The sequence below is a fragment of the Nonomuraea aridisoli genome (assembly GCF_003236395.1).
In the GTDB taxonomy this organism is placed as follows: Bacteria; Actinomycetota; Actinomycetes; order Streptosporangiales; family Streptosporangiaceae; genus Nonomuraea; species Nonomuraea aridisoli.
Map to the genome: position 1 here is coordinate 1 of NZ_POUD01000047.1, position 42,951 is coordinate 42,951.

Sequence of the window (42,951 nt, forward strand, 5' to 3'; positions counted from 1 at the left end):
GGAGCGCTAGTCTCGTGGGCTCGGAGAGGTGTATAAGAGACAGCCCCTCAACCGCCCGCCATCACCCAGCCAAGATCGCCCCCACGACAACCCGATCGCCGTTTCTGGTTCGAGGCACTCACAGAAACCCGCTATGCTTGCTTACGCAGCGAGCGGCCGTAGCTCAATGGATAGAGCATCTGACTACGGATCAGAAGGTTAGGGGTTCGAGTCCTCTCGGCCGCGCACAGCAGCAAGGCCCGCCACCAGGGGAAACCTGAGGCGGGCCTTCGTGTTTGCCAGGACAAAGTCGAGATCTTGCTAACACCTTTGCTAACACGGTGGCTCCCGGGTGGCTCCCGCTACTCACCGATCGCCTGGGCGAAGACGTCCGCCGCCGACGCCTCCGCTGCACGGATCACGTGAGCGTAGACCCTCAGAGCGATCGAGGGGTCGGCGTGGCCGAGGTGGGCCGCGACGACATGGACGGGCACGCCGGCCAGGAGGAGCGTGGTTGCGTGGATATGGCGGAGGTCGTGGAGCCGGGCGTGCGGCAGTCGGGCGTTCGGGTGGACCTCGTTGTAGCGCTTGATCACGATGGGGAAGAGTGAGCTGACGGTGTCCGGGTGCACTGGCTCGCCCCAGCCGGTGGTGAACACGTAATCACCTCCCCCTCGCCATTCGGGGCCGACTGACGCATCGCATGAGCATGCGCGAGGGGGAGGCTCTGTGGCATGACCTTGCTCCAAGGCCGAGCACGATAGCTGCACGAGCTACCCATACGGAGCTTAGCGAGGTGCCGCAAGAACGTCCCGGAGTACATCCTCCAGCGTGACGTGGGCCAGCTCGCGCCGGAGGGTCTCCTCGATGCCGTCGTAGATGCGCTGCATCGCCGGCTGGATGCCGTAACCCACCACGCATTCCGGATCCGGGGCGGCGCGGTGCATTGCGAACAGCGGACCGGGTTCCACCGCCTCGTACACGTCGAGCAGCGTGATCGACTCCAGGTCGCGCGTCACCGACCAGCCCGCACCCACCCCGCGCCGGGACTCCACGAGTCCCGCCCTGCGCAGGTCGCCGAGCAGCCGTCTGATCACCACGGGATTGGTGCTCGCGCTGGTCGCGATCTGCTCGGAGGTGGCGACCTCATGGCCCTGGCGCTGGTAGAGGCCGATCCAGGCCAGCGCGTGGGCGGCGATGGTCAACCTGCTGTTGGCGCTCATGAACTCGTTCCTCTCGATCGCAACTCCCGATGTTACGACAACCACAGTCGTAACAGCTAATGTTGCGACAAGCTGTCGTAACCATTACTGTTTCAACTATCGGAAGATGGTCAACCAGTGAGGTGAGAAGAATGAACAAGCCGCTGACGGGCAAGGTCGCCTTGGTCACCGGAGGGTCCCGTGGGCTGGGAGCCGCGACCGTACGATTGCTCGCCGAGCAGGGTGCCGACGTCGGGTTCACCTACGTCAGCTCCGAGAAGCAGGCGCAGGCCGTCGTCGACGAGGCGCGCAACAGGGGAGCGAAGGTCACCGCGTTCAAGTCCGACCAGGCGGACGTGAGCCAGGCGCCGGCGCTGATCGACGACGTGGTCGCGCACTTCGGTGGCCTGGACATCCTCGTCAACAACGCGGCGATCTCGGTGGTCGGTACGGTGGGCGACCCGGATGCCGACACCGCCGCGCTGGATCGGATGCACGCCACCAACTACCTCGGGGTGATCGCCGTCATCCGCGCCGCCTCCCGAGTGCTGCGCGAGGGCGGCCGCGTCATCACGGTGAGTTCCGGGTTCGGCACTCGAGTCGGTGTCCCGGGCGTGGCCGACTACTCGGCGACCAAGGCGGGGGTCGAGCGGTACACCATGGGCGTCGCCCGCGACCTCGGTTCCCGGGCCATTACCGCCAACGTCGTGGAAGCCGGGCTGATGGAGGGCGGCATGGAGCCGCCGGACCCCGAGACCCTCAAGGCCCTGCTCAGCTCACTGTCCCTCCAGCGCATGGGACACCCCGACGAGATCGCTGCGGCGATCGCCTTCCTGGCGAGCCCCGCTGCGTCGTACGTCACGGGCGCCGTGCTGGACGCCCACGGCGGCTACAACGCCTGAGCCTGGATCCACGACTTGATCCTTCGTGAGCATTTCTCGGTCCAATTCCTCGATAGCGGCCGCTCGCGCAGGTGGAGGCCCTGTTTCAGAGCGTGAGGGACCTGCCGTGCTCAGGTCGCGGCTTGTCCGTGGGTGCGGGTCGGGGACGGGGGGTGGGCGCTGGAGCGGCGCGGGTGACCATGGTTCGTTCCTCACCCTGGCTCACCGGTAACGTGGCTGATCGCTGTATGGAGAAGGCCGAACCGTGGGTCGGCCGGGTCCTCGCCGAAGGGTTCATGGCGTTCTGGCCGTCGGTCGCCACGGACGACAACGCCGATCCGCGCGACCGCGACTATGCCCAGTGGCTGGTCGACACCGAGAAGGTGGTCCTGTCGACCACCCTGACCGAGGCGCCGTGGGAACGGACCCGCGTGGTGAACGGCCCCGTCGCCGATGTCGTCGCCGAGCTCAAGGCCGACGGCGAGGGCGACATCCTCGTCAACACCAGCCCCAGCGTCACCAAGGCGCTGCTTTCGGCCGACCTGCTCGACTGGATGTACCTCATCGTCATCCCGGAGATCGCCGGAGGCGGGCTGCGGCTGTTCGACGACGGCCTCCCGCCGTCGAAGTGGAAGCTCACCCACCAGGAGACCGGCGAACTCGGCGCGATGGCCCTGGTCTACGACCGAGCCCGCTGAACCCGCACGGTTTCTTCGTCGTCCGGGTCGAAGTCACGCCCGGCATTGCGAGCGACCGAAGCTGATCCGGTCACGTTGCGCAACCTCGACCAGCCGCTACTCGTCGAGAACACCAAGCTGATCGACGGTCACGACCGTTGATTGCGGCGCTGTCTGCGATTACGGCTGTCGGCCTCTTGGATGAGGTCGATCAGGGGAGGCGTAGGCCGGCGAGGAGGAGTTCGACCATGCGGCGGGCGTCGTATCGGGGGTCCTTGTTCGCGCCGATGCACAGGTTGCCGACGCCGCGCATCAGTTCGAGGGCCTGGATGTCCGGGCGGATCTGGCCTGCCTTGCTGGCGGCGTGCAGCAGTTCGGCGCACACGGGCACGAGGCGGTCGATGAAATAGGCGTGCAGAGTCGCGAAGGTGGCGTCGTCGGATTGCAGCGCCTCGGCGAGGCCGTGCTTGGTGACCAGGAAATCGACGAAGAGATCGATCCACCGCACCAGGGCGGTGTGCGGTGAGTCGCTGTTCGCCAGCAGGGCCGGGCCCGCCTCGGCGCATGCCTCGACCTGGTGCCGGTAGACGGCGACGATGAGGTCGGCCCGTGTCGGGAAGTGGCGGTAGATCGTGCCGACCCCGACGCCGGCCTTGGCCGCGATGTCGCGCACGGGCGCGTCGACGCCGGAGGCGATGAAAGCCGCAGCGGCCGCCTCCAGGAGGGTCTCCTCGTTGCGACGGGCGTCGGCCCGCTTCCGGGGGGCTGACGATTCTGATCCGCTGCCGATGTCAGCCACTGCGCTGTTGCCTCCGTCACTCATCTTGCCAAAACGGAACACGGATCCGTATTGTTCCGGAACGCGGATCCGTTTGTCCATGATGCCCGGACAGGCGGTCCGTGACCATGCCGTGCCTCACGGCCCACGATATTTCTCAAGGAGAAACGCCCATGCGCCGCCCCGACGAAGTCGTCAGCACGCCCGTTCCCGTCATCTCGGTACGCCCGGTGGTGCTGCCGGCTCCGGGCCGCGGCGAGGACCTGCGGGTACGGGTGTCGGCCCCGGCGACCGGCGACGAACTGCCCGTCATCGTCTTCTCGCACGGCTTCGGCGGGTCCTTGGACGGCTACGCCCCGCTGGTCGACTTCTGGGCCGCCCGCGGTTTCGTGGTCGTTCAGCCCACCCACCTCGACTCGCGGACGCTGAACGTCACGCCCGATGATCCCCGTTACCCGGAGATCTGGCGCATCCGGGTCGAGGACCTGACGCGCATCGTCGATCGGCTGGACCTCGTCGAAGCCTCCCTCCCCGGCCTCGCTGGGCGTCTCGACCGGAGCCGCGTCGCCGTCGCCGGGCACTCGTGGGGCGCCCAGACGGCGAGCATGCTGCTGGGCGCGCGGGTCCTCGACGCCGAGGGCGTCCCGGGTGAGGACATGTCCGACCCGCGGATCAGGGCCGGTGTGCTGCTCGCCGTGCCGGGCACGGGCGGCGCCGACCTGACGCCGTTCGCCGCCGAGCACTTCCCCTTCATGAGCCCTGGCTTCGCGGGAATGACCACGTCGGCCCTGATCGTCGCGGGCGACAAGGACCAGTCCGCCCTGAGCGTCCGGGGACCGGAGTGGTTCACGGACGCGTACCTCCTGAGTTCCGGGACGAAGAGCCTGCTCACCCTGTTCGGGGCGGAGCACTCGCTGGGCGGGATCTCGGGATACGCCTCCACGGAGACGACGGACGAGAGCCCCGAACGGGTCGCCCTGATCCAGCGGCTCACGTGGGCCTACCTCCGCAGTGCGCTCCACCCCGCGGACCCGAGTTGGTCCGCGGCGAGCGCCGAACTGGCGGAGAGCGCCGATCCGCTGGGCCGTATCGACTCCAAGTGACGCACCCAGGCAGCCGACCCCCGATCACCAGAAAGGACCCACCGCATGCCGAGCTTCGGGATCATGACCGCCCCCATGCAGGTCGACTACCGCGACATCCTGCGGGTCTGGCAGGAAGCGGACGCCATTCCCGAGATCGAGCACGCGTGGCTGTTCGACCACCTCATGCCGATCGGCGGCAGGCCGGACGGACCGGCCCACGAAGGCTGGACGCTGCTCTCGGCCCTCGCCGCCAAGACCCGGCGGCTGCGTCTCGGCCTGCTCGTGACCAGCAACCGCTTCCGCCCGCCCGCGATGCTGGCCAAGATCGCCGCGACCGTCGACGTCGTCTCCGGCGGGCGGCTCGACTTCGGTATCGGCGCGGGCTCACGTCCCGATCATCCGCTGGCCCGGCGCGAGTACGACGCACACGGCCTGCCCTTCCACGACTTCGCCCACTCGGTGGGGAGCCTCGCCGAGGCGTGCACCGTCATCCGGCGGTTGTGGACCGAGACCGAGCCGTTCGACTTCGACGGCACCTACGTCCAGCTCACCGGCGCGTTCTGCAACCCCAAGCCGGCTCAACGCCCCTACCCGCCGGTGCTGATCGGCGGACGCTCGTCGGCGACGCTGCGCGTGGTCGCCGAGCACGCCGACCTGTGGAACATCCCCGGCGGCGACATCGACGACGTCGTCCGCCGTAGCGCACTGCTGGACCGTTACTGCGCCGAGATCGGTCGCGACCCCGCCTCGATCACCCGCTCGATCCACCTGCCGGTCTCCTACGATCAGCCCCGGGTGACCCGGGAGGCGATCACCGAGGCGGTCACCGCCGGATTCCAGCACATCGTCCTCGGGCTGCCGGCGCCTTACCCCAGCGACGTCGCACGGTGGGTCGCCGACGAGCTCGTCACCGCGTCGGTCTAGGGCTGCTGTCCGGCCGATCGTGGCGCTCGGCCGAGGTCGATTCTCGGCGCGAGGGTACGGGTCGACTCGACGGATTTTCACTACGACTGCTGGTCGGCCGGCCTGCGGGATCGGCTTTCGTGGTAGACGACCGCCTGTGCAGCAGGAGTGCGGTCAGGGCGCCGGCGGCCAGGCCCCAGAACGCCGCGCCGATGCCCAGGATGGTCATCCCCGACGCGGTGACCACGAAAGTGACCACCGCGGCCTCCCGTCCCTCCGGCTCGGTCACCGCGCCGGCCAGCGACGAGCCGAGCGCCGACAACAACGCGAGGCCGGCCACCGCGGTGACCAGCACGGGCGGGGACAGCAGCACCAGGGCCATGGCCAGGCCGGCGCCGAGGCCGAGTGCGAGCTGCCCGGTGCCGAGGGCCACCGTCGCGATCCACCGGCGGCCGGGGTCGGGGTGGGTGTCCGGGCCGGCGGTCAGGGCTGCGGTGATCGCGGCCAGGTTGACGGCGTGACCGCCGAACGGCGCCGCCGCCGCGCTCGCCAGGCCGGTCGCGACGAGGACCGGGCGCAGGGGCGGCAGGTACCCGTACGTCGCCATGACCGTCATGCCGGGGACGTTCTGCGCGGCCATGGTGACGAGGAACAGGGGGATGGCGATGCTCACCACGACGGACGGGTTCAGCGTCGGAGTGGTCAGCTCGACCGCGGGCCGCAGCGCCGCGCCGGACAGGCCGTCGCCGGGCCCGTGCACCGCGATGGCGATGACCGCCGCGACGAGCGCGCCGGGAACGGCCCACTGCCGCAGGTACCGCTGCAACACCGCCCAGGTCAGGACGACGGGCACGGCCAGCAGCGGGATGTCCACGACGGCGCGGACCGGTGCGGTGCACAGGCTGAGGATGACGCCCGCCAGCATGGCGCCGGCGATCGGACGCGGGATGGCGGCGATCGCCCGGGCGGGCCAGGGCGACAGGCCGGCGAGCACGATGAGCACGGCGCAGACGATGAACGCGCCGACCGCGGCCGGGAAGCCGCCGGGCACGGGACCGGTCGCCACCAGCAGCGCCGCGCCGGGGGTGGACCAGGCGATGCTGATCGGCATGCGGTACCGCAGCCCGAGGAAGACCGCCACCACCCCGATGCCCAAGCAGAGGGCGAGCAGCCCGGACGCGGCCTGCCCCGGCGTCGCCCCGACGGCACGCAGCCCGGCGAGCACGACGGTGAACGAACTGGCGTAGCCGACCACCGCGCTGACCAGCCCAGCCATGACGGCCTGCACCCGCACCTCCCAAACCGTTCCGTTTACGGAACGCACGGGACGACCATAGCCAGCTGGCCACCGCGGGACAAGTCCGGCGGGGGAATGCAAGGATTGCCGGGTGGACGGCCGTAACACGGATATCGGGAGCCGGCTGCGGCGATTGCGGGAGGCCCGCGGCATCTCCCTGTCGGCGCTGGCCCGCAGCGCCGGCATCGGCAAGGCCACCCTGTCCGGCCTGGAGCTGGGCACCCGCAACCCGACGCTGGAGACGCTCTACGCGGTGGCGGGAGCCTTGGGCGTGCCGTTGACGGCGCTGGTTCTGGAGCCCGGCTCACCGCCCGCGGAGGCCGTCCGCGTGCCGGGCGCCGCCGTGACCGCCACCCTGCTGGAGGTCTTCGAGGAGCCGAGCGCGACGTTCGAGTTGTTGCGCATGCGCGTCCGTCCCGGCGTCGTGCAACACTCGCCACCCCACGCCCCCGGCGTGACCGAGCACGTCACGGTCTACGCGGGCGTGCTGCGCGCCGGCCCGGCCGACGCCCCCCTGCTGGCCGGGCCGGGCGAGCACATCTCCTGGCGGGCCGACGTCCCACACGTCTACAGCACGGTCGGCCAGGACGAGGCACTGGCCATCCTGCTGATCCGCTCCCCCCGACGGACCTGACCACCGGGTCCCCGCCCCACGCGGGCGTGAGACGGGGACGATTCAGCGGATCAGCCCAGACGTGCCGTCGCGGAGGACAGGCCGCCGCGAACGCTGACGGCGGTCACCTTGACCGTGTCGGCGTCGCCCTTGGTCACGCGGAGCGTCACCTTCTGCGCCTTCCCACCGTCCAGGTAGAACTCGGGAGCTTCGCCGACGACCCGCGCACCGTCGACCTCGACGGTGTCAGGGGCGACGATCTTGATCTCCTTCGCCTGCTCCAGCGCGGTGGGGATGCGGCCGGTGTTCGTGACGGTCGCCGTGATCTCGTGGGTCGCGCCGTCGCTCTGGCCGCCCCTGAGCGGCTTCACCCTCACCTGCGAGAGGCTCACCTGCGGAAGCGACTCGGACAGGTAGAGGTTGAAGCGCGCCTGGTTCGCGGCCCACTCACCGACCAGATCGGCGGACGGGTTCTGTGACCAGAACTTGGGGTTGATCCCGCCGACCTCGACCTCGCCCAGCGTGGGGTGCTGGGCCGTGGTCCACGGCAGGAAGCAGTCGGTACGGCCGTTCTCGGCGCACCACCGCGACCGCTCCCAGTCGGAGAACCTGTCGTCGCCGTCGTAGTCCTTGAAGTCGCCGCCGTTCCACAGCTCGTCGCCGTACCAGATGGCGCCGTACTGGAAGTAGCCGAAGTCGGGCCCGTGACCGAACAGCGGCGCGGGGTCACCGCCGTTGCGGGTGGCGTAGTCGATGTAGACGCTGCCGGTGTAGCGGTAGCCGGTGAACCCGGCGCCCGCCTTGTCGAAGTGCTCGTACAGTCTGCGGTCGCTCGTGTACATGCACTCCTTCGGGTCACAGGTCGAGGGCCCCCGGAGGTGCATGGGCACCCGCGTGTCCATGCTGTTCACCACGCCGATGTTCGTGTGGGACATCAGCCAGGTGTAGACGTGGCGGGTCTCCGGCTCCGACAACGGGTACGCGCCGGCGCCGCCCTGGGTCAGGTTCCGGCCTGTCGCGTCGTTCTCCGGCATCACGTGCCAGTTGTAGGGGTAGTTGCGGTGCAGGTCGAGGCCGCCGACACCGTCCTCGTTGACGTCACCGTCACCGTCGTTGTCGACTCCCTCGGAGAACATGAGGTAGTCGCCGTTGCCGGCGCCGACGTTGCGCATGACGTTCTTGGCGGGGTCGCGTTCGTCGACCACGTGCGTTCCCTTGCCCGCGCCGACGTACTGGCGCATCTGGCTCAGGTATCCGTCTTTGTTGAGGTCGTCGCCGGAGTCCTCGTCGAGCTTGCCGTCGCCGTCGTTGTCCTGGGGCCGTACCGACGACCGGTTCGTCTGGGCGGTGTAGAGGTACAGGTCGTGCCCGTCCGGGTTGTTCACCGGCCGGATGTAGAAGGCCTTCTCGGCGAGCAGTTCGTCGACCTTGTCGTCCTTGCCGGCCTGCGTGATCAGATGGTGCGCGAGCCACAGCGCGCTCTCGGCCGAGGACGTCTCGCCGGAGTGCCGGTTGCCCTCGAAGAAGGCGGCCGGCTTGTCGGTGTCGGCGCCGGTGGACTTGTTCGTGATGGTCAGCTGGTAGATCGGCTGACCGCTGAAGCTCTCGCCGACGACGTACAGGTCGACCAGGTCAGGGTGGTCGTGGGCCCACTTCTTCAGCCACCACTGGATCTCTATCCCGGTGTGGAAGTGGTCGAAGTCCATCTGCCCGGGCTGCTTCGGCTGCACTTGGGGGTACTCGACGACGTCGAAGGTGCTTTCGCCGTCACGCGCGCCGGCGATCGTGATGGTGGGAGTCGTCGGGGTGACGCTCTCCGGGAAGGGGCCCGGGTCCGTGGCCGGCTGCAGGCCGACGGTGTACTTCGTGGCCGAGGACAGCCGCGTGCCGCCCAATGCGACGGTGCCGTCCGTTCCCCACACGGGCGCGTTGGTCATGACGACGGCGGTGCCCACCAGCAGGGCGGCCAGCGCCGCGAGGGGGCGCTTTACGGGCCGCCGTGGGCGGGGTGGATGCGGAATCGCCGGATCGGGAGAGGAGGCGTCTGGTAACGGATGAGAGTTGTCGGAGGAGCCCACGGCAGATCTCCTGTCGTCACCTCGGTGAATGCCTCGCCTGTCGGAGGCATGGCAAACACGTTGTATGTCGGGGGCGCCACCCGCTGGGTAATACCAGTGATCAACGTAAACCACCATTTTCCGCGTGTAAATATCAGAGTCGGGTCAAACTAGTACATCAAGCTCTGTTTCGGACGTTCTGACTGGTGGACGACTCGGAGAGCACGAAGGCCCGCCTCCAGGAGAAACCTGGAGCGGGCCTTTGATTCGCCTGCCGGCGCCTTCGCCGGCGTGCCGATGGTGAGCCGGTGTCACGGGGTCCTGGCAGGGCCCCGTGACCGGCTCTGGCGGGACGACATCGGATCAGGCGGCGTCGAGCGCTTCGGTGATCTTGCGGGCCATGTCCAGCAGGGTAGGGCCGGGCCCGCCCTTCTGGGCCTGGGCGGCCGCCTCGATGGCGATGAGGACGGTGGCGCGGAAGTTGCCGGCCTCGTCCGGTGCCTGCTTCTTCAGCAGGCTCATGGCCTCGGTCAGGGCAGGCAGCACGTGGTCGGCCAGGGCGGCGACGGACTTGCCGTTCAGGTCGATGTCCTTGGTCTTCTCGGCGAGCACGTGCCCGATCAGGCCGGTCGCCGACGCCAGCGCGATGGAGCCGTCGGTGGCGATCTTGTGCGGCGAGCCGGCGGCGCCGGCGGCGGACATCAGCGTGACGGCGCCGTAGGCGGCGGTGCGCAGGGTGCTCTTGTCCTGGTCGGTGAGGGTGACGGACATGGTGATGTGCTCCTTGGAAGTTGGTCGAACGGAGGGATGGTGGGATGCGGCCGGGCCGAGAGGGTCTCAGTCGTCGATGGCCTGGTAGAGCGTGGTCCAGAAGTCGACCATCAGGTGCGCCGGGTTCGGGACGGTGTAGCCGAGCTGGCAGAGCAGGATGCCGGTGAGCTGATTGGACGGGTCGGCGTAGCTGGAGGTGCCGCTGCCGCCGTCCCAGCCGAACTGGCCGATCGGCGCGTAGTCGCCGCGGTAGGTGCGCACCGCCATGCCGTAGCCCCAGCCGCCCTGCTGACCCTGACCGAAGGAGATGTGGACGTTGTTGACGGCCGTGGCGTGGCGGGGGGCCTGCTGCTCGGGGGTGAGCCGGTTGGTGGTCATCAGCTCGACCGCGGGCCGGGACAGGATCCGCTTGCCCTGGTGGATGCCGCCGTTGAGCAGCATCTGGAAGTAGGCGTGGTAGTCGTCGGCGGTGGAGACCAGCCCGCCACCGCCGCCCTGGAACGCCGGAGGCCGGCTCCACCGTCCGCCCTTGGGCTCGTCCCAGGCGAGGAACTCGCCGGTGATCGGGTCGGGCGCGTACAGGGGGGGCAGCCGGTCGATCTTGTCGGCGGGCACGTGGAAGCCGGTGTCCTTCATACCGAGGGGCTCGAAGACGCGCTCGCGCAGGAACTCCTCGAACGACTGGCCGGTGACCCGGGAGACCAGCACCCCGGCCAGGTCGTTGCTGATGTGGTACTGCCAGCGCTCGCCGGGCTGGTACTGCAGCGGGAGCTCGCCCAGGCGGCGCATCCACTCGTCCGGCTCAGGCACCTCCACCGGCAGGTTGGGCGTGAGCCCCTGCTCGAAGACCGCGTTCATGATCGGCGTGCCCAGCGCCGTGAAGTCCATGCCGAGCCCGAACGTGGAGGTCAGCACGTCCCGCACGGTGATCGGCCGGCGGGCCGGCACGGTGTCGTCGAGCGGGGCGTCGGGCCGCGCCAGCACCTGACGGTCGGCCAGTTCCGGCAGCCACGGATCCACCGGGTCGTCCAGGCGCAGCCGGCACTCGTCCAGCAGGACCATCACCGCCGCGATCGACACCGGCTTGGACGTGGAGGCCATCCGGAAGATCGTGTCCCGGCGCATCGGCGCGCCCCCGCCGTGCTCCATCGTGCCGAGCGCCTCGACGTGCGTCTGACCGCCGCGGCTGACCAGGGCGACCAGGCCGGGGATCTTCCCGGACTCGACATGCCGCGCCAGCACGTCGCGCAGTCTGCTCAGGCCCGATGCGGAGAAGCCGCTGCTGTTCGTTCCCATCATGAGTCTCCTTGCGTACAGTCCTCGAAATCCGGCCCGGTGCGGCGCCCGTGGCCTCGGTGAGTTCGTGGTTCTCGTCGAGGTCGCGGCCGCTGAACCGTTCATGGCGTCAACCATCGCCGACCGCTCTGATACGGGGCCGTCGCCGCTCTGACGCCGCGGCTGACACGCGACTGACACCAGCCGCCCCGGCATGACTCCGTGGCGTTGCGCATCGCGGAAATGGCCGCCTCCGGAATCGGCCGCCCAAGATCTACGAACTGCCGTTAAGTCGTAGGATCTGCGTGTATATGGCGTTATCGCCGACCGGACATTCGGTAGGGAGTTTCTGTGAACCAGTCCATCCCGTACGACAAGCAGGAACAACTGCAGCAGATCCAGAGCGGTCTCATGCAGAACGAGCAGATCATCGCCGTCTATGACGCGATCGGTGCGGGAACGGGATTTCTAGGGCTCACCGACCGCCGCGTAATCATCCAGGACAAGTCGTTCATCGGGAAGAAAGTCGCGATCACCAGCATTCCCTACTCGAAGATCACCAGTGTCAGCGTGGTCAGCAACAAGTCCTTCGCCGGGTCCTTCTTCTCGTCAGGTTCGATCGCGATCAACGTAGGCACCCACGTGTACGAGGTCGATTTCCGGGGCGAGCAGAAAAGCCACCACGTCCACAACGTGATCCTGCATTTCATCTCCCAGCGCTGACGCCCAGGGCCGGTGAGGACGAGCGGAAGCCGGGTCGCGGCCATCCCTTTCAGATTCCGGTCGGCGAGCATCCGGAGGATGAAACTCGTACCGCTCCCAAGCCTCACCGGAAAATCGAGGCGCGCTGTGCTCCCTCGCTTCGAACAGGACGCGAACCCGCCGGCCGCTGGGATGCGTGGGGCAACCCCACGCATCCCAGCGGACGCCCGTGGAAGGGCGCTGGTTCGGCCCCCGGAGTCGCGGGGACGGAGTCAGACGGTGAGGACGATCTTGCCGCGGGTGCGGCCGGTGGCGCTCAGGCGCCACGCTTCGGCGGCCTGCTCGAGCGGCAGCGTCTTGTCCACGTGAATCGTCATCTTGCCCGCGTCGACGAGCTCGGCCAGGGTCGCCAGGTCGGCCGCGTCGGGGCGGACCCAGATGACGTGGCCGCCGAGCTCCTGGGCCCGTCCCCCGGCGATGGAGACCACCCGGTCGGCCCGCCCCGCCAGCGCGAACGACGTTTCCACCGCCTCCTCACTGCCGACGAAGTCGAGAGCGGCGTCGACGCCTTCCGGCGCCAGGGCGCGGACCCGGTCGGCCAGGCCCTCGCCGTAGGAGACCGGTTCGGCGCCCAGCGAGCGCAGGAAGTCGTGGTTGCGCTCGCTCGCGGTGCCGATGACGCGGGCCCCGAGCGCCACCGCGATCTGCACGCCGAACGATCCCACCCCGCCGGCCGCCGCGTGGACCAGCACCGTGTCGCCTTCCGTCACCCCGGCGCGTTTGATCGCCTGGTACGCGGTCAGCCCCGCCAGCGGCACCCCCGCCGCCTGCTCCCAGGTCGCGGAGGACGGCTTCTTGGCGAGCATCCGCACGTTCGCCGAGACGAGCTCGGCGTAGGTGCCGTTCTGCGCCCAGTCCTTGCGCGCGTAACCGTAGACCTCGTCGCCGACCGCGAACTCCGGGGAGTCGAGCCCGACGCGTTCGACGACGCCGGCCACGTCCCAGCCGGGGATCAGGGGGAAACCGGTCTCCATGATCGGATCGAGGTACCCGGCGGCGAGCTTCCAGTCCACGGGATTCACGCCCGCGGCCTTGACCCGGATCAACACCTCACCGGGCGCCACCTTGGGCTCGGGAAGGTCGACGACCCGAAGATCGTCCGCCGAGCCGAACTTCTCCAGAACGACCGCTTTCATATCGATGAACTCCGCTCCGCTGTCACTTCCGGCCCCGTCGTCCGACGTGACCGGATATCGCCAGGCCAGCGTATGCGCCGGCCCGGCGGATCACGCGGCAGGGCGGGGCGGGGCGGCGCCCGGGAACAACTCGCCGAAGCCCATCCGGTCGAGGAACTTCTCCTGCGCCTCGAGCAGGGCGTCGGTGAGCTCCTCGACGCCGGCGTCGGTGAAGTCGACCACGCTGCGGAACGGCCGGGTGCCGGGAGGCAGGGCGAGGATGCGGGTGATCTCCTCGGCGACGGCGACCGGGTCGGCGTCGGCTCCCCGGAACAGGGTCTCGGTGGCCGCTTCGTTCCTGGCGACCATGTCCCCGAGAACGGCGTCGTAGTCCCGCGCCACCGGGATGTCGCCGGCGTGGTCGGCGTTCGGGAAGTGCGAGGTGCCCTTGGTGAACGGGCCCGGCATCACGATGGTCGTCTCGATGCCGAACCGGCCGACCTCGTACGCGGTGACCTGCGCCAGGATGTCGAAGGCCGCCTTCGAGGCCACGTACGGGCCGAGGAACGCCGGCACCACGACGGAGGAGGTGCTGCCGACGTACAGCAGCGTCCCGGAGCGGCGGGCCCGCAGGTGCGGCAGCACCGCGCGGTTGACCCGCTGCGCGCCGATGACGTTCACGTCGAACAGGCTCGTGACGTTCTCGGCGGTGAACGCCTCCACGTAACCGACGAACAGGTGGCCGGCGTTGTGGACGACGGTGTCGAGCCGCCCGGTGGCCTCGACGACGGTCGTGACGGCGGCGTCGACGGAGGCCTGGTCGCGGACGTCGAGCTCGACGATCCGCAGGTCGAGCCCGTTATGCCGGGCGAAGTCGAGCAGCTCGCCCGCATGGTCGGCGTTGCGTCCGCCGGGGTCGCGCATGCTCGCGTAGACGGTGTGGCCGGCGCCGGCCAGCGCGCGGGCGGTGAGGTTGCCGATCCCGCTGGAGGCGCCGGTGATGAGTACGACGGAGGACATCTTCTTCTCTCTGGTTCGCGGGCGGGCCGCCGTGGCGAGCGACGGCCCGTCGGATGGTCAGTTGCCCGTGGTCAGCACCATGCGGAAACGGACGTCGCCGCTGGTGGCCCTGGCGAAGGCGGAGCCGGCCTCCTCCAGCGGAGCCTGCTCGGTCCATGCCCGCACCCCGGTCTGGGCGGCGAACCGGAGGGTGTCCTGCGTGTCGATCGAGATGCCCGAGAAGTGGCCGTAGACGCGCTTGCCTCCGTGACCGAGCTGGAAGAGCGACGCCTCGACCTTCTCCATGCTGAGCCCGGCGAGCACGAGCTCGCCGTGCAGCCCCAGCCCGTCGATGGTCGCCGCCGCCGCCGCGGCCGACGACACCGTGGACAGCACGACCTTGGCCCCGCCGAGCGCCTGCAGCTCCTTGGCGACGTCGGCCGTGGTGCTGTCGATGTAGTGGCTCGCACCGAGCTGCCGGGCGAGCTCGGCCTTGTCGCCGCGGGCGATGGCGACCGTACGGAAGCCCATCTTCGCCGCGAACTGCACCCCGAGGTGGCCCAGCCCGCCGAGGCCGAGGATCGCCACGGTGTCCCCAGGACGGGCGGCGCTGCGGCGCAGGGCGTTGAACACGGTCACGCCGGCGCACGCGAGCGGCGCCGCCTCGGCGGCCGTCAGCTCGTCCGGGATCGCCGCGAGGGTCGTCACGGGAACGACGACGGAGTCGGCGTAGCCGCCGGGGTAGCTGACGCTCGGGACCTGCAGTTCCTCGCAGTAGATCCCCTCACCGGTACGGCAGGCGTCACAGTGGCCGCAGCTCCCGCCGTACCAGCCGACGGCCACGCGGTCGCCGACGGACCAGCCGGTCACGCCCGGCCCGACGGCGTCGACGCGCCCGGCGATCTCGTGGCCGAGGACGACGGGGAAGGTCACACCCGGGAAGTGGCCGGCGCCGACCAGCATGTCCGAGTGCGTGCAGACACCGCACGCCTCGACGGTGACGCGGACCTGGTTGACGCCCGGCTCGTGGACAGGCAGCTCGACCAGGGTGAACCCGGCACCGGGCGCGGCGATCTGCATCTGCCGGTTGACAGTGATGGACATGGAACCCCCATGCTGAACGGTGTGTGAGGCCGGGCGGCCGTTGCCCCCGGCGCATTCATCGTCAGCCGCCGCCACGACGGGAACCAGGCTCTGCCAGAACGTGGCTACGGGGCCCTTGCCACACCACCGGCCGCCTTGTCAAGGCCGACGACTGGGCTTGACGAGCCGTGGCTAACCGGCGGCCATGGGGGTTACCTGGTGGGTGGTGTAAGGAGGGGCCACATGGATTACCAGGAGCTGTCCGACTTTCTGCGGAAACGACGCGAGGCGCTGCAGCCGGAGGACGTCGGCCTGCCCCGCGGCCGGCGCCGGCGCACTCCTGGGCTGCGCCGCGAGGAGGTCGCCGCGCTCGCGGTCATGTCACCCGACTACTACAGCCGGCTGGAGGGCGGCAGGGGGCCGCAGCCGTCGGAGGCCATGCTGACCGCCATCGCGCGGGCGCTCCACCTCACCCTTGAGGAGCGCGACCACCTCTTCGTCCTCGCCGGCCACGGCATACCAGCGCGGTCCACGCGTACGGACCACATCAATCCCGGGCTGCTGCGCATCCTCGAGCGGCTGGAGGACACGCCGGCCATGGTGATGAACCGGCTCACCGAGACGCTCATGCAGACGCGGGCCCACATGGCCTTCGACGGCGACCACAGCCGCTACACCGGTCAGGAACGCAGCGCGATCTACCGGTGGTTCGCGGGCGAGGAGGAGAAGGCGAGGTACCACCCGTCCGCGTGGGACCTGCACAGCCGCACGCTGGCCTCCATGCTGCGTTCCGTGCACGCCGTGGACGGCCCGGCCTCACGGGCCGGGGCGCTGGTGCGCACGCTGCTGAACACCAGCGAGGAGTTCCGCCGCCTGTGGGACGAGCACGAGGTCGGCATCGCGCACACCGGCGTGAAGCGGTTCCGGCACCCCGTCGTCGGCGAGCTCGAACTGCACTGCCAGATCCTGCACGACTCCGACCAGCAGCAGACGCTGCTGGTCTTCACCGCGAGCCCGGGGAGCGAGAGCCACGACAAGCTGCGGCTGCTGTCGGTCATCGGCAGCCAGCAGCTCTCTGGGGACACCTCGGCGCCCGTCCACGGGGTGCCCACGCTCTGATCAGGCCACCAGGGGCTGCTCGGGAAGTTCGGTCAGCCGTACAGTGCACAGGCCACCGCGTTCGGCCTTCACGTCGACGACCTTGAGCTGGGTGCCGGGGGCCAGGATGTACTCCTCTTCGCCGGTGAAGGCGGAGAAGTTCCTGATGCCCACCGCCCGTACGGGATGCACCTCGAAGAGGGTGCGTTTGCCGCGACTGCCGAGGAAGGACCGGGCGACGCCGAGCTTGGACGTGCAGGACGAGACGCCCCACCAGGTCACCGTCCGGCCCACCGGGTACTGGGCGCGCAGGTCCAGCGAGACGCCGCGCCACAGCGGCTCCTTGCGGGCCGGCAGGCGGGACACGGCGGAGAACAACAGCCGCAGGTAAGGCAGGTACGGGACGATCCGGCTGCGGTCCGGGTTGCGCAGGGTCGCGTTGATCTGGCGGTAGAACGCCGACTCGCAGGTGTAGAGGTAGAGGGCCGCGACCTCGTCGGGCGACAGGCCGCCGGAGTCGCCCGCGTGCTTGGCGGCGAACTCGTACGACTGGTCGGTGTGCCAGTCGAGGCCGGGCAGCAGCGCGGCCACCGGGGCGACGGCCTCGCGGAAGTCCATGAGCGGCGTGTCGAAGACGCCGGTGATCGCGGGGAGCTCGAGGCCCTCGTCCTTGACGCCGGCGAGCCGTTCCAGATAGAGCTTGTGCAGCTCCATCGTGGAGGCGATGAACGCGCCCATGCGGTCGGCCGTGTCGGCCGGCGCGAGCTCGTTCCAGCCCCTGCTGGGCAGCCAGTCGATCTCGTCGGCGCCGAGCTCGCCGAGGGCCCCGTTCACCTCGGCGAAGTGGTCGCCGTCGCAGAAGAGGTCGCCCTGCGCCGCCGGGTTGGCGTGGTCGATGTGCCGGACCTCGACGCCGGGGTACTTCCGCTGCAGCCGCAGCACGACCTGCTTCAGGTTGCGCGCGTGCGCCCCCCACCAGGCGAAGACCACGCCGCGGTCCTTCTCGTCCGGGGCGTCCTGCTTGGCCTTGAGGATCTCCTCGACGAGCCGCTCGACGACCGGGCGCCAGAACGCGGTGTGCTGGTCGGTGGCCATCGCCCCGTCGCCGCTGGCGGTGAGGGCCGCGTTCAGCAGCAGCACGCCCTGTGTGAGCATCGCCTGGAACCACTCCGGCGGCTGCACGGTGTCGTGCTCTTTCAGCAGCGCGCGGATGTCGCCGACCGGCGTCTTCTTGGGGATGCCGTGCTTCCACATGGCCGCCGCCTTGATGATGCAGCGGACGGAGACGACCCGGCCGAACCGGCTGTCGGCCCAGTCGTGGAAGGTGTTGTCGAACATCGCGATGCCGGTGGCGCTCTCGGCCCGCGGGTACGGGTTCTGGCCGAAGACGACGACCTTCCACTTGTGCGGCGGGTTCGGCTTGAGCGCCTGGAAGGTCAGCTCCCGCACGGGCACGACACTCGGGCTGCGACCGGGCCCGATGAACGTGGCCGCGGCCGGCTGCGCCTCGATCACCGGCTTCAGGAGGGGCAGCCATGGCTCGCCCCCGCCCTGGAAGAGCTCGGCCAGGGCCAGGGGGTCGTTCGGGTCGGGCGTGGGGGTGTCGCTCATCGGAGGGGCTCCCGGATCGGTGACGGTACGGGGGACTCGGGAATTGTGCCGCCTCAGTGCGACATTTGTGGACAAGATCTAATTCTGTCGGTACGAGCCGTTATGGTCGTCGGCGCTGGAGACACCGTCGTTCCCCGGAGGAAGCCATGACCGTCAAGCACGTGAAGCCGCCGCTCAGGGTGGTGCTGGTGGACGTCAACGCGGAGGTGGTGCAGGCGTGGCTGGCCGCGTTCGCCGACACACCCGGGATCGACATCCACAAGGGCTCGATCCTCGACGAGCACGTCGACGCCTGGGTCAGCCCCACCAACTCCCGCGGCCTGATGAACGGCGGGGTCGACGCGGTCATCAAGCGGCACCTCGGGGCGGGCATCCAGCTGCGCGTCCAGCGGGCGATCCGCGACCGGTTCGGCGGGTCACTGCCGGTGGGCGGCGCCGTGTGCGTGAAGTCCGGGGCGACCAACCCGAAGTTCCTCATCTCGACGCCGACGATGGTGCCCTCGGCGCAGAACGTGAGCGATACCCTCAACGTCGCGCTGGCCTGCGCCGCCGCGTTCCAGGCCATCCACATGCAGAACGCCGATCAGCCGGGCTCGATCACGTCGGTGGCGCTGGTCGGGATGGGCGCGGCGACGGGCCAGGTGCCGCCGCGCGTGTGCGCCAACCTGATGTGGACCGGCTACACCCTCTTCAACGACCACCGTTTCCCCGACTACGACGAGCTGCGCAAAACCGTCCTGGAGCAACTCGGCGACATCGACAGCCGCCCCGAGGAGCGCGTGCGCGTCAAGCCGCCCGCGAGCCGGGCGCGCGGCTGACACGAACCGGCCCGCGGGGCGGTGCGGAACGCGGGCTCAGTCCGCCGACAGCGGGACCGTGACGCCGCTGAAGGTGTTGGCGGACGCGTCCGCCACGGTGACCGGGCCGTCGGTCCGGATGCCGAAGTGGTCGTTCGCGATCGCGTTCCCACTGACCTTGATGGTCAGCGGACCCACGGACGTGACGAGCACCCCGGTGGTCTGATCGCCCTTGGCGTTGTTCGTGCCGATGGTGTTCGCGCCGCCGATGACGTTGCCGCTGAAGTCCTGGCCGGCGGCCAGGCTTCGCACGGTCACCCCGGCGCCGGCGTTGCCGCTGACGATGTTGCCCCGCACGGTGTTGCCGTGCACGGACCCGCCGGCCGACGACGACGTCAGCGTCACCCCGCCGCCACCGTTGCCGGTGACGGTGTTGGTCTCGATCGTGGTGCCGTACACGCCGGCCTTGCCGCGGCCGGCGAGGAGGATGCCGTCGCCGAGCGGGTTGTCCTGCACGGAGTTGCCGGTGACCACGTTGTCCGCGGCGGGTCCCGTCTCGTCGCTGACGACGATTCCGGAGGTGTTGCCGCGGCTGGCGTTGTTCACCACCTTCGAGCGCGAGCTGCCCATCAGGTGGATGCCGTTCCGGTTGTTCAGCACCACGTTCCCGACGACGGAGGCGCCGTCGACGCCCCTGACGAGGATGCCGTCGCCTGCGGCGTTCTGCACCGTGAAACCGGTCACCGTGACGCCGGGGGCGTCGACCTCGATGCCGCTCGACCGGCCGGTGGCGTCGAGGACGACGTTGCCGTTCACCTCGAGCGAGAGCGGCTTGGTGACGGCGACGGCCTCCTTGTAGGTGCCGCCGCAGACGACGACCCGGCCGCCCGAGGCGACCGCGCGGACGGCAGCACCGATCGAGCGGAACTTGGCGGTCCCGCAGGAGGTGTTCGCCCCCGTGTCGGTGCCCGCCGGAGACACGTACACCGTCTGCGGGGCGGGGGGCGCCTGCGGGAGGGAGAAGGCGTACAGCTTGTCGTTCGAGCCGTCGAACGGGAACCCCATGGCGAGCGTCTGGTAGCCGGAGCCCCAGTAGAGCGAGCCGTCGACGATGGCCGGGCCGCCGACCACGGAGCCGCCGCTGGGGAAGGACCACCTGACGGTGCCGGTGGCGCCGTCGAGTGCGTACATGTTGTCGCCCTCCGGGCCGAAGGTGCCGCCGTACAGCACGCCGTTCGCGGCGGAGACGAAGCTGAAGACAAGCCCGCCCTGCGGGTCGGCCGTCTGCCAGAGGATCTTGCCGGTGGCGGCGTCGAGAGCCGCCCAGAAGCCCGCCTTCGTGGTCGTCTTCACGCCGGTGGCCGAGGTGATCGTGGTCTCGACCCCGTCGGAGTTGGTGACGGCGGCGTAGATGCGGCTGCCGTCCGTCGCGGCACCCCACTCCAGACCGCCGGCCAGGCCGCCGGGGCCGACCACCGTACGCCAGACGATCTCACCCGTGGCCGGGTCGAGCGCCCAGTAGATGCCGCTCTTCTGGCCGACGCCGAGCAGGTCGGTCGGCTTGCCGTCGATCACCGTGGTGAACAGGCCGGGCGCGGACCCGAAGTCGAAGTCGGGGCCGAACTGCTGGTCGCCCGTCCATGTGTCTGCCGTCAAGGTGTGCGTCGCCCACCTGATCGCGCCGGTCTCTCCGTCGAAGGCGATGACGGCGTCGATGTGGTTGTCGGGCGACGGCTGTTCACAGCCCGTCTCGTCCGGCTTGGTGCATACGCCCTCCGGGGTCGTGTAGTTGTTGCCGGTTGCGGCGTAGACGAGGCCGGTCTTCTGGTCGACCGCCGGGGTGCTCCCCCAGATGGCGCCCCCGGTGTAGCCCTCCGGCACGGTGTACGTCTTCCACAGCAGTTTGCCGGTGGCCGCGTCCAGGGCCACCATGCTGCCTCGGAACGTCGGTTCCTCGGCCAGCGCCTCCGACTTGGAGGACACGCCCACGTACACGACGCCGTCCGACACCACCGGAGAGCCGGTGATCATCGCGGCGGGGGTGTCGTCGACGACGGTGCTCCAGCGCCGTTCACCGGTGATCGCGTCCACGCCGAAGACGCGCGCGCCCGACAGGGTGGGGCTCTGCAACCCGCCGTCCCCCAGCACCAGCAGGCCGTTCCAGTACGCCGGGCCCGACCGCGACACGTCGCCCTTGACGCCCGTGTAGTCGCTGACCGGCCTCGTCCACAGCGCGCGACCGGTGGCCGCGTTGACCGCGTTCAGGTTTCCACCCCAGTCGGGCGCGTAGACCACGCCGTTGACGACCGCCGGAGTGGCCGAAACACTTCCTCCGGCCGTGAACGTCCACCGGTTGCGCAACGTCCCCACGTTGCCCGCCCCGATCGCGGTCTCCGTCGCCGCGTAGTGCGTGTTCGCGGCGTTCTGCCCGGCGGACGTCCAGTCCGCCACCACGGGAACCCCGCCCACAGCCGCTTCGGCGCTCCCTGGCAGGGCCAGGGCGGCCCCTGCCAGCGCCAGGCTCGCCGTCAGCCTGCGCAGCCGTCCCCGCCGGGTCCGGCTCATTGTCGTCACTTGCGCTTCCCCCTCAAGATCGTGCGATGTGCGGGAGGTAGTAGAGCGCAAAGGTTGGCGAAATGTCCGCGTATTTCTACCTTGTCGGGCCTGGTCCGGAGGAACGCGTACGCACCAAGCCGCCCGCGCGGCTGACGCGAACCGGTTCGTGGTAGGTACTCTCGCCATGGAGTTCTTCTGTCATCACCGCGATCGGCCCGACTCCACAGCGCTGCGACACGAGCTGGTGGAGGAGCACTGGTCCTACATGGACCGGTACGCGGCCCAGCTGATCGCCCGTGGCCCGACCCTCATCCGCGAGAGCGGCACGGCCACCGGCAGCGTGCACATCGTCGACCTGCCGGATCCCGCCGCCGCGCGCGCGTTCGCCTTCGACGAGCCCAACTACCAGGCCGGCGTGTACCGCGACGTGATGCTCCGCCGATGGCGCAACGTTCTGGGACGCACCATGGGGGATTTCCCCGGCGGGCGAGAGGGCGGCAACCTTTATCTGGTGCTGGGCCTCGGCTCCGGGCAGGCCGCCGACCTCGTCCCGCCGCCCGACCAGGACGACCTGATCGCGTACGGGCCGCTGCTGTCCGACGACGGCGCCACCTGGCTCGGGACGGCGCTGCTGATGCGGGCGCCGGACCCGGACGCGGCACGCGCCGTCCTGACCGTGGACCGGTACGCCGCCATCGAGGTCCACGACTGGGAGTTCGGCGGACGGCGGTGACGATGCCGTCCCGCAGGGGGCGGCGTCAACCAGCCGGGACCCAGCAGCGGGCGGGAAGGGCCGTCTCTTCTCCGGCCTCCACGTGCCAGGCGTTGCGGTCGGGAAGGACGCTCACGACGTCGTGCAGCCGGGTGCCCACGTAGTGGAGGGCGACGCCGTCCTCGGTCGCGTAGCCGGCGGGGAGCTGTCCTTCGCGGACGAACCGGCGGAAGCTCGACCTGCGGGGCTGGTCGCCCAGGTCGTCGTGGACCCCGTTGCTGAACGGCAGGAACCCCAGCCCGTCGTCCAGCGCGTCGAGCTCGTCGCCGAAGGAGTCGGTGACGCCGCCCCGGTGCCAGCAGAGACTGCCCGCGCTCTGGCCGGCCAGCACGACGCCGTTCTCCCAGCACTCGCGGAGGATCTCGTCGAGCCGGTGCGCCCGCCAGACCGCGAGCAGGTTCACCACGCTCCCACCGGAGACGAAGATCACGTCCTGGGCGAGAAGGTGCGCCCGCACGTCGGCCACGTTCGGCTGCGTGAACAGCTGGAGGTGCGACAGGTCGCCGCCGAACGTCGCGGCCCGCGCCATCCAGCCGTCGATGAACTCCCGCGAGTCGCCGACCGCCGTCGCGATGAGGCACACCCTGGGCCTGCGCACGTCGGCCAGACGCATGGCCTGCCAGATCTGCACGCCGACATGCCGGAAGCCCTCCGGCGGATTCAGCACCCCTGAGCAGGCCAGGATCTGCGGCTCCCGGCTCACGGAAGGAGCGCCTGGACGAGCGAGGCGGCGGTGGCCCGCAGCCGCTCGGGGTCCTGGTAGACGCGCTCCATCACGACGATGCCGCGCGTCATGGTGATCAGTACGCGGGCCGCCTCCTCCGGCGGGATCGCGAGCCGGGAACGGGCGTCCTCGGCCGAGATCCGTTCGAGCAGCAGCCGCTCCATCCCGTCGATCAGCTCGCGCAGCGCGGCGCGGATGCGTTCGCCCTCGGCCTTGGTGTCGATCGCGGTCTTGGTCGACAGGCAGCCGCGGGTGGGCTCGCCCGTGGTCATGGACGTGATGGTGAAGTCGAAGAAGTCGCGCAACGCCCGGGCTACGTCGGGGTGGCCGAGCGTGCGGGCCGCCTCTGCCAGGAACTCCTCGGCGTAGCCCTCGAAGACGCGCAGGAACAGCGTCTCCTTGTCGCGGTAGGCGTTGTAGAGCGAGCCGCGCAGCACTCCGGAGGCGGTCGCGATGTCCTGCATCGAGGTCGCGCCGTAGCCCTTGAGCCAGAAGACGTCGCGGGCACGCTCGAGGGTGCGCCGTTCATCGAATTGCCGCTGTCCGACCATGACACCGAGCCTACGGCTTGTTTGACACCTTCGTCAAAGTATGCCAGCCTGACGAATATGTCAGGGGTGTCAAAGATGCCCTTCCACCTGGCCGTTCGCCATATCCAGGAGCCTACGATGAGCTCTTCCCATCTTGATCTGCAAGGCCGCCGCACCCTGGTCACCGGGGCGGGCAGCGGCATCGGCCGCGCGCTCGCACTCGAACTGGCCGCCCGCCGCGGCCACGTGGCGCTGGCCGGTCGCCGCCCGGGCCCGCTCGCCGAGACCGCCGCCATGGTCACCGAACGCGGCGGCACCGCCCACACGATCACCACCGACCTCACCGCCGGAGGCGAGCCCGAGCGCGTGGTCCGCGCGGCCGCCGCGGCGCTCGGCGGCCTCGACGTCCTGGTCAACAACGCCGGGAACGTCCGGGCGGCGGCGCTGGAGGACATCGACGTGGCCGACATCGAGGCCATGATCAGGCTCAACCTGCTCGCCCCGATCCTGGCCACCCGGGCGGCGCTGCCGTACCTGCGGGAGGCCGGCGCGCGGCACGGGAACGCCGCGCTCGTCGGCATCGCCTCGGCCTCCGGCCTGGTCGGCAGGCCGTTCTACGCGCCGTACGCGGCCACCAAGGCCGGGCTCACCCGCTTCGACGAGGCGGTCCGGCGCGAGCTGTACGGCAGCGGCGTGCACGTCGCCACCGTCTACCCGGGCCCCGTCGACACGCCCATGATGGCGACCACCCAGGCCGGCGCGGACCTCGGCTACGACCTGCGCCCCGTGGACGTGGTCGCGGCCGAGATCATGCAAGGGCTCGAACGCCGGCAGATCGACGTCAACACCCAGACGCCCGAGCGCCGCAAGATGGAGGAACTCAACGCCCGCGACCCGCTGGCCGTCGACGCCTCCATCGGCGCCAGGCTCGCCGAGCTGCGCGCCGCCGTCAGCACACACCGCAGCATCTAGACAACGGCGCCGCCGTTCTGTCACCATTTCACCCATGATCACGTTTGGAGGCGACGCCGCCTCTCTCCGGTGAGCGCCATGGTGCGGCACGAAGCCGCCGCGATCCGCGAACAATGGCTGGGCCACGCGCTCTCGACGCGCCCCGCCGACCGTCCGGCCGCCGAAGCGGCCATCTCCGGGCTCTACCGCCTGATCGGCCTGTCCCCGCCGCGGTTCCACTGGGTCGCCTCACCGGCCGCCGCCGTGGAGACGATGCCGCCGGGGGCGGCCCACTCCGAAACCGTCCAACGCCTTGACGCCTGGCCGGTGCCGACCCGGCTGCGCGCGCTCAGGGCCGAGCTGTGCGCGGCCGTCGACCTGCGGATCGAGCGCGAACGGCAGCCGATCGCCCAGGAGCTCTACCGGCTGCTGTGGCTCCCGCTCGTCCAGTCGATCAACGCCTGCCTCCTGCCGGCGCTCGACCGCACCCACCCCAGCCGCTGGTACGAGACCCAGTACGTCTCCTGGATCGCCCACTACGACGCCCTGCGCCGCGTCGCCGGGGTGTCGTTCACCGCCGGGCAGCTCCACCAGCTCGGGCTGTGGGCACGCGTGGCGGCGTCGGCTCACTGGTGGTGGCCCAGACAGCACGTCTGCGTCGTCTCGGAGCGGCCCGTCGCCCTGCACACGGAGGAGCACGGCGCCCGGCTGCACAACCCGGACGGCCCCGCCATCCGGTACGCCGACGGCTGGCAGGTCAACGCCCTGCACGGCACCCGGGTGCCCGCCTGGGTGCTCACCGATCCGACCCCCGAACGCATCGCCGACGAGCCGAACGTCGAGGTCAGGCGGTGCGCGATCGAGCGCCTCGGCTGGAGCGCGTACGTCGAGCGGGCGGGGCTGCGGCTGGTCGCCCGCGCGCCCGACCCCGGCAATCCGGGCTTCGAGCTGCGGCTCTTCGACTCGGGCGGGAGCAGCAGGGTGCTCCTGGCCGTCAACGGTTCACTCGAACGCGACGGGAGCCGCAGGCAGTACGGCCTCACCGTGCCCCCGTATTTCGGCGACCCGGTCGCCGCCGCCGGCTGGACCTACGGGTTGTCGGCCGAGCAGTACTCCCGGCTCCTGCGCAGAACCTGAAGGTGATCTCATGACTGACATGTCCGTGCTCGACCAGGTCGAGCAGTCGTTGCACATCCCCGTCCTCGACGGCCTGCAGGCCCAGGGCGACCTCATCGTCATCCCCGTCCCCGGCGAGATCGACCAGACCGGCGCCCGCCACGTGCCCCCGGAGGGCGTCGAGCTGCTGCGCGGCGGCGCCGGAGGCAACACGCACCTGCTCGTCGCCGAGCCGGGCACGTGCCGCTGGACGCCACGCCGCCCGCACTGGCAGGACCTCGGCGCGTTCACCGCCTCGGCACCGGTCTACCTGCTGCACCCGGAGCACGGCGCGCTGGGCTGCGCCCCCGGCACGTACGTGGTGCGGCGCCAGCGCGAGCACGAACGCGGCGGCTCGCGGCTGGTCGCCGACTGAGGGCCTAGCCGAGCCCGTGGGCCTCGGCCAGCAGCTCGGCGGAGCGCATCCACACCTTCCTGTCGGGCGCGGAGAAGGCCACGATCAGCTCGTCCGCCCCGGCGTGGCCGGCGAACCAGTCGATGTACGCCTTGACCTCGCCGGGGTCGCCCACGGCGGAGTATTTCGCCATCTGAACGATCTGCTGACCGGCCGGCGACTGGAGGATCATGTCGGCCTCCTCGGTCGTGAACGTGCGCCCCCGGCCGAGGAACTTCGTCACCCGCTGCCGCTTGGAGGCCAGGAACTGCTCCTGCGCCTCCTCGCCGGTGTCGGCCGCGATCACGTTGAGCGCCGCGATGACGTACGGCTTGTCGAGCTGGGCCGACGGCTTGAACTCACGCCGGTAGAGCGCGACCGCCTCCTCCAGCGCGCCGGGCGCGAAGTGGGAGGCGAACGCGTACGGCAGGCCGAGCGTGGCGGCCAGCTGCGCGCCGAACAGCGAGGACCCGAGGATGTACAGCGGCACGTCGGTGCCCTTGCCGGGGGTGGCGTGCACACCGGGGATCAGCGTCTCGCCCGTGAGGTAGCCCTGCAGCTCCAGCACGTCCTGCGGGAAGGAGTCGGCCGACGACGGGCTGCGGCGCAGCGCGCGCATGGTGTTCTGGTCGCTGCCGGGAGCCCGGCCGAGGCCGAGGTCGATGCGCCCGGGGTGAAGCGTCTCCAGCGTGCCGAACTGCTCGGCGATGGTCAGCGGGGAGTGGTTGGGCAGCATGACGCCGCCCGATCCGAGGCGGATCGTCCGGGTGTGCGCGGCCACGTGGGCGATGAGCACGCTGGTCGCCGACGAGGCGATGCTGTCCATGTTGTGGTGCTCGGCGTACCAGATGCGCAGGTAGCCCAGCTCCTCGGCACGCTGGGCCAGCGCCACGCTCGCGGCGAAACTCTCACCCGCCGTCTCGCCCTCGCCGATGTGCGCCAGATCAAGGATGGACAGCGGCAGAGCCATGTGTACGCGCCTTTCGCAAGAGCCGGTTCGACCTGGCATATGCCAACAGCCGAGCCCGCGCCCTTATTTCACGCCGTCGGCTTTCACGTCGTCGGCGAGGCACGCCTCGAAGACGGCGGTCAGCCGTTCGATGTCGGCCGGGGTCGCCTTCTGGGGGCCGACGCGGCGGCGCATGGCGCCGATGCCCAGGAAGACCGAGGCGGCCATGCGGGCCCGAGAGGCCGCGTCGCGCCCGGAGAGCTTGGCCTCCAGCGGGCTGAGCACCGCCGTGATCATGCGCTCACGGGCGGCCGCCTCCACCTCGGGATGACCGGCGAACCGTTCGAGCGTGCGCAGGATGGGGCTCTCTGGCGGGTGTTGCATGCGTTCGGCCGCCCATACGGCCAGCCGGCGCGGCAGCCACTCGCCGTCGTCCTCGAAGAGGCTGGCGAAGGTCGGCTCACCCTGCAGCACGGCGGCGAAGAGGCCGGCCTTGGAGCCGAAGTAGCGCCCGACGAGCGCGATGTTGGCATCGGCCTCGGCCGCGATCATGCGCACGGTCACCTGTTCGTAACCGTGCTCGCTGAAGAGCTCGCGTGCGGCCTGGAGGATCCGCTCCCGGGTGGCCTCGCGGTCGCGCGGCCTGGCCTCAGTCACCTGGGGACTCATGCCCGCACTCTACTCAACGAACCCCTGACTTACCGCGCGGCTAGTAAACGGTCGTATACTCAATCCGGCTCAATGTGTGAGAAGGGGATGTGGTGTCTTGGTAGCCCAAGCGCAGGCCGCATCCCCCGCGAGGCGGCAATACACCCACCGCGAAATCCTCGAGGTCATGTCCGGGCTCATGCTCGCCATGCTCACGTCGATGATTTCGACCTCGGTGGTAGGCACGGCGCTGCCGACGATCGTGGGGGAGCTTGGCGGTCAGGACCAGTACTCATGGGTCGCGAGCGCGACCATGCTGACGATGACGGTGTCCACGCCGTTGTGGGGCAAGCTGTCCGACCTGTTCGGGCGCAAGCTGCTCTTCCAGACCGCTCTTGGGTTGTTCGTCGCGGCGTCCCTGGTGGCGGGCCTGTCCCAGAACATGGGGCAGCTCATCGCCGCCCGTGCCGTCCAGGGCCTCGGCGTCGGCGGTCTGTCGGCCCTGTCGCAGGTGATCCTGGGGGACATCGTCTCCCCGCGCGAGCGCGGCCGCTATTCCGGCTACATGGGCGCCGTGTTCGGCATCTCCACCGTGGCGGGGCCGCTGCTGGGCGGCTTCATCGTGGACGCCGACTGGCTCGGCTGGCGCTGGTGTTTCTACGTGGTCGTGCCGTTCGCCCTGGTGGCGTTCCTGGTGATCCAGCGGGTTCTGCGACTTCCCCCGGTCAAGCGGAACACCTCGATCGACATCTGGGGCGCCACGACCATCACGGCCAGCGCGAGCGGCCTCATGCTGCTGCTGACGCTCGGCGGCACCGAGTTCGAGTGGAACTCGTTCTGGACGTACGCGCTGTCGGCGTTCACCCTGCTCATGCTCGCCGGGGCGGTGCTGTCGGAGCGGACCGCGCGCAACCCGATCCTGCCGCCGCGGCTGTTCCGCAACCGTACGTTCGTGCTGACCAGCCTCGCCTCGCTGTTCGTCGGCATGGCGATGTTCGGCGCGATGATCTACCTGCCGCAGTACCTGCAGATCGTCAAGGGCCTCAGCCCGACGAACTCGGGCCTGATGACGCTGCCCATGGTGTTCGGGCTCTTCCTGTCCGGCGTGATCTCCGGCAAGATCGTCACGGACACCGGCAAGTGGAAGATCTTCCCCGTCGCCGGCATGTTGCTGGTGGCCCTGGGGCTCTTCCTGCTGTCCCGGCTGCACGTCGACTCCAGCCAGTGGGTCATCGGCTTCGACGTGGCGATCCTCGGCATCGGGCTCGGCATGTCGATGCAGATGCTCATCCTGGCCGCCCAGAACGGCTCGGGGCTGCGCGACATGGCAGCCACCACCTCCGGTGTGTCGTTCTTCCGGTCCCTCGGCGGCGCCGTGGGCGTGGCGGCCTTCGGCGCGATCCTGAACAACCGGCTCAAGGCCGAGATGGCCGAGATGCTCAAGGACGCGCACATCGCGCTGCCCGGCGGCGGGGACGTCAAGCTCGGCAGCCCCGACGCCATCCAGCACCTGCCCGGGCCGATCAAGACCATCGTGCTGGAGTCGTTCACCCGGGGCCTGGAGACCGTGTTCCTGGTGGGCGTGCCCATCGCGCTGCTCGGTTTCCTGGCCGCGCTCTTCCTGAAGGAGCTGCCGCTGCGCGGCAGCAGCACGCCCACCGCGCCCGCGCCGAAGCCGCTCAGCAAGGACGACCTGGTCCTGGCCGGTCTGCTGCTCGAACTCATCGCCCAGCGCGTCGAGCGGGTGAACGGCGAGCGCTCCGCGCTGCTCACCGCGGTCGCCAAGATGGCGCCGCCCGACGACCGCCCCGAACGCGAACGGGCCAGGACGGTGGCGCAGACCGTCCTGCGGCCCACGTCACGGGCGCTGATCGCGCAGGCTTCGCCACCAGAAAAAGACCTCGTATCAGGAGGAATCTCTTAATGATTCGCAAGTTCGTAGGCGCGGTCGCCGCAGCCCTGGCCGTGCTGGCCGGACTGTGGCTGATGATCGCGCCCTTCGCCCTCGGTACGCAGCCCGAGGACGCCGACTGGACGGACGCCACCACGACCGAGTTCTTCACCGGTCTCGGCGTGGCCGTCGTCGGCCTCCTGGGCGTGATCGCCTTCGTGCTGGCCATCTACGAGACCTTGGTGGTGCGCGGACTGGTGGTGCCGAAGCCCAAGGCGGAGCCCGAGCCGGAGCCCGAGCCCGCCCCCGCGCCGCCGCAGGCGTCCTCCGCCGAGCTGGCCAGCCTGCTGGCGCCGCTGGTCGAGGCGCTGCGTGAAGACTTGAACACCCCCTCGCGCCCCGGCGGCGAGCACCGCCAGAACGGCAGGGGTTCCCTGGTCGGAGTGGAGGAGACCCGATGAGAGCAAAAGTGGGCGTCACCGCCCTGGCCCTGCTGTTCCTCGGCGGCCTCTGGCTGGTCGCCGCGCCGTTCGCGGTCGGCTACCAGCCGCGCGGCGACGAGTACGCCGACGCGACCGTCAACGACCTGTGGGTCGGCGGCGGCCTCGCCGGGCTCGGGTTCGTGGCCCTGGTGATCTACGCGGCCGACGCGCTGCGCGAACTGGCCTCCCGCGGCAAGCACGCGGACGTCTGACCCGGGACGTGCCGTGTTCGGCATCGGCGAGGACCCCCGATGGGAACCGGCGTCAGGCCGGCGCCCCAGCGGGCGGTTCGAGATCGGCAAGGACGGAGCCGGCCTGCTCGTCGTGGGCTTCGACGGGTCGGGCCCGAGCCGCAACGCGCTCGCGTACGCGGCCGGGCTCGCCCGCCGGGACGACGCCGCGCTGCTCGTCGCCTTCGTCGAGTCGCTCAACAGCGCCACCCTGTGGTTCTTCGCCGGGTCGCCGGTCATCCCCGACTCGGCCACCGACCTGCGCGACGACCTGCGCGAGGAACTGCGCGGCGCCGCGGTCCCGTGGGCGTACGTGAGCATGCGGGGGGACGCGGCCCGCGAGCTGGAGACGCTGGCGAGCACGTACATGGCGGACGCGATCGTGGTGGGGCGCTCGCGTTCGCCGTGGCGGCACTCGGTGGCCTCGAAGCTCGCCAAACGGGCCCGGCGTACGGTCCTGATAGTCCCCTGACCTGGCCGGACGTCGCGTATGGTGGCTAGATGAAACGTTCAGCCGCCCTGGCGTTCGCGGTCATCGCGTCCGTTGCGTGCGGCGCGGCGAATCCGGCCGCCGCACCACCCGCGACGTCCGCGCCCGCGGCGCCGCAATCACCGACACCCGAGCCGTCAGCCGAGCGGACGACCGGCTCGCCGACCACCGCGACGCCGAGCCCGACGGCTCCGCCCGAGTTCACCGCGAAGGTCTCGCGGGTCTCGCGCGACCGGCTGCCCTACTCCTGGCGGCCCGGCTGCCCGGTTCACTACCGGGATCTGCGCCTGGTCACGCTGACCTACTGGGGCTTCGACGACAAACCGCACACCGGCGAGCTCGTCGTGCGCAAGACCGTCACCGACGACATCGTCACCGTCTTCAGGAAGCTCTACGACTGGCGCTGGCCGATCTACCAGATGAAGCTGGTCGACGCCTACAAGGCCGACGACTTCGACTCCATCGACGCCAACAACACCTCGGCCTTCAACTGCCGCCAGGCGACCGGTTCGACCAGCTGGTCCAACCACGCGTACGGTGAGGCCATAGACATCAATCCGCGCCAGAACCCATATGTCACCGCGGACGGCGACACCGCCCACGACAATGCCAGAAAGTTCACTGAACGCCCGACAAAGGGTAAAGGTGTGATCAATCCTGGGGACAAGGTCGTCAAGGCCTTCGCCCAGGTCGGCTGGGAGTGGGGCGGCTACTGGTCCGGCACCAAGGACTTCCAGCACTTCAGCAAGGGCGGAGGCTGAGAGGACGCGCTCATGGCTGTTCAGGACGGCGACGGCTGGACCGAATGCGCCCAGGGTCACCGGCATTGGGGCATCCACGGTGCCTCAGGGCTGCTGCTCGTCCACCATGACGAGGTCGGCACGCCGTACGTGCTCATGCAGAAACGTTCCTGGTGGAGCCACCACGGCGGCACCTGGGGGCTGCCCGGCGGAGCACGCGACAGCCACGAGGACGCCGTCGCCGGCGCGCTGCGCGAGGCCCGCGAGGAGGCCGCGCTCGGCGGCGACGGATTCCGGGTGCAGGGCGTCTACCTCGACGACCACGGAGGGTGGGCGTTCGAGACGGTGATCGCCGAGTCGCACGAGCTGCTCGCCGCGGCGCCCGCCAACAGCGAGAGCACCGAGATGCGCTGGCTGCCGCTGCCCGAGGTCGCCGAGCGCCGCCTGCATCCGGGCTTCGCCGCCACCTGGCAGCACATCCAGGGCGCCATCAAGCCGGAGACCATCGTGCTCGACGTGGCCAACATCGTCGGCGCGCGGGCCGAGCACGGCTGGTGGCGCGACCGCCTGGGCGCGGCCACCCGGCTGCTCCACGACGTGGCCGGCCTCCGGCTGGAACACCCGGTGCTGGCGCAGTGGTACCCGCGGATCGTGGCGGTCGTCGAGGGCGCGGCCAGGAGCGCCCCCGACGTGCCCGGCATCCAGGTCGTCGCGGCCACCGGCAGCGGCGACGACGCCATCGTCGACGTCGTACGCCGGGCCAAGCCGTGGGAGCGCGTCCTCGTCGTCACCGCCGACCGGGCGCTCAAGGACCGGGTGGCCGAGCTGGGCGCCGAGACCGCCGGCCCCAAGTGGCTGCTGGCGAAGCTCGGCTGACCGTACCTCCTCGCCACCACAGCCGCTATCGTGGTTTCCGCACACGGGAGGGTTCGCATAGTGGACGAGTGCAGCCGCCTTGAAAGCGGCCAGGTCAGCGATGGCCTCGTGGGTTCGAATCCCACACCCTCCGCTCACTCGCGCAGGGCGGTGAAACCGTCGCCCACGCTGGCGGCCAGCTGCAGGTAGGCCTCGCGCGTCGGCTCCTGGAGGCGGTCGAGGTCGATCTCCGCGCCCTCCTCCAGATGCGGGTCGTACGGCACCCGCACCACCGCGCGGCACCTCGCGGCGAAATGGGCCTCCAGCTTCTTGATGTCGACCGCCGACTTCGACCGGGGCCTGACGCTGCACAACACCACGGTGGCGTTCTTCACCAGGTCGCCGTAGTGGTGGGCCTCCAGCCAGTCGAGCGTCGCCGAGGCCGCCCGCGCACCGTCCACCGACGGCGAGCTGACCAGCACGATCTGGTCGGCCATCCCGAGCACGCCGCCCATGGCCGAGTGCAGCAGGCCGGTGCCGCAGTCGGTGATGCAGATGGAGTAGAAGTTCTCCAGCACCTCGGCGACGGCCTGGTAGTCGGAGCCGCTGAACGCCTCCGAGACCGACGGGTCGCGGTCCGAGGCCAGCACCTCCAGCCGTGAGGGGGCCTGCGAGGTGAACGCCCTGATGTCGACGTACCTCTTGACCTGCTCGCGCTCGTTGAGCAGGTCGCGCACGGTCGCCGAGGTCTCCAGGACGAGCTTGTCCGACAACGTCCCGCGGTCGGGGTTGGCGTCGACGGCGATCACGCGGTCGCCGCGCACCTGCGCCAGCGTGGCGCCCAGGCCGACCGTGGTGGTGGTCTTGCCCACGCCGCCCTTCAGGCTCAGCACGGCGACGCGGTGGTGGCCGGTGGTGACGGGGGTGCGGGCCCTGTTGATCAGCTCGCGGCGGCGGCGCACCTCCGGCGCCTCGCCCGGCTTGATCCAGCCGCCGGACGCCTTGTACACCAGGCGTCGCCAGCCCTTGGCGGGGGCGTTACGGCGTCCGCGCAGCAGGGTGTCGGGGTCGAGGCTGTCCACGGTCGGCCGGCCGGTGACCGGGGGCCGCGGCGGGGCGTTGAACACGTGGACGGGCGCCGGGCGGTGGCGCGGCGGCGTCGCCGGGATGTCCCGGTCGGCGGGCCGCCACTCGGGCTGCTCACTCGGCCGCGGGCGCTCGCCCGGGCGCTCGGTCGACTCGGCCTGGTCCGGAGACTGCTGCGGACGTTCCTGTGCTTCCACCGGCTCTGGCCGCTCCTGCGGCCCCGTCCACTCGGGACGTTCCTGTGCTTCCACCGGCTCTGGCCGCTCCTGCGGCCCCGTCCACTCGGGACGCTCCTGCGGATCCGCCCACTGCGGCCGTTCCTCCGCGCCCGTCCACCCGGGGCGCTCCTGCGGCCCTGTCCACTGCGGGCTCTCCTCCGGGCCCGTCCACTGCGGGCGCTCCTGGGGCGGCTCGGGCCACGGGGAACGTTCCCGCGGCTCGGGCTCCGGCGCGGCGGCGGCCGGCCACTGCGGCGGGTCCGTGCGCGGCAACGTCTCGGAGGACTCCGCCCACTGCGGCGGCTGCGGCGGCTCGGCCGGGCGCTCCTCCTCGGGCTCCGGCCGCTCCGGCCACTGCGGGACGCGCGGCTGGGTCTCGCCCCACGAGGTCCGCTCGCCGTCGTCCCCATCCGCCGGGGCCGGCTTGTCGCCGAACCACGACCGCCCCTCGATCTCCTCGGGCTGCTCGGCGGCGGGCTTCGGCGGCGTGAACGACAACCGGTAGGTGTCGGTGTCGTCCGGCCGCGGCAGCGGCTTCAGCGGCGCGAGGAACGCGTCGTCGGAGGAGCTCTGCGGCGCGAGCTCCTCCCTGGCGACCGCGCGGGTCTCGTCGGCGTCCTCGGCGACGTCCTCCCCGGGCTCGGGCGCGAGGTCGTGCACGGACTCGGCCGCGGCCCGGAACAGCGGCGGTGCCGGCGTCTCTGGCGGGGTCACCAGCCGCCAGGGGTCCTTGGGGTACGGCGAAGCCACCGGCTCGTCCGCCGACGCGGAAGGGGCGCCGACGGAGACCGGCGTCGTCTCCTCCGTCTCCTTGATCGCGTCGAGCCAGGCCAGCTGTTCCTCGAGAGATTCTTCTCGATCGTGTCTTGCCACCGTGTTCCCCCTCGGGTGGGTCTAAAGGGGCAGCAAATACCTTGCAGGGTAACGCCATCACTTACCGTGCAGCCCGGCAACTCACCACTTCTTTGCCCGGCTACCGTGGTTCACATGCGAGCCATTGAGATCGCCGAGCCCGGCGGACCTGAGGTGCTGAAGTGGCGCGAGGTGCCCGACGCCCGCGTGGAGCGAGGAGACGTCCTCATCGACGTGACCGCCTCGGCGGTCAACCGCGCGGACGTCCTGCAACGTCAGGGCTTCTACGACCCGCCTCCCGGCACGTCCCCCTATCCCGGGCTGGAGGTCTCGGGGGTGGTGGCCGAGGTCGGGGCCGACGTCGAGCAGTTCAAGCCGGGCGACGAGGTGTGCGCCCTGCTGGCCGGCGGCGGTTACGCCGAGCGCGTAGCGGTGCCCTGGCAGCAGGTCATGCCGGTGCCGGAGCGGGTGCCGCTGCGCGAGGCCGCGGGCCTGCCTGAGGTCGCCTGCACGGTGTGGTCCAACGTCTTCATGATCGGCCGGCTGCGCAAGGGCGAGACGCTGCTCGTGCACGGCGGGGCCAGCGGCATCGGCACGTTCGCCGTCCAGCTCGCCAAGGCGCTCGGCTCCCACGTCGTCACCACCGTCGGCTCGGCCGAGAAGGCCGAGCGGGTCAGGGCGCTGGGCGCCGACGAGGTGATCAACTACCGCGAGGAGGACTTCGCCGACAAGGTGCGCGCCGACGTCATCCTCGACATCATGGGCGCGAAATACCTGGCGGGCAACGTCAAGGCGCTGAAGACCGGCGGCCGGCTCGTCATCATCGGCCTGCAGGGCGGACGCAAGGCCGAGCTCGACCTCGGCGCCATGCTCGCCAAGCGGGCGGCCGTGCACGCGACGACCCTGCGCGCCCGTCCGGTGGACGAGAAGGGCGTCATCGTCCGCAGCGTCGTCGACAACGTCTGGCCGCTGGTCGGAGCGGGTGCCGTGCGTCCCGTGGTGCACGCCGAGGTGCCCATGGCGGACGCCGCCGAAGCACACCGAATGTTGGATTCCGGAGAACACGTCGGCAAGATCCTGCTAGTACGGTGAGTGTTATGAATGCTGAGGACAACAACACCCCCCACATCGTGGTGGTAGGCCCCGACTTCCAAGGTCAGGGCGATAACGGCGAGGAGGATCGCTCGGTCACCAACCTGGTCGAGCAGCCCGCCAAGGTGATGCGCATCGGCAGCATGATCCGGCAGCTTCTGGAGGAGGTCCGCGCGGCCCCCCTCGACGAGGCCAGCCGCAAGCGGTTGAAGGAGATCCACGAGTCCTCCATCAAGGAGCTCGAGGACGGCTTGGCTCCTGAGCTGGTGGACGAGCTGGAGCGCCTGTCGCTGCCGTTCACCGACGACAACGGCACGCCGCCGAGCGACGCCGAGCTGCGCATCGCGCACGCCCAGCTGGTCGGCTGGCTCGAGGGGTTGTTCCACGGCATCCAGACGACGCTGTTCGCGCAGCAGATGGCCGCTCGGGCCCAGCTCGAGCAGATGCGCAGGGCGCTGCCCGGTGTGCCGCAGGGCGAGGAGCAGCGCCCGCCGCACGGCTCCGGCCCCTACCTGTAGAGCTTCTCGATCACCTGCGCGACGCCGTCGTCGTCGTTGGTCGCGGTCACGTGGTCGACCGCCGCCAGCACGTCGGGGTGGGCGTTGGCGACCGCGTACGACGTGCCTGCCCAGCTCAGCATGGGCAGGTCGTTCGGCATGTCACCGAAGGCCACGCTCTGCGCCTGCTCGATCGTGTGCTCCGCGGCGAGCGCGGCCAGAGCGGTCGCCTTCGTCACCCCCTGCGCGCTCATCTCGACGAGCCCCCTGCGCGAGGAATGGGTCGGGGTCACCAGGTGGCCGACGAGCCCGTGCACCATGGCCAGCAACTCGTCGGGGCCCATCCCGGGGTGACGGGCGAGCAGCTTGGCGCACGGACGCCCGGTCAGCGAATCGCCGCCGGACGCCGTGGCGAGGAAATCGGACTCGTGCGCAAAACCGGCTTCATACTCGACCGAAAATGCGAGATCGGGCACGTTCGCTCTTAGCTGAGCGATGACTTCCTCGAGCACCTCCACGGTGATCAGGTGTGATTCCACTATCCGTTCGGTATGCAGGTCGTAGATCAGCGCTCCGTTCGCGCAGATGGCGAGCCCGCGGTGGCGTACGGCGCCCGCGACGCCCCCCATCCACCGGGGCGGACGACCGGTCACGAACACGAGCATGCTGCCGGATTCCTCGACCTGGGCGAAGGCGGCGGCCGTACGGGGAGACACGGTTCCGTCTGTGCGCAAGGCGGTTCCGTCGAGGTCGGTGGCCACAAGACGCGGCGGGGGAAGGCTCTGCATAACAGGTTCTAGTTTGCCTGGTGATGCCGCGCGACAGAAATCTTCGTAGGGACGGGAACACCAACGCGCCAGAATGGTGTTAGATGTGATGGCGTTGTATTAGCTGATCCCGTAGTGAAAACCAGCATGACTTTGTCTGAGCCACCCCGGGAGCTTGCAGTACGACACACCGGGACTCACGAGGTGTGGGTCCCATAGATTCATCATCCTGAGGGAGAGCTTTTATGGCTCAGGGAACCGTCAAGTGGTTCAACGCCGAGAAGGGCTTCGGCTTCATCGCCCCGGACGGCGGTGCGCCGGACGTGTTCGTGCACTTCTCCGAGATCGTCGGCAGTGGCTACCGCAGCCTTGAAGACGGCCAGCGGGTCGAGTTCGAGATCACGCAGGGCCAGAAGGGGCCCCAGGCCTCTCAGGTCCGCTCCATCTGACCTGAAGTAACGGCAAGACAGACCGGGGTTCGCGTCCAGCGGGCTCCGGTCTTTGCATGTCTCAGGCCGATCTCGGTCCGAACCGATCGCGCCGGCGGACCGTCAACCTCTGCATGAGGTACGCCTGGTTATGCCACCCCGTGACCGTCGCCGGGGTGGTCGTGCTGCTGATCAACGATCATCTGCTCAAGCAGACCTGGCCCGGGTTCGTCACGGGCAAGCTCAGCGACGTGGCCGGGCTCCTCGTGGCCCCCGCCCTCCTCGCGCTGTTCCTCCCGCGCCGCGCCGACCTGGCGGCCACCGTGCTGACCGGCGTGGTCTTCGCGGGCGTGAAAACGACGGAGACGGGCGCGGACCTCGCCTCCCAGGTCTGGACCTTCGTGGGCGGCCCTTCGCGCGTCCTGGCCGATCCCAGCGATCTTCTCGCCCTGCCCGCGCTCGCCCTCGCCTGGTGGGTCCGCGAGCGCGGCACCGGCCCGGACCGCCGGCACGTGATGATCGTCACGATGCCGCTGGCCGTCCTCGCCGTCACCGCCGCCTCCGCCGCCCCGGGCGGCCCCGCGGCCGTCGCCGTGCACGAGGAGGACGGCCGGATCACCGTCCGCACCGACGCCTCGGCCGTCTGGTCCTCCGAGGACGGCGGCCGTAGCTGGACCGAGAGACCGGGCGGCCACGACGGCGAGTCCCCGCGCAGCGCCCAGTGCGTGCCCTACCAGGCCACGCGCTGCTACCGGGTGGCCGAGGACCGCATGGCCGTGGAGCAGTCGGACGACGGCGGCCGCACGTGGCGCCCCTCCTGGGCCGCCTCCCCCGACGACCTCGAACGCCTCGGCAGGCTCTACGGCGTCCCGGACGAGTCGTGCGCCGCCGCCTGCGGCCTGGCGTCGGCGGCCCTGGCCGTCCAGCACCGGCCGGAGGGGCACGTCGTGATCGTCGCCAACGGCGTGGCGGGCATCCTCGTCCGCGACCCGTCAGGCGATTGGCGGCAGGTGGGGTGGCCCGGCGCCGAGCCGCCCACGATGGACCTGGTTCTCGAACGGAACGTGGCGCTCTTCCTGGCCGCCTGCATGCTCTTCGGCGGCGTCGGGGCGGGCCTGCGCCGCTACGCGGGCGTCTACACGGGCTTCGCGGCTACCGCCTGTCTGTGCGTGCCGGTGGTCGCCGGCGATCTGTTCAGCCCCGGCGGGTCGCTGCCGTTCCTCATCGACGGCCCGGGGTGGGTGCTCGTCCTCGCCGCCCTGGTCGCGATCCCGGTGAGCACCGTGGGCTGTCTCGTGCTGGCGGTCGCGGGGAACGCGCGCGCCGTGCCGGTCGCCGTCGGGACGCTGGGCGCGCCGCTGGTCTACCTGAGCGTCTACGCGCCCTTCCACGGCTGGGCGCAGGGCACGCCGGACAGCCCTGCGGCGGCCACGGCGCTCGCCGTGCTGCTGACCGCCGTGGTGATGCTGGCGGGCGCCGCCCTGGTGCGGAACGACGCCCGCCGCGCCTACTTGGCGGGCACGAGCACGTCGAGCCCCACGTAGGGGCGCAACGCCTGCGGGACCACCACGGAGCCGTCGGCCTGCTGGTGGTTCTCCAGGATCGCCACGATCCAGCGGGTGGTGGCGAGCGTGCCGTTGAGCGTGGCCAGGTGCTGGGGCTTGCCGTCCTTGTCGCGGTAGCGGACGGCGAGCCGCCGGGCCTGGAACTCGGTGCAGTTGGAGGTCGAGGTCAGCTCTCGGTAGCGGCCCTGGGTCGGGATCCACGCTTCGCAGTCGAACTTGCGCGCGGCCGACATGCCGAGGTCGCCCGCCGCCGTGTCGATGACGCGGTAGGGCACCTCGATCTTGGCCAGCATCTCCTTCTCCCAGGCGAGCAGGCGCTGGTGCTCCTCGTGGGCGTCCTCAGGACGCACGTAGGAGAACATCTCGACCTTGTCGAACTGGTGGACGCGGATGATGCCCCGGGTGTCCTTGCCGTACGAGCCGGCCTCGCGCCGGAAGCAGGACGACCAGCCCGCGTAGCGCAGCGGCAGCTCGTCGGCGGCGAGGATCTCCTGGGCGTGGTAGCCGGCCAGCGACACCTCGGAGGTGCCGACGAGGTAGAGGTCGTCCTCGGGGAGACGGTAGATCTCCTTGTCGTGGGCCACGTGGAAGCCGGTGCCCTGCATGGTCTCCGGCTTGACCAGCACCGGAGTGATCATGGGGACGAACCCGGCCTCGATGGCCTGCTGCATCGCCATGTTGAGCAGGCCGAGCTGCAGCCGCGCGCCGACGCCCTTGAGGAAGAAGAAGCGCGAGCCGGACACCTTGGCGCCCCGCTCCATGTCGATGGCGCCGAGCGCCTCACCGAGCTCCAGGTGGTCCTTCGGCTCGAAGTCGAACGTCCTGGGCTCGCCGTGCGTCTCGAGCACGACGTAGTCGTCCTCGCCGCCGGGCGGGGCGCCCTCCTCGACGATGTTGGGCACGGTCTGGAGCAGCTCGTCGAGCTCGGCGCCCAGTTTCTCCGCCTCGGACTCGGCCGCCTTGACCTGGCCCGCGAGGTCTTTGGCCCGCTGGAGCAGCGCGGCCTTCTCCTCGCCCTGCGCCTTGGAGACCGACTTGCCCATGCTCTTCTGCTCGGCGCGCAGCGACTCGAACGAGGTCAGCGCCGATCGCCGACGCTCGTCGAGGTCGAGCAGCGTGTCGACGACTGAGTCGTCCTCACCGCGGGCACGCTGCGACGCCCGTAGCCGGTCGGGATCCTCACGAAGGGTACGCAGGTCAATCACAAAGAAAAGGCTACCGGCGTACCGACGCGTCCCGCCCCCCTATTCTTCCGTGACGCGCGCCCGCCGCGCCTGGGATGGTGGCGGGTCTCAGAACCGGCCGGTGCGGATGCGCGCCAGCCAGTCGCCCGCCTGGGCGAACTCGGCGTCGGTGGTACCGCGCTTGACCTGCGGTGCGATGCCGTCGGCCCGCGGGTAGCTGCCGAGGAAGCGCACCTCGCCGGCGATGCGGTGCAGCCCCGCCAGCGCCTCGCCGACCCGCGCGTCGGCGGCGTGGCCCTCGAAGTCGAAGTGGAAGAAGTAGCGCCCGATGCCGTCGCCGGTCGGCCGCGACTCGATGCGCGTCAGGTTGACCCCGCGTACGGAGAACTCGGTCAGCATCTCCAGCAGCGCGCCCGGGTGGTCGTCGGACAGGAAGACCACCAGCGAGGTGCGGTCGGAGCCGGTCGCCTCGGGCAGCGGCCCCCCTGGGCGGCACACCTTGACGAACCGGGTCACGGTGTCGGTCCTGTCGCCGATGTCGGAGGCCAGCTCCACCAGCCCGTAGTGCTCCCCGGCGATGGGCGCCGCGATGGCCGCGTCGTACGGCGAGCCCGGCAGCGCGACCTCCTGGGCCGCGGCGGCCGTCGAGGGGGCGGCCACCACGACGGCGTCGGGCAGCTCGCGGGAGACGTAGGCACGGCACTGGGTGATGGCCGCGGGATGCGTGTAGACCCGCTTGATGTGCGGGATCTCGGTGCCGGGCCTGGCCAGCAGGGAGAACCGCACGGGAAGCAGCAGCTCGGCGTTGATCATCAACGGCTCGCCCCAGGCGAACTCGTCGAGCGTCGTGGTGATCGCACCCTCGACGGAGTTCTCCAGCGGGACCACGGCGCCGTCGGCGTCACCCGTGCGGGCGGCGTTGAGCGCGGCGCTCACGGAGGCGCACGGCAGCCGCTCGGCGGCGGGGTCGAGGAGCCTCAGGGCCTCTTCGGTGAAGGTCCCTTCCGGTCCGAGATAGGCGAGTCTGGGCATGGGTCCAGAGTATCCGCAGGTCGGGGGCGCATGTCGCCGTTTTCGCCCTACGGCGTCCTGTAAATACGGACCGTTTCGGTCTCCCGCATGTCCGCGGCCGGCCTCACAACGTCTCGGACGCGCGGCAGCCGACCACCGGCCCGAGGCCGAGCCTGGCCGCCCGCACGGCCTCTTCCTCCTCGGGTGACAGCGGCTCCTCGCCCTTCCCGCCCACCACCGGGCGCACGTACGTACGGGTCTCGCTGCGCCCGTTGATAGAGGTCAGCACGATGCCGTCGCCCAGCCCGTTGATCATCGCGATCGAGAACGACAGCCGCCCGGTCATCTCCGAGAGCGCGTCGTAGCGGCAGACCGCGACGTCCCTGACGGCCTTGAGGTCGCCCGGGGCCTCGCTGAGTTGCCGGGACAGCATGCGCCGGCCCTCCTCCACGGTGGCCCTGGCCTCCCGTAGCGCCAGGTAGCCGATCAGCACGCCGCTGACCCCGATGACGAGGCCCGCGATCAGCCATACGGTAATGAGCACAGCACGCAGGGTAACGTCCCGGTCAAGCGATCTGCCGCCGTTTCGGCAACCAGGACACCAGCAACCACACCAGGGCGAGGGCTCCCAGGCCGTACCCGTTCTGGACGATCTTGCCCAGCACCAGGCTGACCACCGGAATGTCGGCGGCCCTCAGCGAGACCCCCCACCACGGCACCGGCACGACGTAGAACAGCCACACGCCCGCCGCCACACGCAGCCGTACCGGGTCGCGGCCGTCGCCGGCGATCGCGGCGAGCACCACGACCACCCAGGCCAGGTGGTGGATCCAGGCGACCGGCGAGAGCAGCACCGCCATGAGCCCGACGAGCGCGACCGCGGTCATCGAATCGCCCTTCTCGTACGCGTCCCGCGCCCCCCGGAACCCGTACCAGGCGACCACCGCCACCAGGACCACCCAGATCGCGGTCGTCAGCAGGTCGGGCCAGTACAGCCGGATCAGCATGCCGCGCATCGACTGGTTGGTGGTGGCCGCGTTCGCGCCGAGGCGTTCGGGGTCGAGCAGCGCCGAGAACCAGAACCCGGCCGCGTCCTGCGGGATCACCGCGAACGGCAGCAGCGTGAGCACCGCCGCCGTGAACGACGCCATGAAGAACGTCCGCCACTGCCGCGTGACCAGCAGGTAGATCAGGAAGACGCCGGGGGTGAGCTTGACCGCCGTGGCCAGCCCGATGAGGAACCCGCGCGGCCACCACGGCCTCCGCGCCACGCAGTCGGCCAGGCACAACGCCACCAGCAGGATGTCCACCTGCCCGAACCGCACCTGGTCCCTGATCGGCATCAGGTACGTGCACATCACCATGAGCGCCGCGAACACCCACGGCGCGTACGTCCGCAGCGCGTCCCTGCGCAGGGTCTCCCGGAACGCGTACCCGACGGTCACGGCCAGCGCCACGAAGATCCCGGCCGTCCACACCCACTGCGCCGTCTCCCACGACATCTTGGCCAGCACCACGGCGATCATCGCGGCGATGGGCGGATACGTGAACGGCAGTAACTGCGGCGCCGGGGTGACGTAGTCGTACAGCGGCCGTCCTTCGAGCAACATCTGGCCGCCCGTACGGTAGACGTCCAGGTCGACCAGGCGCTGGTCGTCGGGGTTGGTGAGCCACGCGTGCACGAGCGGCGTCGCGGCCGCCACCACGACGAGCGCCGCCACCGCCCACGCCCACCACTGCCGCCGTCTCACCTGCACCTCGCCACTTGTCACGATGTGGGACGTTACCGTGGCTGTTGTCGATCGAGGGCAAACACCGGGGGTCCCACCATGCCGAACGCCACACCGTACCCACCCCAGGGACGGCACGCGCGGCACCCCATCCTCCCCCTCGCCCTCATG

General features: G+C 70.4%; 44 protein-coding genes and 2 tRNA genes. 24 read left to right on the top strand and 22 right to left on the bottom strand.

The window, feature by feature from the left end; all coding sequences use genetic code 11:
* Positions 1–152: 152 nt before the first annotated feature.
* Positions 153–225: transfer RNA gene (locus C1J01_RS13885), tRNA-Arg, on the top strand.
* 116 nt (positions 226–341) lie between these two features.
* On the opposite strand, the gene C1J01_RS13890 is transcribed toward C1J01_RS13885, so the two are convergent.
* Both C1J01_RS13890 and C1J01_RS13895 read right to left on the bottom strand, forming a co-directional pair.
* Positions 342–638: a tyrosine-type recombinase/integrase gene (locus C1J01_RS13890; RefSeq protein ID WP_235854428.1), complete on the bottom strand. Its 297-nt coding sequence runs from the start codon at positions 636–638 to the stop codon at positions 342–344.
* Between the two features lie 129 nt (positions 639–767).
* Positions 768–1,202: an Rrf2 family transcriptional regulator gene (locus tag C1J01_RS13895; RefSeq protein WP_111179373.1), complete on the bottom strand. Its 435-nt coding sequence runs from the start codon at positions 1,200–1,202 to the stop codon at positions 768–770.
* 131 nt (positions 1,203–1,333) lie between these two features.
* Between C1J01_RS13895 and C1J01_RS13900 the strand changes: the two genes are divergently transcribed.
* On the top strand, positions 1,334–2,083 hold the full coding sequence (locus tag C1J01_RS13900; RefSeq protein ID WP_111179374.1) for an SDR family NAD(P)-dependent oxidoreductase: 750 nt from the start codon (positions 1,334–1,336) through the stop codon (positions 2,081–2,083).
* A gap of 227 nt (positions 2,084–2,310) precedes the next feature.
* Positions 2,311–2,760 (top strand): dihydrofolate reductase family protein, encoded by a 450-nt coding sequence (locus C1J01_RS13905; protein ID WP_111179375.1) that lies wholly within the window; start codon positions 2,311–2,313, stop codon positions 2,758–2,760.
* Between the two features lie 190 nt (positions 2,761–2,950).
* On the opposite strand, the gene C1J01_RS13910 is transcribed toward C1J01_RS13905, so the two are convergent.
* A complete protein-coding gene (locus tag C1J01_RS13910) occupies positions 2,951–3,562 on the bottom strand; it encodes a TetR/AcrR family transcriptional regulator (RefSeq protein ID WP_111179376.1) in 612 nt (203 codons plus the stop codon).
* A gap of 128 nt (positions 3,563–3,690) precedes the next feature.
* Here C1J01_RS13910 and C1J01_RS13915 point away from each other — a divergent pair, with 128 nt between their 5' ends.
* On the top strand, positions 3,691–4,620 hold the full coding sequence (locus C1J01_RS13915) for an alpha/beta hydrolase family protein (protein ID WP_111179377.1): 930 nt from the start codon (positions 3,691–3,693) through the stop codon (positions 4,618–4,620).
* 45 nt (positions 4,621–4,665) lie between these two features.
* Positions 4,666–5,526, top strand: a complete 861-nt coding sequence (locus tag C1J01_RS13920; protein ID WP_111179378.1) for an LLM class flavin-dependent oxidoreductase — start codon at positions 4,666–4,668, stop codon at positions 5,524–5,526.
* Here the strand turns inward: C1J01_RS13920 and C1J01_RS13925 are convergent.
* The gene (locus C1J01_RS13925; RefSeq protein ID WP_235854429.1) at positions 5,510–6,829 is read right to left on the bottom strand and encodes a benzoate/H(+) symporter BenE family transporter; all 1,320 of its coding nucleotides are present in this window, start codon (positions 6,827–6,829) and stop codon (positions 5,510–5,512) included. The genes C1J01_RS13920 and C1J01_RS13925 overlap by 17 nt on opposite strands.
* A gap of 64 nt (positions 6,830–6,893) precedes the next feature.
* Here C1J01_RS13925 and C1J01_RS13930 point away from each other — a divergent pair, with 64 nt between their 5' ends.
* Complete coding sequence (locus C1J01_RS13930; protein ID WP_220039904.1) at positions 6,894–7,436, top strand: helix-turn-helix domain-containing protein; 543 nt, start codon at positions 6,894–6,896, stop codon at positions 7,434–7,436.
* 50 nt (positions 7,437–7,486) lie between these two features.
* Here the strand turns inward: C1J01_RS13930 and C1J01_RS13935 are convergent, their stop codons facing one another.
* From C1J01_RS13935 to C1J01_RS13945, 3 genes are all read right to left on the bottom strand, one after another.
* Positions 7,487–9,352 carry a M14 family metallopeptidase gene (locus C1J01_RS13935; protein WP_220039905.1) on the bottom strand — a complete coding sequence of 622 codons (1,866 nt, stop codon included), beginning with the start codon at positions 9,350–9,352 and terminating at the stop codon, positions 7,487–7,489.
* Positions 9,353–9,835: 483 nt separating this feature from the next.
* A complete protein-coding gene (locus C1J01_RS13940) occupies positions 9,836–10,243 on the bottom strand; it encodes a hypothetical protein (protein WP_111179379.1) in 408 nt (135 codons plus the stop codon).
* 66 nt (positions 10,244–10,309) lie between these two features.
* Positions 10,310–11,542, bottom strand: a complete 1,233-nt coding sequence (locus tag C1J01_RS13945) for a serine hydrolase domain-containing protein (protein WP_220039906.1) — start codon at positions 11,540–11,542, stop codon at positions 10,310–10,312.
* A gap of 327 nt (positions 11,543–11,869) precedes the next feature.
* Here C1J01_RS13945 and C1J01_RS13950 point away from each other — a divergent pair, with 327 nt between their 5' ends.
* The gene (locus tag C1J01_RS13950; protein WP_111179380.1) at positions 11,870–12,241 is read left to right on the top strand and encodes a PH domain-containing protein; all 372 of its coding nucleotides are present in this window, start codon (positions 11,870–11,872) and stop codon (positions 12,239–12,241) included.
* 251 nt (positions 12,242–12,492) lie between these two features.
* Here the strand turns inward: C1J01_RS13950 and C1J01_RS13955 are convergent, their stop codons facing one another.
* From C1J01_RS13955 to C1J01_RS13965, 3 genes are all read right to left on the bottom strand, one after another.
* The gene (locus C1J01_RS13955) at positions 12,493–13,416 is read right to left on the bottom strand and encodes an NADP-dependent oxidoreductase (RefSeq protein ID WP_111179381.1); all 924 of its coding nucleotides are present in this window, start codon (positions 13,414–13,416) and stop codon (positions 12,493–12,495) included.
* Between the two features lie 90 nt (positions 13,417–13,506).
* On the bottom strand, positions 13,507–14,415 hold the full coding sequence (locus C1J01_RS13960) for an SDR family oxidoreductase (RefSeq protein WP_111179382.1): 909 nt from the start codon (positions 14,413–14,415) through the stop codon (positions 13,507–13,509).
* A 57-nt stretch (positions 14,416–14,472) separates the two neighbouring features.
* Positions 14,473–15,498: an alcohol dehydrogenase catalytic domain-containing protein gene (locus C1J01_RS13965; RefSeq protein WP_111179383.1), complete on the bottom strand. Its 1,026-nt coding sequence runs from the start codon at positions 15,496–15,498 to the stop codon at positions 14,473–14,475.
* 222 nt (positions 15,499–15,720) lie between these two features.
* Between C1J01_RS13965 and C1J01_RS13970 the strand changes: the two genes are divergently transcribed.
* Positions 15,721–16,596, top strand: coding sequence for a helix-turn-helix transcriptional regulator (locus C1J01_RS13970; protein WP_111179384.1), 876 nt, complete (start codon positions 15,721–15,723; stop codon positions 16,594–16,596).
* Here the strand turns inward: C1J01_RS13970 and C1J01_RS13975 are convergent, their stop codons facing one another.
* Entirely contained in the window at positions 16,597–18,186 is a 1,590-nt protein-coding gene (locus tag C1J01_RS13975; RefSeq protein ID WP_111179385.1) for an ADP-ribosyltransferase domain-containing protein, read from the bottom strand.
* A gap of 146 nt (positions 18,187–18,332) precedes the next feature.
* Here C1J01_RS13975 and C1J01_RS13980 point away from each other — a divergent pair, with 146 nt between their 5' ends.
* Complete coding sequence (locus C1J01_RS13980) at positions 18,333–19,004, top strand: macro domain-containing protein (RefSeq protein ID WP_111179386.1); 672 nt, start codon at positions 18,333–18,335, stop codon at positions 19,002–19,004.
* 36 nt (positions 19,005–19,040) lie between these two features.
* Here the strand turns inward: C1J01_RS13980 and C1J01_RS13985 are convergent, their stop codons facing one another.
* Complete coding sequence (locus C1J01_RS13985; protein WP_111179387.1) at positions 19,041–21,548, bottom strand: outer membrane protein assembly factor BamB family protein; 2,508 nt, start codon at positions 21,546–21,548, stop codon at positions 19,041–19,043.
* A 175-nt stretch (positions 21,549–21,723) separates the two neighbouring features.
* On the opposite strand from C1J01_RS13985, the gene C1J01_RS13990 reads away from it, so the two are divergent.
* Positions 21,724–22,272 (top strand): YciI family protein, encoded by a 549-nt coding sequence (locus tag C1J01_RS13990; protein ID WP_111179388.1) that lies wholly within the window; start codon positions 21,724–21,726, stop codon positions 22,270–22,272.
* 25 nt (positions 22,273–22,297) lie between these two features.
* Here C1J01_RS13990 and C1J01_RS13995 read toward each other — a convergent pair whose 3' ends face one another.
* Both C1J01_RS13995 and C1J01_RS14000 read right to left on the bottom strand, forming a co-directional pair.
* The gene (locus C1J01_RS13995) at positions 22,298–23,014 is read right to left on the bottom strand and encodes a Type 1 glutamine amidotransferase-like domain-containing protein (protein WP_235854430.1); all 717 of its coding nucleotides are present in this window, start codon (positions 23,012–23,014) and stop codon (positions 22,298–22,300) included.
* On the bottom strand, positions 23,011–23,586 hold the full coding sequence (locus tag C1J01_RS14000) for a TetR/AcrR family transcriptional regulator (RefSeq protein ID WP_111179389.1): 576 nt from the start codon (positions 23,584–23,586) through the stop codon (positions 23,011–23,013). The genes C1J01_RS13995 and C1J01_RS14000 overlap by 4 nt, the downstream gene beginning before the upstream one ends.
* A 117-nt stretch (positions 23,587–23,703) precedes the next feature.
* On the opposite strand from C1J01_RS14000, the gene C1J01_RS14005 reads away from it, so the two are divergent.
* The 3 genes from C1J01_RS14005 to C1J01_RS14015 all read left to right on the top strand — a co-directional run bounded on the left by C1J01_RS14005 (position 23,704) and on the right by C1J01_RS14015 (position 26,047).
* Positions 23,704–24,537 (top strand): SDR family NAD(P)-dependent oxidoreductase, encoded by an 834-nt coding sequence (locus C1J01_RS14005; RefSeq protein ID WP_181448741.1) that lies wholly within the window; start codon positions 23,704–23,706, stop codon positions 24,535–24,537.
* A 78-nt stretch (positions 24,538–24,615) separates the two neighbouring features.
* Positions 24,616–25,653, top strand: coding sequence for a DUF6745 domain-containing protein (locus C1J01_RS14010; protein ID WP_220039907.1), 1,038 nt, complete (start codon positions 24,616–24,618; stop codon positions 25,651–25,653).
* Between the two features lie 10 nt (positions 25,654–25,663).
* The gene (locus C1J01_RS14015; RefSeq protein ID WP_111179392.1) at positions 25,664–26,047 is read left to right on the top strand and encodes a DUF8820 family protein; all 384 of its coding nucleotides are present in this window, start codon (positions 25,664–25,666) and stop codon (positions 26,045–26,047) included.
* Between the two features lie 4 nt (positions 26,048–26,051).
* Here the strand turns inward: C1J01_RS14015 and C1J01_RS14020 are convergent, their stop codons facing one another.
* Both C1J01_RS14020 and C1J01_RS14025 read right to left on the bottom strand, forming a co-directional pair.
* Positions 26,052–27,035: an LLM class flavin-dependent oxidoreductase gene (locus C1J01_RS14020; RefSeq protein ID WP_111179393.1), complete on the bottom strand. Its 984-nt coding sequence runs from the start codon at positions 27,033–27,035 to the stop codon at positions 26,052–26,054.
* Positions 27,036–27,098: 63 nt separating this feature from the next.
* The gene (locus tag C1J01_RS14025) at positions 27,099–27,683 is read right to left on the bottom strand and encodes a TetR/AcrR family transcriptional regulator (protein ID WP_111179394.1); all 585 of its coding nucleotides are present in this window, start codon (positions 27,681–27,683) and stop codon (positions 27,099–27,101) included.
* A 97-nt stretch (positions 27,684–27,780) separates the two neighbouring features.
* On the opposite strand from C1J01_RS14025, the gene C1J01_RS14030 reads away from it, so the two are divergent.
* The 7 genes from C1J01_RS14030 (at position 27,781) to C1J01_RS14060 (ending at position 32,504) form a co-directional block, all read left to right on the top strand.
* On the top strand, positions 27,781–29,586 hold the full coding sequence (locus tag C1J01_RS14030; RefSeq protein ID WP_111179395.1) for an MDR family MFS transporter: 1,806 nt from the start codon (positions 27,781–27,783) through the stop codon (positions 29,584–29,586).
* Complete coding sequence (locus C1J01_RS14035) at positions 29,586–30,014, top strand: hypothetical protein (protein WP_111179396.1); 429 nt, start codon at positions 29,586–29,588, stop codon at positions 30,012–30,014. The genes C1J01_RS14030 and C1J01_RS14035 overlap by 1 nt, the downstream gene beginning before the upstream one ends.
* Positions 30,011–30,247 carry a hypothetical protein gene (locus tag C1J01_RS14040; protein ID WP_111179397.1) on the top strand — a complete coding sequence of 79 codons (237 nt, stop codon included), beginning with the start codon at positions 30,011–30,013 and terminating at the stop codon, positions 30,245–30,247. The genes C1J01_RS14035 and C1J01_RS14040 overlap by 4 nt, the downstream gene beginning before the upstream one ends.
* A 13-nt stretch (positions 30,248–30,260) precedes the next feature.
* A complete protein-coding gene (locus C1J01_RS14045) occupies positions 30,261–30,737 on the top strand; it encodes a universal stress protein (RefSeq protein WP_111179398.1) in 477 nt (158 codons plus the stop codon).
* A gap of 29 nt (positions 30,738–30,766) precedes the next feature.
* Entirely contained in the window at positions 30,767–31,516 is a 750-nt protein-coding gene (locus C1J01_RS14050) for a M15 family metallopeptidase (RefSeq protein WP_181448742.1), read from the top strand.
* 12 nt (positions 31,517–31,528) lie between these two features.
* Entirely contained in the window at positions 31,529–32,371 is an 843-nt protein-coding gene (locus C1J01_RS14055) for an NUDIX hydrolase (RefSeq protein ID WP_111179399.1), read from the top strand.
* A 46-nt stretch (positions 32,372–32,417) separates the two neighbouring features.
* Positions 32,418–32,504, top strand: a tRNA-Ser gene (locus C1J01_RS14060).
* Position 32,505: 1 nt separating this feature from the next.
* Here the strand turns inward: C1J01_RS14060 and C1J01_RS14065 are convergent.
* Positions 32,506–34,527: a MinD/ParA family ATP-binding protein gene (locus C1J01_RS14065; protein ID WP_235854432.1), complete on the bottom strand. Its 2,022-nt coding sequence runs from the start codon at positions 34,525–34,527 to the stop codon at positions 32,506–32,508.
* Between the two features lie 114 nt (positions 34,528–34,641).
* On the opposite strand from C1J01_RS14065, the gene C1J01_RS14070 reads away from it, so the two are divergent.
* Both C1J01_RS14070 and C1J01_RS14075 read left to right on the top strand, forming a co-directional pair.
* Positions 34,642–35,598 (top strand): NAD(P)H-quinone oxidoreductase, encoded by a 957-nt coding sequence (locus C1J01_RS14070; protein WP_111179400.1) that lies wholly within the window; start codon positions 34,642–34,644, stop codon positions 35,596–35,598.
* A gap of 5 nt (positions 35,599–35,603) precedes the next feature.
* Positions 35,604–36,116 (top strand): bacterial proteasome activator family protein, encoded by a 513-nt coding sequence (locus C1J01_RS14075; protein WP_111179401.1) that lies wholly within the window; start codon positions 35,604–35,606, stop codon positions 36,114–36,116.
* Here the strand turns inward: C1J01_RS14075 and C1J01_RS14080 are convergent.
* Positions 36,107–36,856 carry an HAD family hydrolase gene (locus C1J01_RS14080; RefSeq protein ID WP_328589631.1) on the bottom strand — a complete coding sequence of 250 codons (750 nt, stop codon included), beginning with the start codon at positions 36,854–36,856 and terminating at the stop codon, positions 36,107–36,109. The two genes, C1J01_RS14075 and C1J01_RS14080, sit on opposite strands and share 10 nt — an antisense overlap.
* 251 nt (positions 36,857–37,107) lie before the next feature.
* On the opposite strand from C1J01_RS14080, the gene C1J01_RS14085 reads away from it, so the two are divergent.
* Together C1J01_RS14085 and C1J01_RS14090 are read left to right on the top strand one after the other, a co-directional pair.
* On the top strand, positions 37,108–37,311 hold the full coding sequence (locus C1J01_RS14085) for a cold-shock protein (RefSeq protein ID WP_020542378.1): 204 nt from the start codon (positions 37,108–37,110) through the stop codon (positions 37,309–37,311).
* Between the two features lie 113 nt (positions 37,312–37,424).
* Positions 37,425–38,834 carry a hypothetical protein gene (locus C1J01_RS14090; protein ID WP_146615586.1) on the top strand — a complete coding sequence of 470 codons (1,410 nt, stop codon included), beginning with the start codon at positions 37,425–37,427 and terminating at the stop codon, positions 38,832–38,834.
* Here C1J01_RS14090 and serS read toward each other — a convergent pair.
* The 4 genes from serS to C1J01_RS14110 form a co-directional block, all read right to left on the bottom strand.
* Positions 38,798–40,060, bottom strand: a complete 1,263-nt coding sequence (gene serS / locus C1J01_RS14095) for a serine--tRNA ligase (RefSeq protein ID WP_111179404.1) — start codon at positions 40,058–40,060, stop codon at positions 38,798–38,800. The genes C1J01_RS14090 and serS overlap by 37 nt on opposite strands.
* A gap of 87 nt (positions 40,061–40,147) precedes the next feature.
* Positions 40,148–41,071, bottom strand: coding sequence for a prephenate dehydratase (pheA, locus tag C1J01_RS14100; protein ID WP_111179405.1), 924 nt, complete (start codon positions 41,069–41,071; stop codon positions 40,148–40,150).
* 103 nt (positions 41,072–41,174) lie between these two features.
* Positions 41,175–41,594, bottom strand: coding sequence for a DUF4446 family protein (locus tag C1J01_RS14105; protein ID WP_111179406.1), 420 nt, complete (start codon positions 41,592–41,594; stop codon positions 41,175–41,177).
* Positions 41,595–41,616: 22 nt separating this feature from the next.
* Entirely contained in the window at positions 41,617–42,822 is a 1,206-nt protein-coding gene (locus C1J01_RS14110) for a glycosyltransferase 87 family protein (protein ID WP_235854433.1), read from the bottom strand.
* Between the last annotated feature and the right edge of the window lie 129 nt (positions 42,823–42,951).

Bases quoted from the DNA above. Each gene is read 5' to 3' on its own strand.
- C1J01_RS13895 (WP_111179373.1), bottom strand. From the start codon at position 1,202: ATGAGCGCCAACAGCAGGTTGACCATCGCCGCCCACGCGCTGGCCTGG.
- C1J01_RS13900 (WP_111179374.1), top strand. From the start codon at position 1,334: ATGAACAAGCCGCTGACGGGCAAGGTCGCCTTGGTCACCGGAGGGTCC.
- C1J01_RS13905 (WP_111179375.1), top strand. From the start codon at position 2,311: ATGGAGAAGGCCGAACCGTGGGTCGGCCGGGTCCTCGCCGAAGGGTTC.
- C1J01_RS13910 (WP_111179376.1), bottom strand. From the start codon at position 3,562: ATGAGTGACGGAGGCAACAGCGCAGTGGCTGACATCGGCAGCGGATCA.
- C1J01_RS13915 (WP_111179377.1), top strand. From the start codon at position 3,691: ATGCGCCGCCCCGACGAAGTCGTCAGCACGCCCGTTCCCGTCATCTCG.
- C1J01_RS13920 (WP_111179378.1), top strand. From the start codon at position 4,666: ATGCCGAGCTTCGGGATCATGACCGCCCCCATGCAGGTCGACTACCGC.
- C1J01_RS13935 (WP_220039905.1), bottom strand. From the start codon at position 9,352: ATGACCAACGCGCCCGTGTGGGGAACGGACGGCACCGTCGCATTGGGC.
- C1J01_RS13940 (WP_111179379.1), bottom strand. From the start codon at position 10,243: ATGTCCGTCACCCTCACCGACCAGGACAAGAGCACCCTGCGCACCGCC.
- C1J01_RS13945 (WP_220039906.1), bottom strand. From the start codon at position 11,542: ATGATGGGAACGAACAGCAGCGGCTTCTCCGCATCGGGCCTGAGCAGA.
- C1J01_RS13955 (WP_111179381.1), bottom strand. From the start codon at position 13,416: ATGAAAGCGGTCGTTCTGGAGAAGTTCGGCTCGGCGGACGATCTTCGG.
- C1J01_RS13960 (WP_111179382.1), bottom strand. From the start codon at position 14,415: ATGTCCTCCGTCGTACTCATCACCGGCGCCTCCAGCGGGATCGGCAAC.
- C1J01_RS13965 (WP_111179383.1), bottom strand. From the start codon at position 15,498: ATGTCCATCACTGTCAACCGGCAGATGCAGATCGCCGCGCCCGGTGCC.
- C1J01_RS13970 (WP_111179384.1), top strand. From the start codon at position 15,721: ATGGATTACCAGGAGCTGTCCGACTTTCTGCGGAAACGACGCGAGGCG.
- C1J01_RS13975 (WP_111179385.1), bottom strand. From the start codon at position 18,186: ATGAGCGACACCCCCACGCCCGACCCGAACGACCCCCTGGCCCTGGCC.
- C1J01_RS13980 (WP_111179386.1), top strand. From the start codon at position 18,333: ATGACCGTCAAGCACGTGAAGCCGCCGCTCAGGGTGGTGCTGGTGGAC.
- C1J01_RS13985 (WP_111179387.1), bottom strand. From the start codon at position 21,548: ATGAGCCGGACCCGGCGGGGACGGCTGCGCAGGCTGACGGCGAGCCTG.
- C1J01_RS13990 (WP_111179388.1), top strand. From the start codon at position 21,724: ATGGAGTTCTTCTGTCATCACCGCGATCGGCCCGACTCCACAGCGCTG.
- C1J01_RS14000 (WP_111179389.1), bottom strand. From the start codon at position 23,586: ATGGTCGGACAGCGGCAATTCGATGAACGGCGCACCCTCGAGCGTGCC.
- C1J01_RS14005 (WP_181448741.1), top strand. From the start codon at position 23,704: ATGAGCTCTTCCCATCTTGATCTGCAAGGCCGCCGCACCCTGGTCACC.
- C1J01_RS14010 (WP_220039907.1), top strand. From the start codon at position 24,616: ATGGTGCGGCACGAAGCCGCCGCGATCCGCGAACAATGGCTGGGCCAC.
- C1J01_RS14015 (WP_111179392.1), top strand. From the start codon at position 25,664: ATGACTGACATGTCCGTGCTCGACCAGGTCGAGCAGTCGTTGCACATC.
- C1J01_RS14020 (WP_111179393.1), bottom strand. From the start codon at position 27,035: ATGGCTCTGCCGCTGTCCATCCTTGATCTGGCGCACATCGGCGAGGGC.
- C1J01_RS14025 (WP_111179394.1), bottom strand. From the start codon at position 27,683: ATGAGTCCCCAGGTGACTGAGGCCAGGCCGCGCGACCGCGAGGCCACC.
- C1J01_RS14035 (WP_111179396.1), top strand. From the start codon at position 29,586: ATGATTCGCAAGTTCGTAGGCGCGGTCGCCGCAGCCCTGGCCGTGCTG.
- C1J01_RS14040 (WP_111179397.1), top strand. From the start codon at position 30,011: ATGAGAGCAAAAGTGGGCGTCACCGCCCTGGCCCTGCTGTTCCTCGGC.
- C1J01_RS14050 (WP_181448742.1), top strand. From the start codon at position 30,767: ATGAAACGTTCAGCCGCCCTGGCGTTCGCGGTCATCGCGTCCGTTGCG.
- C1J01_RS14055 (WP_111179399.1), top strand. From the start codon at position 31,529: ATGGCTGTTCAGGACGGCGACGGCTGGACCGAATGCGCCCAGGGTCAC.
- C1J01_RS14070 (WP_111179400.1), top strand. From the start codon at position 34,642: ATGCGAGCCATTGAGATCGCCGAGCCCGGCGGACCTGAGGTGCTGAAG.
- C1J01_RS14075 (WP_111179401.1), top strand. From the start codon at position 35,604: ATGAATGCTGAGGACAACAACACCCCCCACATCGTGGTGGTAGGCCCC.
- C1J01_RS14085 (WP_020542378.1), top strand. From the start codon at position 37,108: ATGGCTCAGGGAACCGTCAAGTGGTTCAACGCCGAGAAGGGCTTCGGC.
- C1J01_RS14090 (WP_146615586.1), top strand. From the start codon at position 37,425: ATGAGGTACGCCTGGTTATGCCACCCCGTGACCGTCGCCGGGGTGGTC.
- pheA (WP_111179405.1), bottom strand. From the start codon at position 41,071: ATGCCCAGACTCGCCTATCTCGGACCGGAAGGGACCTTCACCGAAGAG.